We start from the raw sequence: 54,563 nt of genomic DNA on the forward strand, positions 1-54,563 counted from the left end.
GCCCCCGCTCCGCGCCCCCGCCCTTCGCAGAGCTCAGGGCGCTTCAGCGGGCGAAGCAGTGCTTCGCTAATTCCGCTTTCGCCCCGCAAGCGGGAGAGGGGGACGGTTCACCGTGCTTACGCGTCCTGATACGCCTCGATGGACGGGCAGGCGCAGACCAGGTTGCGGTCGCCGTAGACGTTGTCCACGCGGCCGACCGGCGGCCAGTACTTGGCCTCGATCAGGGTCGCCAGCGGGTACACGGCCTGCTCGCGGCTGTAGGCGTGGTTCCACTCGCCAACCAGCTCCAGGGCGGTGTGCGGGGCGTTCTTCAGCGGGTTGTCGTCCTTGTCCAGGCGGCCTTGCTCGACCGCGCGGATTTCTTCGCGGATGGCGATCATGGCGTCACAGAAGCGATCCAGCTCTTCCTTGGACTCGCTCTCGGTCGGCTCGATCATCAGGGTGCCGGCCACAGGGAAGGACATGGTCGGGGCGTGGAAGCCGAAGTCGATCAGGCGCTTGGCCACGTCGTCGACGCTGATGCCGCTGCTGTCCTTGAGCGGACGGATGTCGAGGATGCACTCGTGCGCCACCAGGCCGCCTTCGCCGGAGTACAGCACCGGGTAGTGCTCTTCCAGGCGACGGGCGATGTAGTTGGCGTTGAGAATGGCCATCTGCGACGCGCGCTTGAGGCCGTTGCCGCCCATCATGGTGATGTACATCCAGGTGATCGGCAGGATGCTGGCGCTGCCGAACGGCGCGGCGCTGACTGCACCTTCCTTGCGAGCCATGTGAGCATGGCCCGGCAGGAACGGCGCCAGGTGCGACTTGACGCCGATCGGGCCAACGCCCGGGCCGCCACCGCCGTGCGGGATGCAGAAGGTCTTGTGCAGGTTCAGGTGGGAGACGTCGCCGCCGAACTGACCCGGCGCGCAGAGGCCGACCATGGCGTTCATGTTGGCGCCGTCGATGTACACCTGGCCGCCGTTGTCGTGGATGATCTGGCAGATCTCGCGGATGCCTTCCTCGAACACACCGTGGGTGGACGGGTAGGTGATCATGATCGCAGCCAGGCGATCCTTGTGCTCTTCGGCCTTGGCCTTCAGATCGGCGATGTCGACGTTGCCGCGTGCGTCACAGGCGGTCACCACCACGCGCATACCGGCCATGGAGGCGGTCGCCGGGTTGGTGCCGTGGGCCGATTGCGGGATCAGGCAGATGTCGCGCTGATCGTCGCCACGGCTCAGGTGATAGGCGCGGATGGCCAGCAGGCCGGCGTACTCGCCCTGGGAACCGGCGTTGGGCTGCAGCGACACGGCGTCGTAGCCGGTGGCGGCGCAGAGCATGGCTTCCAGCTCAGTGGTCAGCTGGGTGTAACCCGCGGCCTGCTCGACCGGAGCGAAGGGGTGCAGGTTGCCGAATTCTGGCCAGGTGACCGGGATCATTTCGCTGGCGGCGTTGAGCTTCATGGTGCAGGAGCCCAGCGGGATCATGCTGCGATCCAGAGCCAGATCCTTGTCGGCCAGCTTGCGCAGGTAGCGCATCAGCTCGGTTTCGCTGTGGTAGCGGTTGAACACTTCGTGCTGCAGGATCGCCGACTGGCGCAGCAGGCCTTGCGGCAGGCGGCTGGCGATCTGCGAAGCCAGGTCGCTGACGGCAGGTACGGCTTGGTCAGCAGCGAACAGTGCCAGCAGCGCCTCGACGGCGGCCTGGTCGGTGGTTTCGTCCAGCGACAGACCCAGACGCTCGGCGTCGATCTCGCGCAGGTTGATGCCGGCAGCACGGGCCTTGGCATGCAGCTCGGCGGTCTTGGCGCCGGTCTTGATGCTCAGGGTGTCGAAGAAGTGCTGCTGCTCGACGCTGTGGCCCAGCTTGGTCAGGCCCAGGGCGAGGATCGCGGTGAAGCTGTGCACGCGCTGCGCGATGTCGGTCAGGCCCTGCGGGCCGTGGTACACGGCGTACATGCTGGCGATGTTGGCCAGCAGCACCTGCGCGGTACAGATGTTACTGGTGGCCTTCTCGCGGCGGATGTGCTGCTCGCGGGTCTGCATGGCCAGGCGCAGGGCCGGCTTGCCGAAGCGGTCCACCGACATGCCGACCAGGCGGCCCGGCATGTCGCGTTTGAACGCGTCGCGGGTGGCGAAGTAGGCAGCGTGCGGGCCACCGAAGCCCAGCGGCACACCGAAGCGCTGGGCGCTACCCAGGGCGACGTCGGCGCCGAACTCGCCCGGCGGGGTGAGCAGGGTCAGAGCCAGCAGGTCGGCAGCTACGGCAACCAGAGCGTTGGTGGCGTGGAAACGCTCGACCAGGGCGCGGTAATCGAAGATGTCGCCGTTGCTCGCCGGGTACTGCAGCAGGGCGCCGAAGTAGGCGCTGGCGTCAGTGATGGCGGCTTCGTCGCCGACTTCGATATCGATGCCCAGCGGCTCGGCACGAGTGCGCAGCACGTCGAGGGTCTGCGGGTGGCAGTGCTGGGAAACGAAGAAGGTGTTGGCAGCCTTGTTCTTCGACAGACGCTTGCAGAAGGTCATGGCTTCGGCGGCAGCGGTGGCCTCATCCAGCAAGGATGCGTTGGCGATCTGCATGCCGGTGAGGTCGCTGATCAGCGTCTGGAAGTTCAGCAGCGCTTCCAGGCGGCCCTGGGAAATCTCCGGCTGGTACGGGGTGTAGGCGGTGTACCAGGCCGGGTTTTCCAGCAGGTTGCGCAGGATCGGGCTCGGCGTGTGGGTGCCGTAGTAACCCTGGCCGATAAAGGTCTTGAACTGCAGGTTCTTGGCGGCGATGGCCTTGATCTTGGCCAGGGCGTCGGCTTCCGACAGGCCCGGCTGTTCGCCGAGGATGCTGGTGCCCTTGATGCTCTCAGGGATCACCGCACCGGTCAGCGCGTCGACCGAATCATAGCCAAGCAGTTCGAGCATGGCAGCGGTGTCGGCATCGCGCGGGCCGATATGGCGGGCGATGAATTCGTTCTGGGTATCGAGCTTGGTCATGGCGGTCACTCAGGCGTCGGCGTTGGCGTTCAACAGACGATCATAGCCGGCCTTGTCCAGCAGGTCGGCCAGCACGGCGTTGTCGGCCAGGCGCATACGGAAGAACCAGGCCTTTTCCAGCGGCGATTCGTTGACCAGCTCCGGGCTGCCTTCCAGGTCGGCGTTGACCTCGACGATTTCGCCGTCCAGCGGCATGACGATGTTGCTGGCGGCCTTGACCGACTCCAGCACGGCCACTTCCTCGCCTTGAGCGTAGGACTTGGCTTCCGGCAGTTGCACATAAACCACATCGCCGAGCGCGTCCTGGGCGTAATGGGTGATGCCGACGGTAACCAGACCATCGTTGTCCAGACGCAGCCATTCGTGATCGGCGGTGAAACGCAACTCGCTCATGTCAACTCCTCAGAGGTAAAGGTGTCCGCTTCTAGGTGGCGGGCAGGTTTGGAGGTGATTGCAATGTGAGTGCCAATGATAAAAATATCAATTAAATCAATAAGTTAAGAGTATTTTTTATATTCCTTGATAGTGGTATGGAACGATATCGCTACGAATGCACGCGTCGCAAATGGAAAAGTTTGCGTCGCACGAGTTGCGGCGCGGCTTTCAGGTGTCCGTTGCGTAATCGTTACGGTGTAATGAAATCGATACATCATATGGCTGGAACCGCTCGGAGGATCGAGGGTCGGTAACTGGGAGGCTTCATCGACAAGGAGATAGATCGACATGAAACCCCTGATTCCCCTGGCATTCGCGCTGCTTGGCGCCACCAGTCTGCAGGCCAACGAGACGGTTACCGTGACGCTAGAGCAGGCCACCGAGAAAGGTACTGGCGCAGCCGTCGGCACCGTGACCATCAGCCAGTCGCCCTATGGGCTGGTATTTACCCCTGACCTGCAGGGGCTTGAGCCTGGCGTTCACGGTTTCCACGTGCACACCGAGCCCAACTGCAATGCCGCGCAGGTGGACGGCAAGCAAACGCCGGCCGGTGCCGCTGGTGGCCATTGGGACCCGCAGAACGCAGGGCGCCACGGCTTTCCCTGGGAAGACAACGCCCACCTGGGTGACCTGCCTGCACTGCTGGTGACCGAGGACGGCAAGGCCAGCCAGCCGGTGCTGGCGCCGCGGCTCAAGAGCCTGCAAGACCTGCACAATCGTTCGCTGATGATTCACGCTGGCGGCGACAACCACTCAGATCATCCCCAGCCCTTGGGCGGCGGCGGCGCGCGCGTGGCCTGTGGGGTGATCAAGGTGCCGACTAGCACCACGCCGATCTGATCCGTCGTCACCCACCCTGCACGCAATGCTGGTCGGTGGATACAAGGCTTCGCGGACGAGTCCGCTCCCACAGGAATAACCGTGCCGGCGCTGCGAGCGCTGACCTTCCGTGGGAGCGGACTTGTCCGCGATAAGGCATTGGTTCGAGCGCTATGCGCGGCTGCATGATCAAGTGAAAATGCAGCGATCCTGCAAAGCACGAGCGTTTTCTTAACTGACTGGCGCGTCAGTGTTTGCCCGGAATTCCGTACTTGCGCAGGCGCTTGGCGATGGCGGTATGCGAGGTGCCCAGGCGCGCGGCCAGTTGGCGGCTGGAAGGGTGGCTGTCGTAGAGCTTTTCCAGCAGCGCTTTCTCGTATTCGTCCATGGCCTGTTCCAGGCTGGCGACTTCCCCTTCCACCTTTGGCGCCACTTCGGTGCCGGCGATATCCAGATCGTCCATCTCCACCCAGTTGCTGTCGCAGATCGCGGCGGCGCGGAAGATCACGTTCTGCAACTGGCGCACGTTGCCCGGCCAGCGCCCGGCCAGCAGCGCCGGGAAGGTGGTCGGCGCCAGGCGGCAGGGCAGGCGCTGGATCTGCGCGCAGGCCTGGGCCATGAAGTGCTGGGCCAGCAGCAGAATGTCCTGGCCGCGTTCGCGCAGCGGCGGCACTTCCAGATTGAGGACATTGAGGCGGTAGAACAGGTCTTCACGGAAGCTGCCTTCGGCCACCATCTGTTCCAGGTCGCGATGGGTGGCGCTGAGGATGCGCACGTCCACCTTCACTTCGCGGTCGCCACCGACGCGGCGGAAGCTGCCATCGCTCAGGAAACGCAGCAGCTTGGCCTGTAGGTAGGGCGACATCTCGCCAATCTCGTCGAGAAACACCGTGCCCTGATTGGCCAACTCCAGCAGGCCGGGCTTGCCGCCGCGCTGGGCACCGGTAAAGGCGCCGGGGGCGTAGCCGAACAGCTCGCTCTCGGCCAGGTTCTCCGGCAGGGCAGCACAGTTCAGCGCTAGAAACGGCGCGGTGCGGCGCACGCTGACGGTATGACAGGCGCGTGCCACCAGCTCCTTGCCGGTACCGGTTTCGCCATGAATCAGCAGCGGCGCATCGAGCGATGCCACGCGCAGGGCGCGGGCCTTGAGGGCACGAATCGGCGCGGACTCGCCGAGCAACGAATCGAAGCCCTCGGCATGGTCGTGATGCAATGCGGCCAGACGCTGGCCCATGCGGCTTGGAGCGTAGAGCGTGAGCAAGCCACCGGTCAGGCGCCCGTCTTCAGTAATCGGTTGGGCGTCGAGCAGCAGTGGCTGGCCGGCGAAGTTCACCTCGCGCAGCGGCTGATGGAAACCGGCGGTGAGCAGCGAGCGTTGCAGCGCGTCGTCGGAGAACAGCGCGGCGATGCTCAGCCCCTCGGGCGGGCGCTCGCAGATGTCGATCAGCGCCGGGTTGGCCAGCAGCACGGTGGCGCGATCATCCACTGCCAGCACCGGGTCGGGCATGGCCGCAAGCAAGGCATCGAGCTGCAGGCGGCGGCGCTGACCGGGAAGAATGTCCACCACCTCCACGCTCTGCACGCCGTGCACCTGCAGCAGCGCGCCGCGCAGCTCCTCGAGCACCTCGGCGCTCAGGGTCGGCGCGTCGATATAGACGTTTGGCGGTACCATCTCCACCGCATCGAGGTTCAGATTACGCCCGCCGAGCAGCGCCAGGACTTCCTGGGTGATGCCGACGCGGTCGATGAAGCTGACGTGGATGCGCATAGATGAAGGTCGAAATGGGCGAACAGGCCGCGATTATGCCTGCTCTGCCGCGCATGAGGAAAAGGGCAACACCGTGAGTACAGAAAAACCGAGCCGCGCCGATTATCACCGTGAGCACCAGGCTCGCGCCGAAGCCGAGGCCCAGCGCCTGTTGGCGCGCAAGGCCGAGCTGCAGGGGCGCTGGCTACCCTGGGTGGCGCAGGAGTTGTACCAGCTCAGCCCGCCGGAGTTCGCCAACATGGTGCGGCGCGAGTTGCAGCGCCTGGCGTAGCCCGGATGCAATCCGCGGACTGCTTGGAATATGCCAAAGCGGTCGCGGCTGAAGCCCCTCACACAGATGCGGGAAACTTGTGGGAGGGGCTTCAGCCGCGACCCTACGCACGCTTGCGCGCGCAGCGGCTCATATCCACCTTGCCCACATAGGGGTTGCCCCAGCCCATCACGCAGGCCACCTGCTGGTTGCGCTGCTGCTCCCAGACCTTGGGCGGGTAGGCCTTGCTCCAGGCCTCGTAGAGTTGCCGATCCTGTTTCGACAGGCGCAGCTTGTAGCGGTCGGACATGTAGAAATAGGTGCGCGCGATCATCCCGCGGATGGCCGGGCGCGGCATCACCTTGCGCGCCTTGAAGTCCACCACCGTCTCGCACTGTCCGTACTGGTGCGGCTTCTGCGGCAGCCAGGCGAAGCTGTAGTTGCTGCGGTCGCCATTCACCTCGCCGATGCTCGGCACCAGGTTGTGCAGGTCGGCCTCGGCCTTGCGGAACTGCGCATCGTTGGCCGTGCAGTTCTTGCGTCCGCCTTTTTGCCAGCACTGGCGCTGATGGCCGATCACCCAGGCAGGGACGATATGCTCCCACTCGATGCGTTGGGCGCGATTGGCGTTCTTGCGCGGCGTGTAACCACAGGAACGTAGGTCGACCTGATTGCCGCTGTACTTGCAGCCGCAATAGAACTCGGTGGATTGCTGCGCATACAACGGCCAGGCCAGGCGCTTGGCCTCGGCGAAACTGGCGGGTGCGGCGTGCAGGGAAAGGGCTGTGAAACAGCAGAGCAGGGGCAGTAAGCATCGAATCATGGGGCGGCAGGGTAGCCGTCACCGCTGCCGATGTGAAGATGGAAAATTTATGTTTTTCAAAGGCTTATATGGTGGCAAAGCGCCCTCCTCACGTGAGGCGGGCACCACGCATCGAGCCTTGTTGGAGCCGAGGCGGTGCTGGTCTGCACGCTGTAGCCACGGTCGCGGCTGAACTGCGGCATCAGCGATGGCGGCAAGCATGCCCAGTAGGAGAATCGGCATTTCGTTACTCAGGGAAGGCAAGAGCCCGGCAGACGCCGGTAGTTGCGGGCCAGCGCCACTCAGCGATGGCCCGCATACGCGTAATGCTGTTCACATAAGAAACGGTCGAGCGCGATTAGTCCCCTCGCCCCTCCGAGAAGAGGGTTAGGGAGAGGGGGAAACTGGCAGTTTCGCGGGGTTTCGGCCCTCTCCCCAACCCCTCTCCCATAAGTGGGAGAGGGGAGTCAATGCCTGCGACCTTAAGTGAACAGCATTACCGCATACGCGGGCTTTTCAGGCGTTCCTCAACTGAATCTCGGCAAGCGCTGATCCTGCTCGCCGTCCTCTGTCTCGGTCTGCTGCGGCAGACCGGCGACCTTGATGACCGGCATCCGCTCGCCCACCAGGCGCAGGTCGCGACGGGGCAGGGCGAAGCGCACATCCAGCTCGCGCAGGGCATCGAGCAGCTGCAGATTGATCTCCTGCTGAATATCCATGTACTGGTTGTAGTCCGAGCTCTGCACGATATACACCACCTCGAAGGTCAGCTGGCTTTCGTCGAAACCGAGAAAGTGTGCGCGGTCGAATCTGGCCTTGGGCGTGGCGCGGATGATGTCGCCGACGCGCTCGGCCACCTGGCGAACCTTGTCGCTCGGCGTGTCGTAGTTGACGCCGAACTTGAAGACGATACGGCGGGTATTCATGCGCTTGTAGTTATGCACGATCTGCCGCAGCAAGTCGGCGTTGGCACACACCACCTGCTCGCCGCTGAGGCTGCGGATGCGCGTGGTCTTCAGGCCGATATGCTCGATGGTCCCGGCCACCTCTCCGAACACCACGAAGTCGCCGATCTCGAAGGGCTTGTCGACACCGATCGACAGTGAGGCGAACACATCACTGAGCACCGTCTGCACCGCCAGTGCCACGGCGATACCGCCAACACCCAGGCTGGCCACCAGCGCGGTGATATCCACGCCGAGATTGGCCAGGATCGACAGCAGCATCACCGACCACACCACGATCAGGATCATGATGCTGATGATGGTGGTCATCACCGGGTTGTAGCTGCCGCTCTTCTTCATCACCAGGCTACGCGACCACAGGCGTACGCCGGTATCGACCCACAGCGCCACCTGCAAGGCCAGGGCGACGAACCAGGTATGGCTCAGCGCGCTCTGCCAGCTGCCGGGCAGCTCCGGCAGGCGCAAGGCCAGCAACAGGGAAAAGGCCAGCAGCAACACGCGGCTGGTACGACCGATCACAACCGCCACGAAGTGCGGCCAACTGCCGTCCTGATCCTTCGACCAAGCCATCAGCCGCTTGTGCAGCGTGCCGACCACCGCACGCAACACGCTGTAGATCAGCGCCGTAGCGACCACAACAATCGCAATGTTGAGCCAGAGATCGCGGTCAAGCCAGATGTTCCACTGTTCCATCGTCAAGGGCCTCCAGAAGGGACGTATAGGTTTCTGGTGGTGTTGAGGAGCAGAAGTTCCGGGGAAAGGGCGAGTGGTCCCGGTTTTGGCGCGCCGGGTGAGGCGGCCTTAGCTCGGGCGGCCCTTTCAAAAAGCGTAGAGCCGGGCATCACGCTGCCTGGATTTGCCCGAGCTAACAGCGCAAGAAGGCACGGGCCTATTCGTGTCTCCGATTACTCGATCGGTTTGTTTGCCTGATAGATGTCATGCGGGAGCATGACGGTATCGACAGCAGCGTCCACAGGCAGTGAAAAGATCGTCAGTACTGGGCAAACGACCGATAACCAGCACCAGGCCGTGGCTGGAAAGTAGCCGCGATTGACTTCATCAGAACCGAACAGCACGCCGAAGTCGTACGCAGTGCCTGTGTAGTAATCGGGTCCGTAATAACTGCCATTTCGCCCGAACAGTGTGCCGCAACCCGCGAGCGCACCCACCAGAACGGCCAGCGCGAGGACTCGATAGAGACGTTTGAGCATGGGACATCCTTTCCGACAGAGGCCACCCTGGCCGCGTCGCAGGGTACGCACCTCAGCGTCACGTCACAACTCAAGGTGGAGGATGTGGCGAGGTTCACCCAGCAGAAACGAAAAAGCCCCGTCAGTGATGACGGGGCTTTTGCTTGGCTGTCTGGAGCGGGTGATGGGAATCGAACCCACGGCTCTAGCTTGGGAAGCTAGGGTATTACCATTATACGACACCCGCAGCGGGTGCCTTTATACCGGAACCTGCGGCGAAAATGAAGGGCGAACCGGAACCCGTCGTGCAGCCGGTTCGCCTCTGCGTCCGTTCATACGGCGATGGCCTGCAGTTCCTGAAGCTCGCCGCGATTGGGCAGTTGCAGGCGTTTGCTGGGGGCGCTGAAGAAGTCCAGCAGGACGCGTTGGGTCTGCAGCCAGGCGGCCTTGTGTTCCATGTCGAGGAAGTGGCCAGCGTCGTCGATCACGGCGAACTGGGCATGGTCGATGTGCTGAGCGAACAGGCAGGCGTCTTCCACCGAGGTGTATTCGTCGCGGTCGCCGTTGACGAACAGCAGCGGAATTTCGATGGCCTGCAGGCATTCCATGCGGCAATGCGCCTCCATGTTCAGCACCTGTTTGATATGCGCGTACATCTGCCGGTATTCGTGCTCGTCGAGGGTGCTGACGTGCTTGTGGTTGAAGCGCTTGAACAGCGACGGCAGGTGTTTGCCGATGGTGCTGTTGACCAGCAGAGCGATGTTGTCGCGATCCACCGCGTTCAAGAAGCGCAGGCCCTTGTGCAGGTAGTCGAGCATCGGCACGTTGAGGATCGGCGAGAAGGAGCAGATCGCTGCCTTTTCCAGCGTGGCCGGGCGCTGGGCCAGGGCGAGCATGGAGGCGACGCCGCCCCAGGAGAAGGACATCAGGTAATTGGCGCCGTAGTGGTCGATCAGCTTGAGCAGGATGGCCGCTTCGTCTTCCTTGCTGATGGGCGTGAAGTCGCTGTTGTGCGGCTTCGATTGACCGGCATAGGGCAGGTCGAAGGCCACCACGTTGAACTGTGGTTGCAGGTACTTGACCGTTTGCGCGAACGAGGCGGTGGTCGCCAGGGAGCCATTGACCAGGATGATGGTCTTGCTTGCTGCCGGGTTACCGTAGAACTCCGTGTGTACCTTGTGCTTCCTGTTGATCTCGACGACTGTGGTTTCTGGCCTCATGTCGTTTCCTCCTGGCGCAAGTGAACAAGGCGAGCGGGCGGCCGTTCGCATTTGATTGAGCAGTCAGAAAAGCGCCTGAGCGTGACAGCTTCATGTCAGGCAGGGGATTTTTATAAGTATTTGAATTTCAAGCAGTTAGGATCGAAACAGGCGAGCGCTCCAGGCCTTATTGAAGACGCTGGAGAGGGCGGTGTTACCAGGCAGGAATCCAGACGGCGCAGGGCGCCAGTAACTGAAATAAGGTGTAGCTGTCTCGTAGTGACCAATTGGTCATCTCAAGACTTGTGACTCGATTCAAGCAGCTGACTTGCAGCCACGCAAGGCCGGGTCACATCTTTATCGCGGTTTAGGTCTACCGTTGGTCGGGTCGTGAAGGTTGGGCTGGGAAGATCAGACGCTTGCGACTTCCGCAGCCGTCAGAGCGCGGTACTGACCTGGCGCGAGCTGCGGGTCGAGGACGATCTCGCCCATGCGTTCGCGGTGCAGGGCGACGACGCGGTTGCGGAAATGGCCGAACATGCGTTTGACCTGATGGTAGCGGCCCTCGAACAGGGTCAGCCGGGCTTCGTGGCTGTTCAGCACCTCGAGCTGGGCGGGCAGGGTGGTGAGGTCCTCGAAAGCGAAGTACAGGCCACGGGTGAAGACTTCGGCGTACACATCGGTGATCGGCTGCTCGGTGGTGACGTGGTAGACCTTGGGCTTGCGCTCTTGCGGCTGGGTGATGCGCCGCGACCAGCGTCCGTCGTTGGTGATCAGCAGCAGGCCGCTGGTGTTGAGGTCCAGGCGCCCGGCCAGGTGCAGGTCGTGCTTGTCCGGCTCGTTCAGCAGGTCGAGCACGGTGCGGTGTTCTTCGTGTTCGGTGGCGCTGACCACGCCGACCGGCTTGTGCAGCATCCAGTAACGCGCGCTGCGCCCGGCCTGCAGCAGTTCGCCGTCCAGCTCCACGCGCTGGAAGTCGCGGATATCGAAGCGCGGATCAATGATCACTTCGCCGTCCACGCGCAGGCGCCCGGCGCTGATCAGCAGGCGGCTGTCCTGGCGGCTAAAACGGGGGAAGTTGCTGAGGAAGCGATCCAGGCGCATGGCTCAGTGGTGCTCGTCGAGTTTGGCAACTGCCACCGTACCGGCGCAGGCCGGACACAGGCAGGCGCGATCAAGCTGTTCGGGCGCCAGGCGTTGCAGCGCGGCGGGGTCGATCTTGGCGTCGAAGCACCAGCAGGGTTCATCGCTGCGGCCCGCCGCGATGCTGCACTGGTTGGTCTTGCCGCATAACGGGCAGCGCTCGGCGTCCATCAATTCTCTTCGCAGACGCGATCGCGACCGGCCTGTTTGGCCCGGTACAGGGCGCGGTCGGTGCGGCCGAGCAGGTCATGCAGCGCTTCGCCCGGCTGCCATTGGCTGAGGCCGAGGCTGACGGTGACCTGCAGCGTTTCACTGCCTACCGGGTAGCGCTGCTCGGCGCAGTGCTGGCGCAGTTTTTCGGCCAGCTCGTGGGCGGCGTGTCGGTCGGTGTTCTTCAGCAGAAGGATGAATTCCTCGCCGCCCCAGCGGCAGAGAATGTCGGACTGGCGCAGCGCCGCGCGCAACTGTTCGGCGAAGCTGCGCAGCACCTCGTCGCCGGCCAGGTGGCCGTGGCGGTCGTTGATCTGCTTGAAGTTGTCCAGATCCAGCAGCACTGCACACAGCGGGCTGTTGTCGCGCTGCGCCTCCTGCAGGGCCTGCTCCACGTGAAGTTCGAAGCCGCGGCGGTTGGGCAGGTCGGTGAGGCTGTCGGTGGTGGCCAGGGCGGCGATGCGCTGCTGGTAGCGACGGATCACCAGGCTGACCAGGGTCAGGACGATGGCGGTGACCAGCAGGCAGATCAGCAGGTTGAGGTATAGGCTGTGACGAACGCCAGCCAGCGCGCCTTCCTCGTGCTTATCGACGAACAGGAACCACTCGAGCTCGGGGATGTAGCGTACGTTGAGAAAGTGGCTGCGCTGGTGTTCGTCGTAGCGATAGTCGCCGCTTTTCGGTTGCGGCAGCACGGCCAGCAGTTTTTCCAGGCCGGGTACTTCGCTCAACGGCTGGCCGCGACGGGCGCCCATGGGGCCGCCCTCGACACCGGTCAGCACAAGATGGCCGTTGCGATCGGTAAAAAAGATGGTGCGGTCGTAGCGCCGCTGGTAGTCGTCCACCAGCTTGACCACTGCATCGACGGTGAGGCCGACGCCGGCCACGCCGATAAAGCGTTCCTGGTAGTCGAACACCTTGTAGTTGATGAAGAAGGTCAGCTGGTCGGCGTTGGCCATGTCCGGATCGACGCTGATCTCGTAGGGCTCCTCCATGGTGCGCACGCGGAAGTACCAGTCATCGCGCGGCTCATCTTCCTGCACCTGCTTGAGCACGCCCTTGGCCTGGTAGTAGGTGCGCGTGCGCTCGGAGATGAAGAAGGCGGTGAAGGTGCCGTAGTGATCCTGAATCTCGCGCAGGTAGCGGGTGACGGGCTCGGGGTTCTGCTCGCCCGCCAGCGCCCAGTCGCGTAGAAAGGTGTCGCGCGACATCATCGAGGCGATCTGCGTCGGGCGGATCAGGTCCTTCTGGATTTCGGAATAGATGGTGTCCGAGGTCAGCGGCAGCTCGGTGTTGACGATGTTCTGGCGAATGCTGTCGCGCGAGGCGTAGTAGCTCAGCAGCGAGGTGGTGAGAAAGCCGCTGCCGAGCAGAAACAGGAGCAGTAACACCAACGAGGTTTGCGTGTGCCGTTTGGGGCGCAGGGACATGGGTGAATCCGGCGGCGGGCAGATGGCGTGATGCTAGCTTGCTGAGCGGGGCTAGCGCTAGTTGTGATCACAGTTGCGGTGAGGTTAGCCCGGATGCAGCGCGGAGGCTGGTTGATGGTTTGCCCGGATTGCATCCGGGCTACTGATGGCCCGAAGCGCTCAGCGTCTATTGTAGGAGCGGATTTATCCGCGAACCGCTGCGGCTGCGAGCGAATGGCTTGCCAGTGCTGTTCGTCGCCTAGTGATGTAGTCCACCCGGCGGCACGGAACGGGCGTATGCGCGGTGTGTCTTACCCAACAGCTGAACGTGCTGCGCCTCGTGCCGTCACCCGTCCAGTGAATATTGGAAATTCGAGGAGTATTCCAGATGCGTGGTTTGACCGTGATGACATTAGCCTTTTTGCTGGGAGGCTGCAGCTTCAGTGCGCCGGGCGTACACGCGCGCGTCGGTGACCCGGACGTGATTCGGGTCGACCTGGGTGGGCACGGCTATTCCAAAGGTGGTTCCTTCTGTCCACCAGGGCACCGCATGAAGGGCAGTTGCTGATGAAAGCTCTTTTTGCGCTATTGCTGGCGACGAGCCTGGCGTTTGGTCTGTCCGGGTGCAGCCTCAGATTGCCAGGTATAGGAATCGATATCGGCGATACCGGTGGCCCACCCCATTGCCCGCCTGGCCAGGCCAAGAAAGGCCGCTGCTGATCCGGCGCCGGGCGTGCTGCCCGGCTTCTCTTCCGAGGCGCTGACCGCTCCTCCTGCTTCCCCCTGCGGAGGCCTGCATGTCCAACAGACTTTTTTTCGCCGCCCTGCTGTTCATCTCGCTCAGCGGTTGTGCCGTTTATGACTACGACCGTGGCTATCACAGCGGCCATGCCTACCGTTACCACGACGGCTACCGGCGTGATCACTACGCGCCGCCTGTCTATGGGGCGCCGCGCTACTATTACGAGGATCGCCGTCAACACTACTACCCAGCCCCTCCGCGCTATGTGCCGGCGCCGCCACCACGTCATCACTACGGTCACGACCGACGTCACCGTGATGGCTACAAACGCTACGACCAGCCGCGGTATGACCACCGTCGCAATCATGGCCTGCGAGAACATCAAGGCAGGCAGATGCAGCGCGGCTGGGACGCTGGCCGCAGCACGCAGCAGCGCTTCTCCAATGGGCGCAGCCACAACCAGCAGCGCGGCATCGGCGAGCGTCGCCGCTAAGCCTTCCCTTGCTCGGCCGCGTGCCCGGCACGCGGCGTCTGTTCATCCATCTGACGAATCGCTTCGACCATGGCCTGCGCCGCTGGCGACAGGCTGTGGCCAGCGCGGCTGACCAGGCCATAGGCCGAATGCTGATGCAGGCCTTGCGGTTGTAGCGGCAGCAGGGCGAGCTGGCCGCTGTGAAGTTCGTCGGCGATCACGTCCCATGGCGCCATGCTCAGCACATCGCTGCCGGCCACCAGGCGCTTGAGCACCAGAAAATTGTCGCATTGCACACTCAAAGGCTGTGCGCGTCCGCTGGCCTCGCCCAGGCTGCGTTCGACCACCTGCGGCAGCTGCGTGCCGGCCAGCGGAAAGTCGAGCAGATCGCCTAGCTTTAGATTGTGGCGTTGCAGCAGCGGGTGCGACGGTCGGCAGAACAGCACACCCTGGTGCACGCGCAGTGGTTCGATGTGTAGCTGAGCATTGCCATGCAGCTCGCGGATATCGGCGACGAACAGTTCGATGGTCGAGCCCAGCAGGGCGTCGCGCAGCTCCAGCCAGTTGGCGATATCCAGTTTCACCTGCACCCGCGGGTAGCGTTGCAGCAACTGGCCCAGCGCCTGCGGGATGAGCCTTGCGGCGGGGTACGGTCCGGCGCCGAGGCGCAGCTCGCCCGCCTCCAGATTGCCCAGCTGGTTGACCGCATTGCTCAGTGCCAGGCTACCAGCGAGCAGGCGTCGTGCGTGCTCCAGCACCAGCTGGCCATGGGCGGTGAGGCTGACGCCGCGACTGTGGCGATCCACCAGGGTACAGCCCAGTTGGCTTTCCAGCGCTTGGATGCTGCGGCTCAGTGCCGGTTGGCTGAGATGTACGGCAGCGGCGGCGCGGGCGAAATGCTCGTGTTCAGCGAGGGCGACGAAGTGGCGAAGCTGGCGGAGATCGTTCATGCGCTTCCTGCATTAATTGGTCTATTCGAATGCATTGGAATTATCAGGCGGCCTTTGCCAACCTGCCAGCATTCCAACAACAAGACAGCCCAATTGCCATGAGCTCCTTCTCTCGTTTCAGCGGCCTGCTGCTGGCCGCCACCCTGCCGTTGAGCGCCTATGCCGAGCTGCCGGCCGAGCGCATCGAACCCAGCATCAACGCCGAACTGGCGGCTCACACCCAGGTATTCGCCCAACAGGTCTATCGCATCGCCGACAACGTCTATTCGGCGGTTGGCTGGCAACTGGGCAACGTGGTGATGATCGAGGCGCCACAGGGGCTGATCATCGTCGATACCGGCGAGTCGGTCAGCGAGTCGCGCAAGATCATGGCCGAGTTTCGCAAGCTCACCGACAAGCCGGTCAAAGCGGTGGTCTACACCCACTTCCATCCGGATCACATCAATGGCGTGCAGGCGTTCGTCAGCCGCGAGCAGGTGGAGCGCGGCGAGGTGCAGATCTACGCCCACGAAACCCTGCTGCAGAACGTGGTGGCACAGGGCGCGCTGGTCGGGCCGATTCTCGGCGTGCGCTCGGCGTACAGCTTCGGTTCGTTCCTGCCGGGCAGCGACCAGGAGGGCATGAACGGTGGCATCGGCCCGCTGGTCAAGCCGGAGCCGTCGTCCTTCATTGCCCCGACCTTGACCTTCGGCGACCGCCTGGACACCAACATCGCCGGCCTCGACGTGCAGTTTCTGCACGTACCCAGCGAGGCGCCGGATGAGATCATTCTTTACCTGCCGGACAACCGCGTGCTGATCAGCGCCGAGGTCGATCAGGGGCCGACCCTGCCGAACATTCACACGCTGCGCGGCACCAGGTTCCGCGACCCGGTGCAGTGGGTCGAGAGCCTGGACAAGTTGCGCGCCTATCAGGCCGAGTACATGGTGCCGCTGCATGGCCGGCCCGTCAGCGGCCAGGACAAGGTGGAGGAGGTGCTGCGCATGACCCGCGATGGCATCGCCTATATCCATGACCAGACCGTACGCTGGATGAACAAGGGCCTGACGCCAGACGAGCTGGTGGAGAAGGTCAAACTGCCGCCGCACCTGGCTGGCTATACGCCCTACCTGCGCGAGTACTACGGCACGGTGAAACACAGCGTGCGGCAGATCTACAACGGTTACCTGGGCTGGTTCCAGGGTGACCCGGTGGCCCTCGACCCGACCCCGCCACGGCAGCAGGCCGAGCGTTTGATCGCCCTGGCCGGCGGTCGCGACAAGCTGTTGCTGGAGGCAGGTAACGCCTACCTCAAGGGCGACTACCAGTGGGCCGCCGAGTTGGCTGGTTACGCCATTCGCGTCGATCACGAAGACCAGCTGGCGCGCGAGATCAAGGCCCGCAGCTTTCGCAAGCTGGGCTATGCCAGCATGAACATCAACTGGCGCAACTGGTACCTGATGAGCGCCATGGAGCTGGAGGGCAAACTCGACGGCGACGTCATTCGCCAGCGCTCGGCGGAGATGCGCAGGGTCTTCCTTTCGCCGGATATGGTGCGCAGCTTCACCCCGCAGAGCTTCCTGCAGAATTGGGTGACTCGTATCGATCCGGAGAAGTCCAGCGATGTGGAACTGACCCTGGGCTTCAGCTTCCCCGATGTCGATGAGCAGTGGGCGCTTGAGGTGCGACGTGGTGTAGCCCAATTGCACAAGGGGATTCCCGAGGGCACCGCTCTGCGCCTGAGCATGGACAAAAGCTTCATGGATACCCTGTTGACCGGCGAAGGCGGCCTGGTCAAGGGCGCGCTGCTCGGCGACGTGAAGGTCGACGGCAGCCTGCTGGAAATTCGCCGCTTCCTCAACTGCTTCGACTTCAGCGAGGAAGCGTTCGGGCTGACCCTGCGCTAGGAGCCAGCTCCATTCGGAAGACCGGTGGTCACTCTTGGCAGTGGGACAGTTCGGCGGTCTTGCTGATGGCGTATTTCTCAACTGCTGTTGCGTGCGTATCCGCCGCGCATTTCGGGACCGGGCAGCAACGTCTGCGGATGCTGTTGCCCGGCGAGCCGTTTGTGTCGAGCGTAACTTGATTGTTGGCCTGTCGCCGATCCGCTGCGAGGCATCTCGGCAGGCAGGTGTCGGGCTCTACTCCACGAACAACTGCTGCACCACCGAAAAATCCTGCTTGCCCTTGCCCTGCTTGAGCAGCAGGCGGTAGAGCTGCAGCGCCAGGGCACCCATCGGGGCGCTGTTGCCGTTGTGGCTGGCGGTTTCCTGAGCCAGGCCGAGGTCCTTGGCCATCAGTTCGGCCATGAAGCCGCCGCTGTAGCCCTTGGATGCCGGGGCGCTCTCCATCACGCCGGGCCAGGGGTTGTATTTTTCCAGCGTCCAGTTGCCGCCCGAGCTCTGCCGCATGATCTCCGCCAGCACGGCCGGCTCGAGGCCATTGGCCACGCCCATGGCCATGGCCTCGGCGGTGGCGATCATCTGCACGGCAAGCACCTGGTTGTTGCACACCTTGGCTACCTGGCCGGCGCCATCGGGGCCGGCGTGGAAGATGTTCTTGCCCATGGCGGCGAGCAGCGGCCGGGCTCGTTCCAGCGCTTCGGATTGACCGCCGGCCATGAAGGTCAGGGTGCCGGCTGCCGCGCCACCGGTGCCGCCGGATACCGGCGCGTCGAGCAGGGCGATGCCGCATGCTTTCGCAGCAGCATGCACTTTGCGTGCAGACTCCGGGGCAATGGTCGAGCACTCGATCACCAGCGTGCCGGCGGGCAGTCGCGCGAGCAGGCCTTCGTCGCCCAGGTACAGGCTTTCTACATGGCGGCTGGCAGGCAGCATGCTGATCACCACCTTGGCTTCGTTGACGGCGTCGGGCGCGCTTTCGGCCGCCACCGCACCTTCACCGGCCAGGGTGTCGACGGCGCTGCGCACCAGGTCGAAGACTTTCAGCGGGTAGCCCGCCTTGAGCAGGTTACGGGCCATGGGCATGCCCATATGGCCGAGGCCGATAAAGGCGATCTGAGTCATGTCGGTTCTCCTTGTTCTTGTTGTGTTATTGCCGGGCTTGGAGCGGATAACGGCGCGCTGTGGTTGCAGCTCTGCCGACGATCACGCAGTTGCCTGCTTTATCGCGAATGAATTTGCTCCTACAGGGTAGTGGGTGACGATTCATTGCGGCTGCAAACCGGCGACTGCGTTACAAATCCGCCAGTGGATGCTCGCCTTCCCAGGCCGTAGCGAAGTGCGCTTCGATCACCGCCGCCGGAATCGCCGCGACATCCGGCCAGTGCCAGTGCGGCGTTTGATCCTTGTCGATCAGGCGCGCGCGTACACCTTCGGGGAATTCGGGGTGGCGACAGCAGTTCAGGCTCATGGCGTACTCCATGCGAAATACCTCGGCCAGCGACAGATGCCGCGCGCGGAGGATCTGTTGCCAGACCAGATGTGCCGTCAGCGGGCAGCCGTGTGCCAGGGTCTTGGCGGCACGTGCGAGCAGGGCGTCGTCATCCTGCTGCAGGGCGCTGATGGCCTGGAAGGCCGCCGGTAGGTCGGCGACATCGAGCAGTTCGTCGATGCGCTCGCGGCGTGGCAGCCACTGCGCGGTGGGTAGATCAGGCGTGGCTTCGTTTTCCAGCGCGCGCAGCAGGCTGTGCAGTTGCAGGTCGGCTTGCTCGCGCCAGTTCAGTTGCACCAGGCCTTCGAGTAGGGCGTCCTGCTGGTCGTCGCGCAGGAAGCGATCAGCCAGGTTCAAATCCAGCGCATCACGGGCGTTGATGCTCGCCGCGGTGAGGCCGAGAAACAGGCCCAGTCGCCCGGGCAGGCGGGCGAGGAACCAGCTGCCGCCGACATCCGGGTACAGGCCGATGTTGATTTCCGGCATCCCCAGGCGACTGCTCGGCGTGACGATGCGAATGCCGGCGCCCTGCATCAGGCCCATGCCGCCGCCCAGCACGTGGCCGTGAGCCCAGCAGATGAAGGGTTTGGGGTAGGTGTGGATGCGGTGATCGAGACGGTATTCGTCAGCGAAGAAGCGCCGCGCCAGTGGCGGCACCTCACCGGGGTGCTCGCGACACTGATTGACAAGCTGCACCACGTCACCGCCAGCGCAGAAGGCTTTCGCGCCGTTACCGCGCAGCAGCACGCAGGCGATGGTCGGGTCTTCGGCCCAGGCCGCGAGGCGCTCGTCGAGCGCTTCGATCATCGGCAGGGTGAGGGCGTTGAGGCTCTTCTCGGCGTCCAGGCTGGCGATGCCGATGCGGTAGCCGTGCAGGCTGGGGCGTTCTTCGAATTGCAGATTCATAGGATCTTCCTGCGTAGGGTGGATGACGCCATCCCCTTACGGTTCTAGGGTGGCCGTAAAAGGCGACGTCTACCCTGCGGGGCTATAGGAGCGAGCTCTGCTCGCGAAAAGATGGCGTCGTCTGATTCGCGAGCAGAGCTCGCTCCCACGATTTATTTATTGCGCCACTGCGGGTCGCGTTTTTCCAGAAAGGCATTGACGCCTTCACGGGTGTCATCGGCATCGAACAGGTCGACGAAGCGCTCGCGCTCTTCCGGCAGCCAGGTGTTCGGGCCGCGCTGACGGGCGCCCTGGATCAGGGGCTTGATGGTGCGCACCGCCACAGGGCTTTGCCGCGCCACCTTGGACGCCAGCAGCAGGGCGGTACCACGCGCCTCGCCGGTGTCCACCACCTGCTCGACCAGGCCGATGCGCAGTGCGGTTTCGGCGTCGATGCGCTCGCCGCAGAGGATCATGCGCTTGGCCCAGCCTTCACCGACCAGCCAGGGCAGCGCCTGGGTGCCGCCGGCGCAGGGCAGCAGACCCACGGCAGCTTCTGGCAGGGCCATCAGCGCCTGGCGTTCGGCGATGCGCAGGTCGCAGGCCAGGGCGCATTCCAGTCCGCCGCCCATGGCGTAGCCGTTGATCGCGGCGATGGACACACCGCGAAAATCACGCAGGGTTTCGAAGGCCTCACCGAAGCGTCGCGCCATTTCGCGGGCGCGTGCCTTGTCGCCATCGGCGAACATGTTCAGGTCGGCGCCGGCGGAGAAGAATTTCGGCCCCTGGCCGGTCACCACCAGGGCGTACACCTCGTCGTCACGGTTGAGATGCTCGACCACCTGCTTGAGGCCGATCAGCGAGTCGCGGTCCCAGGTGTTGGCTGGCGGGTGGTTGATGGTGATCAGCGCGGTGTGTCCGTGCTTTTCCACGGTGAGCTTGTGGGTCAGGTCGAAGATGCCGGATTTGTAGGTTTCGATGGCTGTGCTCATAGCAGTCCTCGTCAATTTTCTCCCCTATTCATTTATGGGAGAGGGGGCGGGGGAGCCCTCGGGCACCCTCTCCCGGAGGGAGAGGGGCAAATGCAATTACAGCAAGCGATCGAGCATGCCGCCCTGTAGGAGCAGGCGGCGGGCGATGATCACCCGCATGATCTCGTTGGTGCCTTCCAGTATCTGGTGCACGCGTGCGTCGCGTACCCAGCGTTCCAGTGGATAGTCATTCAGATAGCCGTAACCACCATGGAGTTGCAGCGCTTCGTTGCAGACCTCGAAGCAATGGTCGGTGGCAAAGCGCTTGGCCATGGCGCAGTACAGGCTCGCTTCGCCGTGGCTATGGTCGAGCTTGTGCGCGGCCAGGCGTACCATTTGCCGGCTGGCGGTCAGGCTGGTGAGCATGTCGGCCAGCTTGAACTGCAAGGCCTGGAATTCGCTCAGCGCCTTGCCGAACTGCTTGCGCTCTTCGGCGTAGCGCAGGCTTTGCTCCAGCGCCGCCTGGGCGGCGCCGAGCGAGCAACTGGCGATGTTCAGGCGGCCGCCGTCGAGGCCTTTCATGGCATAGACGAAGCCTTCACCTTCCGGGCCGATGCGGTGGCTGGCGGGAATGCGCACGCCCTCGAAGGTGATGGTGCGGGTTGGCTGCGCCTTCCAGCCCATCTTGTCCTCGTTGCGCCCATAGCGCACCCCCGGTGCATCGGCCGGCACCAGGAAGCAAGAGATGCCCTTGGCGCCGTCCTCACCGGTGCGCGCCATGACGATCAATACGTCGGTGCTGCCGGCCCCGGAGATAAAGCACTTGCTGCCATCGATCGCGTAGTCGGCACCTTCGCGGCGCGCGCGGGTACGCAGGTTGGCGGCGTCGGAGCCGGCGTCCGGTTCGGTCAGGCAGTAGGAGGCCAGTGACTGGCCGCTGATCAGCCCCGGCAGCCAGGCGTCCCTGAGCGCCTGGTCGGCGAAGCTGGCGAGCATCCAGGTGGCCATGTTGTGAATGGTCAGGTAGGCGGTGGTGGCCACGCAGCCCGCTGCCAGTTGTTCGAAGATCAGTGAGCTGGACAGCCGCGAAAGCCCCAGGCCGCCATCCTCCTCGCGCAGATACAGGGCCAGGTAGCCCTGTTCGGCTGCGCGGCGGATCACGTCCAGCGGGAAGTGATGTTCACGGTCCCAGTCCGCGGCATGGGGCGCCAGTTCCCGCGCGGCGAAAGCACGGGCGCTGTCGGTGAGCAGGCGTTGTTCATCACTGAGTTCGAAGTCCATGGCATCTCATTGCAAGGTCAGGGGTTGGCCGCCTGCCCGCCGCTCGGCCTGCCATTCGGCAAGGCTGGGCAGCGCACTGCTGGCGTCGAGGCGGTCGACGATTTCGAAGTAGTCCTGTTTCAGCGGGTCCTTGAGTACCTCGTCGCGCGGCTTCACCTTCACCGCGTAGACCGTCTGCAGGTTCTGGTGGTCGAAGGCGCGCCATTGCTGTTCGTCTTTAAGCAGGGTGTAGCGATGACCTTCCAGCGCCTTGATAAGCGCTTCGCTGTCCAGGCTGTTGGCACGCTTGGCGGCATCGGCCCATTGCTGGACGATGCTGTAGGCAGAGGCGGCGGAGCTGGACGGGTACATTTCGTAGCGGGTCTTGAAGGACTGGACGAATGCTTCGCCACGCGCGGATTTCTCCAGCGCCGGCACGCGCCAGGTCCAAGGCTCGGTGCCGATCACACCCTGCATCAGATTGGGGCCGGCCTGTTCGACCATGCTCTGAGTCAGATTCGGCGCAATGATCTGCATGCGCGAAGTCAGGCCCAGGTCATGGGCGATGCGCATGGCACGTACCAGGTCCTCGCCGAACAGCACCAGGGCGAGGATGTCGGCATCGCTCGATGCGGCCTGGGTCAAGGCATCGGTGTAGTCGGCCAGGCGTGCACCGGGGAAGGGGATGCGTACACCAGCATGCTGGCCAGCGTCGACGCTGGCGGTAGCCTGACGTAGTGAGGCTTCGGTAGTGTGGCCCCAGGTGTAGTCGGCGGTGACATAGAAATAGCGCTTGTTCGGCAAGGTCTTGCTCAGATACTGGCCGAGTACCTTGGCACTCATCCAGGCGTTGTTGCACTCGCGGAACATGTAGCGGTGGCCGTCCTTGCCGGTGGTGTCGTTGGAGTAGGTGAGGGTGCCGAAGTACAGCAAGCCGTGCTCCTTGGCGCGCTTGCCGGCGGCAATGGCGACCGCGCTGGAAGAACCGCCGAAGAGCATCGCAGCGCCCTCGGCAGCCAGCTTGTCGACGTTTCTCTCTGCTTTGGCCGGACGCGAGGCGGTGTCCTTGCTGGACAGGCGCAAGGGCCGCCCCAGTACACCGCCCTGAGCGTTGATCTCGTCGATGGCCAGCAGGGCTCCACGCATTTGCGCCAATCCCTCCTCCTTGTATGGTCCGGTGCGCGGGTAGTTGAGGCCGAGGGTAATGGGCTCGGCAGCCTGCACACAGGCAGTGATTCCGGCCCACAGGGCCAGGATGGCAGACAGTTGGCGCATTGCAGTTCTCCTTGTTTTTGTTCTGCAAAGAGTCTTTTACGCCGCTTGTCCAGTTCTCGTGATCGTCTTTTCGTCTAATAAGAACGCCGTTCTCATTTCAGTTGAATGGTCATGTTCGGTCCGTCGCCGAGCGGGGTGTCGTCGAACCAGCGACTGGTCACCGTCTTGGTCTCGGTATAGAAACGCACCGCCTGTTTGCCGTAAGCGTGCAGGTCGCCGTAGAACGAGCCCTTCCAGCCGGTGAAGGAGAAGAACGGCAGCGGCACCGGGATCGGTACGTTGATGCCCACCTGGCCGACTTCCACAGCATGCTGGAAATGCCGCGCGGCGCCACCAGAACGGGTGAACAGGCTGGTGCCGTTGCCATACGGGCTGGCGTTGACCAGTTCGATGGCCTCCTCGAGGCTGTCCACCTCCATGCACACCAGCACCGGGCCGAAGATTTCCTCGCGGTACAGACTCATCTTCGCCGTCACGCCGCGAAACAGGGTCGGGCCAACCCAATTGCCGTCGGGGTAGCCGGCCACCGTGCATTGCGAACCGTCGAGCAGGCACTCGGCGCCTTCCGCCTTGCCTTCATCGATCAGGCTCAGTACGCGCTGGCGTGCCTGTGGGCTGATCAGCGGGCCGTAGGCTGCACCCGTGTCCTGCCAGTGGCCTGGGCGCAGCGCGGCCATCTGCGTCGCCAACTCGTCGATCCACTGTTTCGACTCGCCGACGAACACCGCCACGCTGATCGCCATGCAGCGTTGACCTGCAGCGCCGCAGCTGGCACCGAGCAGGTTGCTGATGACCTGATCCTTGGGCGCGTCCGGCATGATCACCATATGGTTCTTGGCACCGGCGAAGGCTTGCACACGCTTCAGGTGCTGGGTGCCGGTGCGATAGACGTGCTGGCCCACCGTAACCGAGCCGACGAAGGACACCGCGCGCACGGCCGGATGTACCAGCAGGGCGTCGACCTGTTCGCGACCTCCATGCAGCACCTGCAGCACGCCGGCCGGAGCTCCAGCCTCGAGGAATAGCTCGGCCAGGCGATTGGGTGTCATCGGGTCCTGTTCGGACGGTTTCAGGATGAAGGTATTGCCGCAGGCGATGGCCAGCGGAAACATCCACAGTGGGATCATCGCCGGGAAGTTGAACGGGGTGATGCCGACGCACACGCCGAGCGGCTGGATCCAGCTGGCAGTGTCGATCTCGCGGGCGACGTTCTCCACCGTCTCGCCCATCATCAGGCTGGCGATGTTGGCCGCATGCTCGGCCACCTCGATACCGCGCCACACGTCACCCTTGGCATCGGCGAAGGTCTTGCCGGTTTCCGCCGCAAGAATCTCCGCCAGCTCGTCGTGATGTTCCTTGAGCAGATGCTGGTAGCGCAGCATCAGGCGGGCGCGCTCCGATACCGGCACCTCGCGCCAGGTGAGGAAGGCCTGTTGCGCACCGACTACCGCGGCTTCTATCTCCTCGGTGGTCGCTCTGGGGGCGAGGGCGATCACTTCCTGGGTGGCCGGGTCGGTGACTTCGATCAGGTCCGTGGCCTGGCTTGGCAGCCATTGGCCGTCGATCAGTTGCGCGAGCGTGCGGGGCATGGGCGCCTCCTGTTGTTCTTGTATGGAGCCTTTATAGCCACTTCGTTTTGGCTTGTGGATTGACGATCTTGGTCTTGAGATGGACGATCTTGTCATTCGATCCGATTTTATTGGGAGCGTCAGGCATGGGGCTGCGAGTGGAGACCTCCAATTGGCCGCTGCCGCTCGGTGGGCAACGCTTCATCACACCGCCGCGCCTGCGTCGCCTGCTGGCACGCCATGCACTGAGCTCAGGTTGCTATCCCCTGGCGATGGGGTTCTATCCTGACGCGGCCGGTCACCAGATGCGGCGCCTGCAGCCGGATGATCATCTGCTGATCTATTGCCGCTCCGGCAGGGGCTGGCTGGAAACAGCAGATGGACGATTGGATGTCGCTGCTGGCGATTTGCTGCTGCTGCCCAAGGCGATGCCGCATGGCTATGGCGCCGATGCGCAAAGCCCCTGGACGATCTATTGGGTGCATTTTGACGGCAGCTTCAGCGAGGACTTCCTGCGTCTGCTGGGAGCGCAGCCGCTGCGGCGTATCGGTTTGCAGCCGCGGCTGATTGGTGACTTCGAGGCGTTGCTGGGCCTGCAGCGGCAGGGCTTCAACGCCTTGCCCTTCATCCATGCCGCGCACCGTCTGCAGGCGATGCTCAGCTCACTGGCAGTGCTGCCGGCGCGGGTCAATCTCAAGTCCGGACGGGTGCTGGATATCGAGGCGGTGCAGGCGGTGATGCGCGAGCATCTGCATGGCAGCCTCAACCTCGATGAACTGGCGGCGCAGTTCAAGCTGTCTCGCTTTCACTTCGCCAAGACCTACCGTGCGCTGACCGGTCATGCGCCGATTCAGGATTTCATCCAGTTGAAAATGGCCCTGGCCTGCCGCCTGCTCGACCGTGGCGATATCGAGGTGCGCCAGGTCGCCGAGCAACTGGGGTATGAAGACCCTTATTACTTCTCGCGGCTGTTTCGCAAGGTGGTGGGCATGGCGCCCAGTCATTACCGGGCACTGCATCAGGGTTAGTCGCTGCTAGACCCGCGCGATGGTTGCCAGCCCGGTGGCCACCAGCTTTTCCTGGCCGTCTTTCACCGCGAACACGTCTGCTCGGCAGACCGCCTGGCGTTGTCCGGCCTTGAGGACTTCGGCGCGGCACAATAGACGTTCGCCAAGGGCCGGTGCGAGCAGGTTGAGCTTGTATTCGCTGGTAACCACGTCGCCGACCATCGACGCTGCGGCCCAGGCGCAGCCGCTGTCGACCATGAAGCCGACTACCGCGCCATGCATGTAACCGTGGTGCTGGCACAGGTCAGGACGGCTACGTACCTGCAGGCTGACTCGGCCTGGCGCGAAATCGAGCAATTCGGCGCCGAGCAGCTGGGCAAAGGTAGAGTGAGCGAGCGCCTGTTCCAGGCGTTCGCGACTGATACCGTTCAAGTCGCTCATATGACCTCCCGCACGGTGCGTGCAGGAGAGTCTCGACCGGCTTGCGGATGTGGGCAAGCTGTATCCAGATGCCTGATGAGGCCGTATAGCGCGGTCCTCAGGCGAGCAGGCGCTTCCACAGTTGCAGCTCGCCAGCCAGCTCCTGGCGCAGTTCGGCAAGTGGGGGTTCCAGGCCCAGCTTCGCCTGAGCCGGAAGCGGCTCGGGCAGGGTGGCCTTGCTCTGCAGGGCGCTGGCGAGCAGGACCAGATCCGCCAGGTCGGCCGCGCCGTCATGCTGGCGTTGCCATTGGCCGTACAGACGAGTGGATTCGATCACTGCCGAAGGCAACTGCCAGCGCGTGAGGATCAGGGCGCCGAGGTCACCCGACAGACGTTCGCACAGCTCGTGCAGCGTGTCACCATCACGTGGCACGTCTGGCCAGTGCTCCAGCTCCGAGAGCAGCGTGAGGCTACCGATATCCTGCAACAGGCCGCCGAGCATCGCGTCGTCCAGCGACAGTCCGGTGCGCTGCGCCAATACCGCGCAGTAGGCGGCGCGCTCCCGCGCGCTGCGCCAGCGAGCGCGAAAGGCCTGCTGCAGTGCCGGTTCAGTACTGGTGAACAGATTCTGCAGACTGAAACCCAGCACCAGGTCGGCCAACTGCCGCGTACCGAGGCGGCCGAGTAGTTCGCGCAGCGAGCTGCAGGCGCGGTCGCCGCGTAGCAGGGGGGTGTTGGAGAATTGCATCAGGCAGCCAGTGGCGGATCGCCGGTAATCACGCGGGTCAGCTGTTCCAGCGAGGTGCGTGGATCGTCCAGCAGCTTTCTGATGCGCACGGCTGCTTCGGGCATCTGCGGAATCCTGGCCTCGCCCTTGAGGAAGCGATTGAGCAGTGCCATGCGCAGGGTATCGACGGTGGTTGGCATGGTCTTCGAGTCCGATCACGGTGGCTATGAGCAAAGGCTAGCAAAGCATCTCGGCGCGTGCCGGGCTGGCCTTTCTTGACTTGCGGCAACCCCTTCTCTAGCGTGCCTGCTCTTGTGGAGACTCAGGCAGGAAAAGCGCATGACCGAAGATCGCATCAAACTCGAAGCCAGCTGGAAGGAAGCGCTGCGCGAGGAGTTCGACAAGCCCTACATGAAGGAGCTGCGCGAGTTCCTGCGGGCAGAGAAGGCAGCTGGCAAGGAAATCTATCCGCCGGGCCCGCTGATCTTCAATGCGCTCAATTCCACGCCGCTGGATCAGGTCAAGGTGGTGATCATCGGCCAGGACCCTTACCACGGCCCGGGACAGGCGCATGGCCTGTGCTTCTCGGTGCAGCCGGGCGTGCAAACGCCGCCGTCGCTGGTGAACATCTACAAGGAGCTCAAGCGCGATCTCAACATCGACATCCCGGCCCACGGTTACCTGCAGAGCTGGGCCGATCAGGGCGTGCTGCTGCTCAACACCTCGCTCACCGTCGAGCGCGCCAACGCCGGCTCGCATGCGAACAAGGGCTGGCAGTTCTTTACCGACCGGGTGATCGAAGTGGTCAGTGATCATCAGCCCAAGTTGGTGTTCCTGCTCTGGGGTAGCCATGCGCAGAGCAAGCAGCGCCTGATCGACCCGACCAAGCACCTGGTGCTGCGCTCGCCGCACCCGTCGCCGCTGTCCGCCCATCGTGGCTTCATCGGCAATGGCCATTTCAGTCGTTGCAACCAGTTCCTCAGCCAGAACGGCATGACCCCCATCGACTGGCAACTGCCACCGCTCTGACCAGGCGCCTCAGCGCTGCGCCACCGCCTGATCGGTGGCGCACTGTTGCGCAGCCAGGTCGGCGTGCAGGCCTTGCAGGCGCTTGTCTGCGCGCGCTATCTGACGCGAGTCGGCCTGAGCGACCAGATCGACGATCATCTCCGCCATGGCCTGGCGGGTTGTCTCATAACTGGCCTGATAGGCGCTGGTGTAGAAGCGTTCGCGTTGTTGCAGCAGGGCGGTCATGCGTGCGCCGAAGTCATCGCCGCGACGCACTTCCAATGTCTCGCGAAGTGCCTGTTGCCAGGCCAGGCGGTTATCCATCCAGATCTGATTCTGATCGCCCAGGCCTTGCGCCCACTGCTGCACGCGTTCGCGTTGCTCGGCATTGAGTTCGCCGAACCAGGGCTGCAGGCGCTCTTCCATGCGCTCGGCGCGCCGGTCGATCTGCTCCTGCAGGGGGGGCTCGAGGAATTCCTCGCGCAGCTTGGCGTTCTGCTCGTCCAGTGACGCCAATAACTGCTCGACCTGGCGCGGGCTGAGGCCGCGCAGCAGCTCGATGGTGCTAGGGGTGATTTCCACCGCGATGCGTTGCATGGCCGGTTCGACCTCGGCCAGTTGGCGAGTGATCAGCTCGCCGTCCCGGCTGCTCAGTGCCTGCTGGCTGCGCTGCAGCCAGTCGAGATAACGCGGCAGCTCGGCGTTGCAGTGCCAGGCCAGGTGTTCCTGCAATTGAGGCTTGAGCCAGGCGCTTTGCTCGCTGGTCAGCGCCACGTAGTCGTTGAGCTTCCAGGGGATCAGCCAGTCGAGATTACGATAGGCCAGGCCGACACGGCTGCAGGCGCTAAGCAGCAGGGTGATGACCAATAGCAGCAGCAGGGGTTTGCGCATGTACGCAGTCTCGCAAGGGCTGAGTTATTGAGGCTAATACTCGAAGAGCGTGGCGCAAGAGGGCGGAAATATCCGCTTAAGAGTTCAGCGAGACGGGTGATCGAATCGCGGACAAAAAGAAACCGCCCCGAAGGGCGGTTCCGATATTGCAGGTTGCGCTTATCCGCCGAGGTAGGCGTCGCGTACCTTGGGGTCGTTGAGCAGTTGTTCGCCGCTGCCCTGCATGACGATGTGGCCGTTCTCCAGCACATAGCCACGGTCGGCCAGCTTCAGCGCCTGGTTGGCGTTCTGCTCGACCAGGAACACGGTAACGCCGTCCTCGCGCAGTTGTTCGACGATGTCGAAGATCTGCTGGATGATGATCGGCGCCAGACCCAGCGACGGTTCGTCGAGCAGCAGCAGTTTGGGCTTGCTCATCAGGGCACGGCCGATGGCGAGCATCTGTTGCTCACCACCGCTCATAGTGCCGGCGCGCTGGGCGAAGCGTTCCTTCAGGCGTGGGAACAGGTGCAGGACCTTGTCCAGTTGCTCCTGATTGTCCGCCTTGTCACCGAAGAACCCGCCCATGGCCAGGTTCTCCTCGACGGTCAGGCGGGCGAACACGCGACGGCCTTCCGGCACGATGGCAATGCTCTTGCGCATGATCTGAGGGGTGTCCATGCCCACCAGCTCCTCACCCAGGTATCGGATGCTGCCACTGGTGGCGCGCGGATTGCCGCACAGGGTCATGAGCAGGGTCGACTTGCCGGCACCGTTGGCGCCGATCAGGGTGACGATCTCGCCTTTCTGCACTTCGATGCTGACGTCGTGCAGGGCCTGGATCTTGCCGTAGAAGGTTGAGACGTTGTTGAAGCTCAGCATGGATTACGCCTCCCCCAGATAGGCTTTGATCACGTCCGGGTTGTTACGGATGTCGTCCGGCGTGCCGTCGGCCAGGGGAGTGCCCTGGTTGATCACGTAGATGTGGTCGGAAATGCTCATGACCAGGTGCATGTCGTGCTCGATCAGCAGCACGGTGACGTTGTGCTCGTCACGCAGCATGCCGATCAGTGCCTTGAGGTCCTCGGTTTCACGCGGGTTGAGACCGGCGGCCGGCTCGTCGAGCATGAGGATGCTCGGACGCGTCATCATGCAGCGGGCGATTTCCAGGCGGCGTTGCTGACCGTAGGCCAGGGTGCCGGCACTGCGGTTGGCGAAGTCCACAAGGTCGACCTGCTCCAGCCAGTAGGCGGCGTACTCCATGGCCTCGCGCTCGCTGCGGCGGAAGGCCGGGGTCTTGAACAGGCCGGCCAGATAGCCGGTGTTCAGGTGGCGATGCTGGGCCACCAGCAGGTTTTCCACCGCGGTCATGTCCTTGAACAGACGCACGTTCTGGAAGGTCCGCACCACGCCCTTGCGGGCGATCTTGTGGCCCGGCAGGCCCTCGATCGCCTCGCCGTTGAGGCGGATGCTGCCGGAGCTTGGCTGGTAGAAGCCGGTCAGGCAGTTGAATACGGTGGTCTTGCCGGCGCCGTTCGGGCCGATCATCGAAACCACCTGCTTTTCCTTGACGTTCAGGCCCACCCCGTTGACGGCCAGCAGGCCGCCGAAACGCATGGACAGGCCGCTTACTTCGAGAATCGTGCGGCTCATCGCTTCAGCTCCAGGTGGGGACGTTGCATCGGCAGCAACCCTTGCGGGCGCCAGATCATCATGAAGATCATGACCAGACCGAAGAACAGCATGCGGTACTCGCTCAGCTCACGCATCTCCTGCAACATCACCATGATGATGGCCGCGAGGATCACGCCCAGCTGCGAGCCCATGCCACCCAGCACGACGATGGCGAGGATCATCGCCGACTCGATGAAGGTGAAGGATTCCGGTGTCACCAAACCCTGGCGCGCAGCGAAGAAGCTGCCGGCGAAACCGGCCAGGCTGGCACCGATGGTGAAAGCCGAGAGCTTGATCACGGTCGGGTTCAGGCCCAGCGCGCGGCAGGCGATCTCGTCTTCACGCAAGGCTTCCCAGGCGCGGCCGATCGGCATGCGCAGCAGGCGGTTGACCAGAAACAGCGTCAGCAGCACCAGCAGCAGGGCGATCAGGTAGAGGAAGATCACCTTGTACTGTGAGTTGTAGGCCATCTCGAAGTAGCCGTGGAAGGTCGGCATGTCCGCCGGCACACGGCGCTCGAAGGACAGTCCGAATAGGGTCGGCTTGTTCTCGTTGGCGATGCTCAGGCCGTTGGGGCCGCCGGTCAGATCGGTCAGGTTGCGCAACAGGATACGGATGATCTCGCCGAAGCCGAGCGTGACGATGGCCAGGTAATCCCCGCGCAAGCGCAGCACCGGGAAACCGAGCAGGAAGCCGAACAGCGCCGCCATCATGCCGGCCAGCGGCAGGCAGATCCAGAAGCCCAGGCCGAAGTAGTGCGCCAGGATCGCGTAGCTGTAGGCACCGACGGCGTAGAAGCCGACGTAACCCAGATCGAGCAGACCGGCGAGGCCGACCACGATGTTCAGGCCGAGGCCGAGCATGACGTAGATCAGGATCAGCGTGGCGATGTCCACCGCGCCGCGGCTGGCGAAGAACGGCCACACCAGCGCCACCATGACCATCGCCAGAATGATCCAGCGCTGGGTGGAGGGCAGGGTGAGGAAGTTGCCGAGCTGGCCGGAACCGCTGGGCAGCCTCGGGCGCTTGGCCCAGGCCGGGGTGATGTGGTCACGCAGCAGTTGCCAGAGGAAGATCAGCGCAGCAGCGCCGCCAATGCACCAGAGTTCGAAGGCGGTGGCGCCTTCGACACGCAGGCTGATACCGACGGTGCTGAGCTTCAGGCCCAATACGGGGTAGGAGATGATCAGCACCAGCAGGGCGCTGAAAATCGCGGATTTGAGGTTGCGGCTCATACCTTCTCCACCTCCGGGCGGCCAAGGATGCCGGTTGGACGGAACAGCAGCACCAGCACCAGCAGGCTGAACGCCACCACGTCCTTGTATTGATCACCGAAGATATCGGCGCCGAAGGCTTCGGCTACGCCCAGCAGCAGGCCACCGAGTACCGCGCCAGGGATGCTGCCGATACCGCCGAGTACTGCAGCGGTGAAGGCCTTGATGCCGGCAAGGAAGCCCAGGTGCGGGTTGATCACGCCGTAGTTCATCCCCAGCAGAACCGAGGCGATGGCGGCCAGCGCCGCACCGATGACGAAGGTCAGGGCGATGATGTTGTTGGTGTTGATGCCGAGCAGGTTGGCCATCTTCAGATCTTCGGCGCAGGCGCGACAGGCGCGGCCCAGGCGTGAGCGGGAGATGAACAGGGTCAGGCCGACCATGGTGACGAAGGTGACGATGAAGATCAGCACCTGCATGTAGGACACCACCACGCCGTTGGCTGCACTTTCACCGAGGATGAAGTTGCCGGGCAGCAGGCTGGGGATGGCCTTGTCCTTGGAGTCCTGCGCGAGCAATACCGCGTTCTGCAGGAATATCGACATACCGATCGCCGAGATCAGCGGGATCAGACGGTTGCCGCCGCGCAGGGGGCGGTAGGCCACCCGTTCGATGCTGTAACCGTAGGCACTGGTGACGATCATGGTGGCGGCGAAGGCGGCGACCATGATCACTGGGACGGCGTCGATGCCGAACATGGCAAGGCCGGCGATCACGGTGAAGGCTACGTACGAGCCAATCATGTAAACCTCGCCGTGGGCGAAGTTGATCATGCCAATGATGCCGTAGACCATGGTGTAGCCGATGGCGATCAGGGCATAGGTGCTGCCAATGGTCAGGCCATTGAGCAACTGCTGCAGGTAATGGTAAATCTCAGGCATAGCCTAACTCCTGGGCATCGCGTAAAGCGGCGCTTGTGACGCAGCGCGAGGCCGGAATTCGAATAGACAAAGCCCACTTCTGCAGTGGGCTCTGGGTTCAGAAGCTGTTCATGATCTGCTGCGCGTCGACCCTGCTGCGTTAAAAACAGGCTCGGAATGCTCATGTGCAAAAGCACACTCCGCTTCCTCGCCTGCTTCTGCCTTGCATGGCGCTAGCTCGCTAGCTCATGAATCAGCTTCTTCGGCGGGGTTACTTGGCTTCGGACTTGGTGCCGTCCTGGTGCCATTCGTACACCACGAAGCTGAAGTCCTTCAGGTCGCCCTTCTCGTCGAAGCCCAGGGTGCCAGTGGGGGTGTCGAAGCTGTTGGCACGCAGGGCAGCCGCTACCTTGGCGGTATCGGTGTCGCCGGCTTTCTCGATGCCTTCGGCGATGACCTGAACGGCGGCGTAGGCAGGGAACACGAACGGGCCGCTGGGGTCTTCGTTCTTGGCCTTGAAGGCCTCGACCAGCGCCTGGTTCTTCGGATCCTGGTCGAAGGACTTCGGCAGGGTCACCAGCAGGCCTTCGGAGGCCGGGCCGGCAATGGCCGAGATTTCCTTGTTACCCACGCCTTCCGGGCCCATGAACTTGACGTTCAGGCCGCGTTCCTTGGTCTGGCGCAGCAGCAGACCCAGTTCCGGGTGGTAGCCGCCGTAGTAAACGAAGTCGACGCCGGCCTGGTTCAGTTTGGCGATCAGCGCGGAGAAGTCCTTGTCGCCGGCGTTGATGCCTTCGAACATGGCGACTTTCATGCCTTTGCCTTCCAGGGTCTGCTTGACCGCGGTGGCGATGCCTTCACCGTACTGCTGCTTGTCGTGGATCACGGCAACGGTCTTCGGCTTGATGTGATCGGCGATGAAGTTGCCGGCGGTCGGGCCTTGCAGGCTGTCCAGGCCGATGGTGCGGAAGACCAGTTCGTAACCGCGGGAGGTGATTTCCGGGCTGGTGGAAGCCGCGGTGATCATCAGGATGCCTTCGTCTTCGTAAATGTCCGAAGCCGGTTGAGTGGAGCTGGAGCACAGGTGGCCAACCACGAACTTGACTTCGTCGTTGACGATCTTGTTGGCAACGGCAACGGCCTGTTTCGGATCGCAAGCATCGTCGTAGACCACGGCTTCGAGCTGGGCGCCGTTCACGCCGCCGGCCTTGTTGATCTGCTCGATGGCCATCTTGGCGCCGATGAATTGCATCTCACCGTACTGAGCAACCGCACCGGTCACCGGACCGGCCAGGCCGATCTTGATGTTGTCGGCTGCCATCGAATAACTGGCCGCCCCTGCCAGTGCCATTGCCGCGAACAGCTTGGAAATCTGCTTAGCCTTGTTCATGAGTGCTCCACTCTTATGTTTTTCGTTGTTGTAGTTCTTGCGGCCGAAGCTGCAGAACCGGGTCAGTGACCCCGGTAATGCCTCCGGCAACTGTACCGGAACAGTGTAGAGCGCGGATTTGCGCCTTGAAAAGCCGGCAGTTGGAGGCGAAACGCGGAGTTGTCGCTAAATTGCAAGGAATGTATAGAAAAACGGCGTGGCCTGAGTCGGCTGGCGAACGTCGTGCGGTTGCCAGGGCAGTTGCCGACGCTATCATTGCGCGCTGCATTCACAGCCATCGAAACGGGACACACCATGACGGACCAATCTAGCACCCTCTATGCCAAGCTGTTTGGCGAGACAGCGCCGATTCGTTGGCAGGAGCTGCAGCCGTTCTTCGCCCGAGGTGCGCTGCTCTGGGTCGAGGGCAGCCAGGATCTGGTGGCGGTCGCGCAGGCCGTGGCCGAGAATGATCAGGCTCGTGTTGCGCAATGGATGAACCAGGGCCTGCTGTGCAAGCTCGAAGATACGCGTGCCGAAGATCTGCTCACGCGCGACCCGCAATTGTGGGCGGTGGTGGTCGCCCCCTGGGTGCTGGTACAGGAAAGGGCAGGGGACTCGGCGCCGCACTGAAAGGGTGCATGCAGGACCGCAGGTAGCGGGCTAGACTCTTCGCACGCTCCCGTCAGGGAGCACCTACGGCGTTACGGCAAAGGAGACAGCCCTCATGTTCGAACCCGGTCACTTGCATCGCGGCAATCCGTCTGGTCTGGGCGGCTTGCCTGGCTACAGCATCGATTTCTACTATGAGGTGCGCAAAGACCCGCGGGAGGGGCCCATGCTGCACGGGCGCCTGGTCGGCGAGATCGACGGCAAGGCTTTCGAAGAGGTCTTCGAGATGCATCGCGATACCGCCTTCAACTTCGCCAGTGTGATCTCCCGGCTGGTGACCAAGCATGGCTTGCCAGCCAACCACAGCCCGATCATGCGTGCGCATGCCGAATACGATGCGATCTTCGAGGACATCCGCGCCAAGCTGCACGCCGCTCCTGGGGACGCCGTAGACTTCGACCATATGCAGCGTGACGGCCTGTAAGCGCAGGTGACGCTTTTTCAGGAATAAAAAAACCGGATTCAAGGATCCGGTTTTTTGCATTCTGGCGGCGTGTTTCAGGCTGCGACGAAACCTGCGGGGTAGGCCAGCGAGGCCTGACTGCTCTGCACTTCGGCGATGGTTTCGCGAACCACCTGCTTGGCCAGGCAGGCACACTTGCCGCACTGGCTGGCGATGCCGAGGGTGCCGCGCACTTCACGGTAACTGCAGCAGCCTTCATAGACTGCGTCGCGGATTTGCGTATCGGTGACACCTTCACAGAGGCAGACGTACATAGGCAAGGCTCGTCTTGGTAGTTCTGTTCGATGGGTCGGATACTAATGTTAATGAGAATGCTTGTCAAAGATCGATTGCGAATGCTCATAGAGTCTGACGAACGGTACAGCCGCCGTTAGGGGGCGGGTAGAGAAAGGTCTTTGCGTTTTCGGGGAGGATGCATTTGATACTGGACTGGCAATTACGTGTTAGCTGTCGATGAATTGGCACTATCCGTTAGCGCGCCGCCTGTCCTGATGGGTTTCGCCCCTTACGGGCGACTCACTTTCTTTGCTTGTGCAAAGAAAGTAAGCAAAGAAACACACCCCTGCATACGACCCCGGCTGCGCCGGGGTTCCCTCGCTCCATCACCGCTCCAGGGGCACGACCGGATGCGGCCCACCGACGAAGGGCCATCCCTGGCCCATCACGGCTCTCGCGACATCCATGTCGCTCAACCCCCTCCACGGTGATTCCACTCGGCCTCCTGAAGGGGACTTGGGCGTCGTCTGTGAGATCCGCGCTTCAAGAGCAAAAGCCAAACGCTACCGACTTTGATCGTCCCGTCAGAAGGCCGAGTGGAGGTGTCGCGTAGGGGGATGAGCCGCATGGATGCGGCGAAATACCGATGGCGGCCCCGCTTAAAAGGCCAGGGATGGCCCATGTAAGCCGGCCCCCGGAGCGGCGCCGGAGCGAGGGGAGTTGAGCGAAGCGAAACCCGGATGTCGGGGTGCCCTTCTCTTTGGTTACTTTCTCTTGGGCAAGCAAGAGCTACGAAGCGCAGCGAAGTAACAGCCGCAGGCTGGCCCGAAGGGTGAGCGCAGCGAATCAAGTGACTCGCCCGTGAGGGGCGAAACCAAGACGAAAGATCGACACGCCAATGATCTTTGCCCGGATATAAATAGCGCAAAAGAACACACAAACTTGCCAGTCCGGTATCAAGCTGCAAGTTCCCAAAGCTATGCGATGAACCAAAAAAACCGGCAGACGCCGGTTTTTTCATGGGGTTCGATCTGCCGTGCAGAGCCTCACTGATCGAACTCGTCCCAGCCGCCCATTTCCTTCCAGCGGTTGACGATGCCGCAGAACAGTTCGGCGGTCTTTTCGGTGTCGTAGCGGGCCGAATGCGCTTCCTTGCCGTCGAATTCGATGCCGGCGACCTGGCAGGCCTTGGCCAGCACGGTCTGGCCGTAGGCGAGGCCGGCCAGGGTGGCAGTATCGAAGCTGGAAAAGGGGTGGAAGGGGTTGCGCTTGATGCCGCAACGCGCCACTGCAGCGTTGAGAAAGCCCAGGTCGAAACTGCTGTTGTGCCCGACCAGGATCGCGCGCTTGCAGCCAGCCGATTTGATCGACTTGCGCAGACCCTTGAAGATCTCGCCCAGGGCATGCTCCTCGCTTACCGCCATACGCAGCGGATGGTCGAGCTTGATGCCGGTGAACTCCAGCGCCGCCGCTTCGATATTGGCGCCTTCGAAGGGCTCGATGCGGAAGAAGTGGGTGTGATCCGGATAAAGGAAGCCGCTCTCGTCCATGGCGATGGTGGTCGCGGCGATTTCCAGCAGGGCATCGGTGGCGCTGTTGAAGCCGCCGGTCTCGACGTCCACGACCACCGGCAGGTAGCCCCGAAAGCGCGCCGCCATGGGCGTGCGCGGGCCGGACGGCAGACTGGGCTCGAGTTCGTCGTCGTAGTTTTCTTCGCTCACGCCTGACCCTCCAGCAGCTTCCAGCGCAGGGTCTCGCCAGCGCGCAGCGGTACGACGCTGTTGTCTCCCAGCGGCAGGGTGGCCGGCACGGTCCACTCTTCGCGTACCAGGGTGATGCTGTCGCTGTTGCGCGGCATGCCATAGAAGTCCGGGCCATGGAAGCTGGCGAAGGCTTCCAGCTTGTCCAGTGCACCACGCTGTTCGAAGGCCTCGGCGTACAGCTCGATGGCGGCATAGGCGGTGTAGCAGCCGGCGCAGCCGCAGGCGGCTTCCTTGGCGTGCTTGACGTGCGGCGCCGAATCAGTGCCGAGGAAGAACTTGGCGTTGCCACTGGTGGCGGCGTCGAGCAGGGCTTCCTGGTGCACGTTGCGCTTGAGGATCGGCAGGCAATAGAAGTGCGGGCGAATGCCGCCGACCAGCATGTGGTTGCGGTTGTACAGCAGGTGGTGCGCGGTGATGGTGGCGCCGACATTGGCCGAGGCCGCCTCGACGAACTGCACCGCGTCACGCGTGGTGATGTGCTCGAACACCACCTTGAGCGTCGGGAAACGCTCGACCACGCGGGTGAGGTGTTCGTCGATGAAGGTCTTCTCGCGGTCGAACACGTCGATCTCGGCGCGGGTCACTTCGCCATGGACCAGCAGCAGCATGCCGACTTCGGCCATGGCTTCCAGCGCCGGGAAGATCTTGTCGATGCTGGTCACGCCCGAATCGGAGTTGGTGGTGGCGCCGGCCGGGTAGAGCTTGGCGGCATGCACGAAACCGCTGGCCTTGGCTGCACGCACGTCTTCCGGGCTGGTGTTGTCGGTGAGGTAGAGCACCATCAACGGTTCGAAGCGACTGCCGGCCGGGCGCGCTGCGAGAATGCGCTGGCGATAGGCGTCGGCCTCGGCGGCGTTGCGCACCGGCGGTACCAGGTTGGGCATGATGATGGCGCGGCCGAAGGTGCGCGCGGCATCGCCGACGGTGTGTGGCAGCACCGCGCCATCGCGCAGGTGAATGTGCCAGTCATCGGGACGCAGGAGAGTCAGGCGATCGGACATGGAGGCTTCCAGGCGGGTAAAACGTGGCCGCATGTTAACTGAAAAGGGTCAGCTCGCGCTCGCGCCGGCGCGACAATCGCACGCAGGGGGGTCAAGTTTCCGCGCGCCTGACCGATACCCCGTGAGAATACTGTGAACCGCCGTGGAGCCTGTCGTGCGTGCGCTCAATTTCCTCCTGATCAGCCTGTTGGCTGGCATGCCTCTATGTCTGCCGGCGCATGCCATCAGCTTCCAGACCCGGCTGGAGAAGGTGGAGTGGACGGTCGAGGGCGATCAGTTCGAGTGCCGCCTGAGTCAGCCGATCAGTAATTTCGGCAGCGGCGAGTTCGTGCGCCGCGCCGGTGAGCAGGTCACCTTCCGCCTCAAGGCCCGTGAGCGCTGGATGGGTGCTGGTTCGGCGACCTTGCTGGCAGCGGCGGCGCCCTGGCAGCCGGGGCGCGGCGACATCAACCTGGGTGTGGTCAGCGTCGGCAACGGCGAAGTTCCGTTCAACAGCTCGCAGGAGCAGGGCGCGCGCCTGCTCACCGGTTTGCTCGAAGGCCGCAGCCCGGTGGTGCGCCACCGCACCCTCAATGGCAGTGACAACTTCGAGGTGCGCCTGCTGCCGGTGAAATTTCACAAGGCTTACGACGATTACCAGGTCTGTACCGCCAAGTTGCTGCCGGTCAACTTCGATCAGATTCGTCAGGCGCAGATTGGCTTTCCCGGTGGCGGCATCGATCTCGACCCAATGGCCAAGGCCAAGCTCGATATCATCCTCGACTTCGTCAAGGCCGACCCATCCATCAACAGCTTTCAGATCGACGGCCACGCCGACAACAGCGGCAACCGCCTGACCAACCGCGACCTGTCGCGCCGCCGCGCGCTGGCCGTGCAGGAATATCTGGTAGCCGGCGGCGTACCGGTCGAGCAGATCACCATGCGTTTTCATGGCGAGCGTTATCCCCTCGCGCCCAATAACAGCGAAGCCAATCGGGCCAAGAACCGCCGGGCGACCCTGCGCCTGGATCGTGTGCCGCAGCCCGAGGCACCGCAGCAGAGTGCTCCCGCTCCCGCCACCACGCCGGTCGATCCGCCAAGCAGCCGATCGTCCTGAGCCACTTTGACGTCGCTTGGTCAACTCCGACTGTCGCACCCCTGTAAATTGAGCCGCTTGGCCAGTAGAATCACCGGTTTTACCGTACAACCCGTGGAGTGATGGCATGGCGGACGTCAAAAAGGTAGTTCTGGCCTATTCCGGTGGCCTGGACACCTCGGTGATCCTCAAGTGGCTGCAAGATACCTATAACTGTGAAGTGGTGACCTTCACCGCCGATCTCGGCCAGGGCGAAGAGGTCGAGCCGGCCCGTGCCAAGGCCCAGGCAATGGGCGTTAAGGAAATCTACATCGACGACCTGCGCGAGGAGTTCGTCCGCGATTTCGTCTACCCGATGTTCCGCGCCAACACCGTCTACGAAGGCGAATACCTGCTGGGTACCTCCATCGCCCGCCCGCTGATCGCCAAGCGCCTGATCGAAATCGCCAACGAGACCGGTGCCGACGCCATCTCCCACGGTGCGACCGGCAAGGGCAACGACCAGGTGCGTTTCGAACTGGGCGCCTATGCGCTGAAGCCGGGTGTAAAAGTCATCGCCCCGTGGCGTGAGTGGGACCTGCTGTCGCGCGAGAAGCTGATGGACTACGCCGAGAAGCACGCCATCCCGATCGAGCGCCACGGCAAGAAGAAGTCGCCGTACTCCATGGACGCCAACCTGCTGCACATCTCCTATGAAGGTGGCGTGCTGGAAGACACCTGGACCGAGCACGAAGAAGACATGTGGAAATGGACTGTCTCCCCTGAGGCAGCACCGGACGCACCGACTTATATCGAGCTGACCTACCGCGCCGGCGACATCGTCGCCATCGACGGCAAGGACATGAGCCCGGCGCAGGTGCTGGCCGAACTGAACCGCATTGGCGGCGAGAACGGCATCGGTCGTCTGGACATCGTCGAGAACCGTTTCGTTGGCATGAAGTCCCGCGGCTGCTACGAAACCCCCGGCGGCACCATCATGCTCAAGGCCCACCGCGCCATCGAGTCGATCACCCTCGACCGTGAAGTGGCTCACCTCAAAGACGAGCTGATGCCGAAATACGCCAGCCTGATCTACAACGGTTTCTGGTGGAGCCCGGAGCGTCTGATGCTGCAACAGATGATCGACGCCTCCCAAGCCAACGTGAACGGCGTGGTCCGCCTGAAGCTGTACAAGGGCAACGTCATCGTCACTGGTCGCAAGTCCGACGATTCGCTGTTCGACGCCAATATCGCGACCTTCGAGGAAGATGGCGGCGCCTACAACCAGCAGGACGCGGCGGGCTTCATCAAGCTCAACGCCCTGCGTATGCGTATCGCTGCAGGCAAGGGCCGCAAGCTGGTCTAAGCTAAAACTCTTGCGTCACAAGGACCCCGGCCAAGTGCCGGGGTTCTGCTTGCTAGAAGGGGGAAATCTGATGAGACTGCTGCATACCATGCTGCGCGTCGGCGACCTGGACAAATCCATCGCCTTCTACACCGAAGTGCTGGGCATGACCCTGCTGCGGCGCAAGGACTATCCGGACGGTAAGTTCACCCTGGCGTTCGTCGGTTACGGCGACGAGGCGCACAACAGCGTGATCGAGCTGACCCACAACTGGGGCGTTGAGCACTATGAGCTGGGTACCGGCTACGGTCATATCGCCCTGGAAGTCGAGGACGTCTACAAGGCCTGCGAGGATATTCGCGGCCGCGGCGGCAAGATCACCCGAGAGCCGGGGCCGATGAAGCACGGCACCAGCATCCTGGCCTTCGTCGAGGACCCGGACGGTTACAAGATCGAGCTGCTCTCACCGTCTCGACGCGACTGATCGCGATATACGAAAAGCCCCGCAATTAGCGGGGCTTCTTCTGTGCAGCTCGATAATCAGATATCGAAGTCGTATTCGGCCAGCTGTTTGTGCAGGCGACGCTCTTCGAGGAAGTTATCGATGATGCGGCGCTTGGTCAGGTTGGCCTTGGCGACTTCAACCGCAGGCTCGGCGTCGTCCGATTCCTCCGCGACAAAGTCTTCGTCCAGCTCGAGATCTTCTTTGTCTGTGCTCATTCATTCCACTCCAGGCCAATTACCGGGGCCATTTGCGCACCTTATAGCGGCAAAAAATGAGCGGGTAAAAAAGATTTTTTCAATCAGAAGATCGCCGGATTCTATGGTCGATCAATCGTCGGAGGTTTTCGCCTTGTACTCGCACAGGTCTTCGATGCGGCAGGCGCCACAGCGCGGTTTACGCGCGGTGCAGACGTAGCGTCCGTGCAGGATCAGCCAGTGGTGAGCGTCTAGCAGATAATCCTTGGGTACGAACTTGAGCAGCTTCTTTTCCACCTCGACCACGTTCTTGCCCGGCGCGATGCCGGTGCGGTTGCTGACGCGGAAGATATGCGTATCCACGGCCATGGCCAGCTGGCGGAAAGCGGTGTTGAGCACCACATTGGCGGTCTTGCGACCGACGCCGGGCAGCGCTTCGAGGTCCTCGCGATTGTCCGGCACCTGGCTGCCGTGCTTCTCGATGAGGATGCGACAGGCCTCGATGACGTTCTTTGCCTTGCTGTTGTACAGGCCGATGGTCTTGATGTACTCGGAGAGTCCTTCGACGCCCAGGGCGTAGATCGCTTCTGGCGTGTTAGCGACCGGAAACAGCTTGGCCGTGGCCTTGTTGACGCTGACATCGGTGGCCTGGGCCGAAAGCGTTACCGCCACCAGCAGCTCGAAGGGCGTGCTGTAGGCCAGCTCGGTCTTGGGCTCGGGGTTGTCCTCGTGCAGGCGACGGAAGATTTCCAGGCGTTTGGCGGCGTTCATTCGATGACTCCGGTCACTCGAACCCGGCGGCTTTGTGCAGGCGCTTCGGGCGCGGCGGCCTTGGCTCGTTCGGCGGCGATCTGGTCGATGCGGTTCTTGCCGGCGATCAACAGGCCGAGAACGATGAAGGCGCCCGGCGGCAGGATGGCCAGCAAGAAGCCGCGGTAGTCGTGAACCAGGGTGAGTTTCCAATCTGCGGCAATCGGGCCGAACAGCAGGTGCATGTTGGCGAACAGTGCGCCGGTGCCGAGCAGCTCGCGGATGGCGCCGATCATTACCAGCACCAGGCCGAAGCCCAGACCCATCATCAGACCGTCATAGGCGGCGCGGGCCGGGTCGTGCTTGGCGGCGAAGCCGTCGGCGCGGCCGAGGATCACGCAGTTGGTGGTGATCAGCGGGATGAAGATGCCGAGAATCTGATACAGCTCGTAGGTGTAGGCCTGCATCAGCAGCTCGATGCAGGTGGTCAGGGCGGCGATGATCATGACGAAGGCCGGCAGGCGCACGGCGGTGTTGACCACGCCGCGCACCAGCGACACGGCGGTGTTGGAGCACACCAGCACCACCGCACTGGCCAGGGCCAGGCCGAGGGCGTTGACCGTGGAGTTGCTGACCCCGAGCAGCGGGCACAGGCCGAGCAGTTGCACCAGCGCCGGGTTGTTTTTCCACAGGCCGTTGAGGCTGATTTCGCGGTAGCTGGTCATCGTTCATCCTCCGCCAGGCCCAGCAGCTGGGCGCGGTGCGTGTCGAAGTAGCGCAGGGCGCCGTGCACGGCCTTGACCACGGCGCGTGGGGTGATGGTGGCGCCGGCGAACTGGTCGAAGTCGCCGCGATCCTTCTTCACCGCCCAGCGTTCTTCATCCGGGTCGCTCAGGGATTTGCCGGCGAAACCGAGTATCCAGTCGCTCTTGGCCAGTTCGATCTTGTCGCCCAGGCCCGGGGTTTCCTTGTGGCTGAGCACGCGCACGCCGGCCAGGCGGCCATCGGCGAAGATGCCGACCAGCAGGTGGATGGCGCCGCTGTAGCCGTCCGGCGCGGTCACCGGCAGTATCAGCGCGTTGGGCTGAGCGCCCTTGAGTGCCAGGTAGGCCGACTGCGGGCTGCGGTGGCCCAGCTCGGGGGCGTTGAGCTCGATGCGGTTATCCAGCAGGTGATTGTCATAGCTGCCTGCCGGCAGGATCTCGGCCAGGGCGCGCACCTGCGTTTCGCGTTCGGCATTGGCGATGCGCTCGGCAGTGCCCTGTTGCAGCAGGGCGACGCTGCCGACGGTGCCGATGGCGAATAGGCCAAGCACCAGGGCGTTCTTCAGCATCGAACGGCTGATTTCCGGCAGCATGCTCATTCTCCCAACTTGAAGCCGCTGTTGGGCTTGCGGTGGCCGTAGCTGCGCGGCCGGGTGTAGTAGTCGATGGTCGGCGCGGCCAGGTTCATCAGCAGCACGGCGAAGGCTACTGCATCTGGATAACCGCCCCAGGTGCGGATCACATAGACCAGTACGCCGACACCGATGCCGAACACCAGGCGTCCGCGATTGCTGGTCGCGCCGGAAACCGGGTCGGTGACGATGAAGAACGCGCCGAGCATGGTGGCGCCGGTCAGCAGGTGGAACAGCGGCGAGCCATTGGAATCCGAGCCGCTGCCATTCCAGAACAGCAGGCTCATGACGAACAGCGCGGCGAGCATGCCCACCGGCGCGTGCCAGGTGATCAGGCGTTTATGCAGCAGATACAGGCCACCGGCGAGAAACGCTAGGTTGACCGCTTCGCTGCCGGCGCCGCCGAAATGGCCGAAGGCCGGATTGCTGGCGTGCAGCTCGTCGATGGTCAGGCTCTTGTTCACCTTCAGCGCGTCCAGCGCGGTGGCCTGGGCCCAGCCATCCGGGAGATTGGCGATGCCGAGGATGTGCTTGATGCCATCAAGTGCGGCGACGCCATGTGGCGCGGGCCAACTGATCATGTCGACGGGGAAGGAGATCAGCACCACCACGTAGCCGACCATGGCCGGGTTGAACGGATTTTGTCCGAGGCCGCCATAGAGCTGCTTGCCGAAGCCGATGGCGAAGCCGCAGGCGATCAGCGTCAGCCACCAGGGCGAGTAGGGCGGCAGAGCCAAGGCCAGCAGCACGGCGGTGACCAGGGCGCTGTAGTCCTTGAGGAAAAAGGCGATTGGACGTTTGCGTGCGGCCAGCAATGCGGCCTCGAAGCCCAGGGCGCAGAGGCTGGCCCATACCAGATTGAACAGGGTGCCGGCGCCGAATAGCCAGGTCAGGGCGAGAATGCCCGGCACGGTGGCCAGCAGCACCTGCAGCATGACCTGCTGGGTACGGTTGCTGCCCGTGGCGTGGGGCGATGTGATGCGGGGCAGGGCCATCGGCGCTCCGGTGGTTCTGTTACTGCGTTCTCGGTGATCGCAGTGGTGTTCATTCCCCGGATTGCATCCGGGCTACGGTTGTCTGTGCCGCCCGGATGCTCCGACGCAACTGTAGCCCGGATGCAATCCGAGACGCTGTACCAGCGTGCCGGCGTTCTAATTCTCCCTCTCCCGTTACGGGAGAGGGACGGGGAGAGGGTGCGTTGTACTGACCCTCTCCCCAACCCCTCTCCCACAAGTGGGAGAGGGGCTTTAATCGTTGTGCTGCCCGCCCCGGAGGTAATTCGGGGCGATCGCTACGCCTGGTATTCGGCCAGCTTGCGTTCGGCTTCGGCCAGGCGTGTGCGCGCCTGTTCCAGCGCCTCGCCAGCGGCGCTCTCGTCACGCTCCAGCTTGCGCAGGTCGGCACGGGCGAAAGCCACCTCTGTCTTCAACGCTTTCAGTTCGGCATCCACGCCGGGGCGCTCGGTGCGCACCAGCTGCGGCGCCGGTTTATCCGAGTTCTCCTCGGCGGCATGCAGCGCCTGTTCGGCGGCGGCCAGGGCGTCGCGCAATGCTTGCAGAGCGGTTTCGTCGCTGCCGGCCTTTTCCGCTTTCTTCAGCTTGGCGCGTTTCATCGCCAGTTCGATCTTGGCTTTCTTCAGCGCTTCGTCGCCGGCGGGTTTGGCGGCTGGCGCGGGCACCTGGTCTTGTAAATCGGCCAGAGTTTTCTCGGCTGCTTCCAGTTGCTGGCGCACGCGGGCCAGTTCGGCTTGCTGCTCGTCGTCCGGGTTTTCGATCTTCTCCAGCTTGCGCAGCTGGGCCTTGAGCATGGCGGCTTCGATCTTGGCCTTTTTCAGCGCATCGTCGCCGACGGGTTTGGCGGCTGGCGCGGGCGCCTGGTTTTGTAGATCGGTCAGAGTTTTCTCGGCTGCCTCCAGTTGCTGGCGCACGCGGGCCAGTTCGGCTTGCTGCTCGTCGTCCGGGTTATCGACCTTTTCCAGCTTGCGCAATTGAGCCTTGAGCATGGTGGCTTCGATCTTGGCCTTCTTCAGCGCTTCGTCACCGGCGGGTTTGGCAGTCGGCACAGGCGCCTGTTGTTGCAGATCGGCCAGGGCCTTTTCGGCGGCTTCAAGCTGCTGGCGCACTCGGGTGATCTCGGTTTGTTGCTCCTCGTCCGGAGTTTCGATTTTTTCCAGCTTGCGCAATTGAGCCTTGAGCATGGCCGCTTCGATCTTCGCTTTCTTCAGCGCTTCGTCGCCGGCCGGTTTGGGTGCGGGAGCTGGTGCTGTCGCCTGGGCATCGGCCAGGGCTTTCTGCGCGGCTTCGGTTGCTGAACGCAGCTCGGCGACCTGCGCCTGCAGCTCCGGCGTGTCGTGGGCGGCCAGCTGTTTCTCGGCTTTCTTCAGCGCGACCTGGGCCATGCTGGCTTCGATCTTGAGTTTCTTCAGCGCTTCATCGGCCGGCGCAGCTGCGGCAGCAGGCGGGGCTTCGGCTTGTGCTGCCTTGGCGCGGGCGGCTTTTTCCGCGCGCGCCTTGCGCTCGGCTTCCTTCTGTTCCTCGGCGCGGCGCAAGCGTTCCTGGCGTTGCTCGAAGCGCTGTTTGGAGTGCTCGGCCTTGAGCTGTTTTTGCTCCAGCTCACGAATTTCCGCCTTAGCCACGCGGTAGTACTGCACCAGTGGAATGCTCGATGGGCAGACGTAGGCGCAGGCGCCGCACTCGATGCAGTCGAACAGGTTGTGCGCCTTGAGCTGTTCGTGCTCCTGGCCTAGGGCGAAGAAGTGCAGTTGCTGCGGCAGCAGACTTGCCGGGCACGCCTCGGCGCATTCGCCGCAGCGGATGCAGGGCATGGCCGGCGGTGGTGGTGGCAGTTCCGCGGCGGTGCTGGCCAGCAGGCAGTTGCTGGTCTTGATCAGCGGCACGTCGAGGCTGGGCAGGGTAAAGCCCATCATCGGCCCGCCCATGACCAGGCGATTGAGTGTGCTGATGTCCAGCCCGGCGAAGGCCAGTAATTCGCCCACCGGCGTGCCGAGCAGCGCCTCGACATTGCCCGGACGCGCCAGCGCCTCGCCGGTCAGCGTGGTGATACGCGAGATCAGCGGCTTGCCCAGCAGCACGGCGTCGTGAATGGCCACGCAAGTGCCGACGTTCTGGCAAAGGATGCCGATATCAGCCGGCAGGCCGCCGCTGGGCACCTCGACGCCGGTGAGGATCTGGATCAGCTGTTTCTCGCCGCCGGATGGGTACTTGGTCGGGAACACCCGCACCTGGTAGTCGCGGCCGGCGCAGGCAGCACGTACGGCGGCGATGGCCTCGGGCTTGTTGTCCTCGATACCGATCAGCACCTGCTCGGGCTGGATCAGCTGCATCAGGATATCGATGCCAGAAACCAGCTCGCCGGCGCGCTCGCGCATCAGCACGTCATCAGCGGTGATATAGGGTTCGCATTCGGTACCGTTGATGATCAGCGTGTGGATCTTCTGCGTCGGCCGTGCGGTGAGTTTCACCGCCGTGGGGAAACCGGCGCCGCCCAGGCCGTTGATGCCGGCCTCGCGGATCAGCGTCAGCAGCTCGCTGGCTTCCAGGCTGCGGTAGTTGGCTGGCGGCGTTAGCTCGATCCATTCATCCAGACCGTCGCTGTCGATGACGACAGCCGGCGCCAGCATGCCGGAAGCATGGGGATAAGGCTGCTCACCGATGAAGGCCACGGTGCCGGAAGTCGGCGCATGCAACGGCACACTGACGAAGCCGTTGGTATTGGCGATCTTCTCGCCCTTGCGTACGCGTTGGCCAACCACCACACAGGGCTCTGCGGTTGCGCCAATATGCTGGCCGAGCGGCAACACCAGGCGCTTGGGCAGCGGGGCCTGCTGGATCGGTGTGCGGTTGGACAGCTCCTTGCGCTCGGCCGGATGGATACCTCCCGGGATATCCCAGAACTTTTCCTGCACCGTCATGCCGCCTGCTCCCGGTCACTGGCGATCAACTGGCCGGGTGCCAGCGGCTTGTCCCACTTCCAGCTCTGCACGCTGCTGCCGACTTCGATCATGTCGATGCAGTCCACCGGGCAGGGTTCGACGCACAGGTCGCAGCCGGTGCATTCGCTGACGATCACCGTGTGCATCTGCCGCGCGGCGCCGACGATGGCGTCCACCGGGCAGGCCTGGATGCACTTGGTGCAGCCGATGCACTCTGCTTCGCGGATAAACGCGACCATCTGCGGCTTTTCGCCTTCCACCGCGTCCAGCGGCTCGGGCTCGACATCCAGCAGGTCGGCCAAGGCCTGGATGGTCGCCTCGCCGCCGGGTGGGCACTTGTTGATCTTGTCGCCGCCGGCGATGGCCTCGGCGTAGGGCTTGCAGCCCGGATAACCGCACTGGCCGCACTGGGTCTGCGGCAGCAGGGCGTTGATCTGCTCGGCGATGGGGTCACCCTCGACCTTGAAGCGCACGGCGGCGAAACCGAGGATGGCCCCGGCGATCAGGCACAGCGTGAGCAGGGCGAGGACGGCGACCAGAACCAGGCTCATAGCTTGATCAGCCCGGAGAAGCCCATGAACGCCAGCGACATCAGCCCGGCGGTGATCATGCCGATGGCCGCGCCCTGGAAGGATTTCGGCACGTCGGCGATGGCGATGCGCTCACGCATGGCGGCGAACAGCACCAGCACCAGGGAGAAGCCCAGGCCGGCGGCAAAACCATTGGCGGTGGCAGTGATGAAAGTGAACTCGGCCTTGTTGGCGTTGAGCAGGGCCACGCCGAGGACGATGCAGTTGGTGGTGATCAGCGGCAGGAAGATGCCCAGCACTCGATAGAGCAGCGGGCTGGTCTTGTTCACCACCATCTCGGTGAACTGCACCACCACGGCGATCACCAGAATGAAGCTGATGGTGCGCAGGAATTCCAGGTCCAGCGGCTTGAGCACGTACTGCTGCACCAGGTAGCTGCACATGGCGGCCATGGTCAGCACGAAGGTGGTGGCCAGGGACAGGCCGATGGCGGTCTCGATCTTCTTCGACACGCCCATGAACGGGCACAGGCCGAGGAACTGCACCAGCACGAAGTTGTTGACCAGGATGGCGCTGACCATGATCAGGACGAGTTCGGTCATCGGGTTGCCGTCGAATGCGCAAAGGCCTTAGGAAAAGGGCGCCTATTATCGGGAAGCGGCCCTGGCCATACAAGCCGGATGCGGCGAATTGCCTGCCATTGACGGCCTTTATTCGGCCTCGGTCAACGGCCGGTCAGGCGTCTCCACAGCTTGCGCAAGCCCAGCGCTACAGGGAACAGCACGATCAGGAAGGGCAGGCTGTAGCCGATGAACTCGATCAGGTTGGCGGTGCCTTCCGCGAGGTTGTCGGTGAGGCGTGAAAAAGCTTCGCCGATGCGGCCCAAAGGCGAGCTTTCGTAGGGGCTGCTGAAGCTAAGGGTCAGCAGGTTGGTATCCAGGCGCCGTTGTTGTTGGGCCGCTTCCTGGGCGATGGCCTGCAGTTGTACCTCCAGTGCTGCCTGCTCTCGGGCCAGCGCCAGCAGGTCGGCCACGGCCAGATCGTCGCGTTGTTCGAACTGCTGCAAGGTCCGTTGCTGGCGCAGCAGTTGCTCGTGCTGACGACGATTGTCGCTCACTGCCTGGGCCAGGTCCTCGGCACGAGTGCTGCGGCTGACCAGCTCACCGCCCTCGCTGGCCAGGGCGGTGATGGCCTCGACCCCGTCGGGCACGATACGCAGAGTGAGGTCGCCACGCGGCGCATGGTCGCTGCTTTGCTGTGCGGCGATCAGGCTGCAGGCGCCGAAACGCTCGCTCAGGCAGGCTTCGCGGGTGGCGGCGATGCGTTCGCCGATCTGCTCGGCGGCCAGTTCTATGCCGATATGGTGCTCATAAGCCAGGTAGCTGCCAGCCTGGTTGCGTTCACCCTGCAGGGCGCCACCGAGCGGGGGCCCCGATTGCTCGGAGCAACCGGCCAGTGCGGCCAGCAGCGTCACTACCATCCATGGCTTCATCCGTGCCTCCTGGCGTTTGGCTTATTTGACGCGTTGGCCCGGCTTGGCGCCGCTGTCGGGGCTGAGCAGGTAGATTTCCTCGCCACCGGGGCCGGCGGCCAGGACCATGCCTTCGCTGATGCCGAATTTCATCTTGCGCGGCGCCAGGTTGGCGACGTACAGGGTCAGGCGGCCTTCCAGCTTGCTAGGGTCCGGGTAGGCGGACTTGATGCCGGAGAACACGTTGCGCTTCTCGTCACCGATATCCAGCGACAGGCGCAGCAGCTTGTCGGCACCTTCGACGAACTCGCACTTCTCGATCAGGGCGATACGCAGGTCGACGGCGGCGAAGGCGTCGAAGTTGATCTCGGCGGCCAGCGGATCTTTGCTCAGTTCGCCATTGCCTTGTGGCCTGGGCGCTTCGGCGGCCAGGTCTTCCTTGGAGGCTTCGGTCATGGCTTCGATCTTCGCTTGTTCGATGCGGGTCAGCAGCGGGTTGAACGGGTTCAACTGATGATTGGCCAGCGGCAGCGACAGGTCGGCCCAGGTTTGCGGCTTCACGTTGAGGAAGGCTTCGGCGTCGGCAGCCAGTTTCGGCAGCACCGGCTTGAGCATGATCACCAGCTGACGGAACAGGTTGACGCCCAACGCACAGATTTCCTGCACCTCGGCCTGCTTGCCTTCGACCTTGTTCAGAGCCCAGGGCGCCTTGTCGGCGATCCAGGCGTTGGCGCGGTCGGCCAGTGCCATGATTTCGCGCATGGCGCGGGAGAAATCGCGCGCTTCGTAGGCCTCGGCGATGCTCGGCGCGGCGGCCTGGAAGGCGTCCCACAGCTCGGGCTCCGGGTTGGCGGCGACCAGCAGGCCATTGTTGCCCTTGTGGATGAAGCCGGCGCAGCGGCTGGCGATGTTGACCACCTTGCCGACCAGATCCGAGTTGACCTTCTGCACGAAGTCCTCGAGGTTCAGGTCGAGATCGTCCACGCCACGGCCCAGCTTGGAGGCGTAGTAGTAACGCAGGTATTCCGGGTTCAGGTGATCCAGATAGGTGCGCGCCTTGATGAAGGTGCCGCGCGACTTGGACATCTTCTGCCCGTTGACGGTCAGGTAGCCGTGCACGTTGACTGCAGTCGGCTTGCGGTAGCCCGCGCCTTCGAGCATGGCCGGCCAGAACAGAGCATGGAAGTTGACGATGTCCTTGCCGATGAAGTGGTACAGCTCGGCGGTGGAATCCTTGCCCCAGAACGCGTCAAAGTCCAGCTCCGGGCGTTTGCTGCAGAGGTTCTTGAAGCTGGCCATGTAGCCGATCGGCGCGTCCAGCCAGACGTAGAAGTACTTGCCCGGCTCGCCGGGAATCTCGAAGCCGAAGTAGGGCGCATCGCGGCTGATGTCCCACTCCTGCAGGCCGCCATCGAGCCACTCGGCGATCTTGTTGGCCACCGCTTCCTGCAGGGCGCCGGAGCGCGTCCACTGCTTGAGCATGGCTTCGAAGTCCGGCAGCTTGAAGAAGAAATGCTGCGATTCCTTGAGCACCGGCACGGCCCCGGAGATGGCCGAGCGTGGGTTCTTCAGTTCGGTCGGCGAATAGGTGGCGCCGCATTTCTCGCAGTTGTCGCCGTACTGATCCTCGGTGCCGCATTTCGGGCACGTACCCTTGATGAAGCGGTCGGCGAGGAACATGCCCTTCTCGGGGTCGAAGTACTGGGTCACCGCGCGAGTGGCGATATGGCCCTTGTCGCGCAGCGCCAGGTAAATGGCCGCCGACAGCTCGCGGTTCTCCTCCGAGTGGGTGGAGTGGTAGTTGTCGAAGTCCACGCCGAAGTCGGCGAAGTCGGCCATGTGCTCGGCGCGTACGCCATCGATCAATTGTTCGGGGGTGATGCCTTCTTTCTCGGCGCGCAACATGATCGCCGAGCCGTGGGCGTCGTCGGCGCAGACGTAGATCGCCTGATTGCCACGCAGTTTCTGGTAGCGCACCCACATGTCGGTCTGCACGTACTCGAGCATATGGCCGAGGTGGATGGAGCCGTTGGCATAGGGGAGGGCGCTGGTAACGAGAATCTTGCGGGCTTCGGTCATGGTGATCGGCTGCACTGGTAAAACGAGGGAAGTCGACAACTATAAGGGAAGCGACAAGCTTCAAGCTACCTGCGGCAAGGAAAAGCGCATGCTGCATTGCCCGGGAAGGCTGCTGTTATGATGAGGGCCTGTTTTTCTGTCTGCCTTCTGGAGTTCTTGCATGAGTGCCGTCACCCGCGAAGCGGTCGAAGCCTGCCTGCGTCAGTTCACCGACCCCCATCTCGAGCAGGACCCGGTCAGCGCCGGCTGCCTGCGTGAAGTCGACATCCAGGGTGCGCGCGTCGCCGTACGTCTGGAGCTGGGCTACGCCGCCGGTCTGTTCAAGAATGGCTGGGCGCAGATGCTGCAGATGGCGCTGGAGAACCTCGAAGACGTGGACGGCGCGCGAGTGCAGGTCGATTGCGTGATCGACTCGCATCAGGGTCAGGCCCAGGTGCCAGCGCTGGCCGGGGTGAAGAACGTGATCGCTGTGGCTTCGGGCAAGGGCGGCGTGGGCAAGTCCACCACGGCGGCCAACCTGGCGCTGGCGCTGGCCCGCGAGGGCGCGCGCGTGGGTATCCTCGACGCCGATATCTATGGGCCCAGCCAAGGCATCATGTTCGGTATCGCTGAGGGTACGCGGCCGGAAGTTCGCGAACAGAAGTGGTTCGTGCCGCTCGAAGCTCATGGCGTGCAGGTGATGTCCATGGCCTTTCTCACCGACGACAACACGCCGATGGTGTGGCGCGGGCCGATGGTCAGCGGCGCCTTGCTGCAACTGATCACCCAGACCGCCTGGAACGATCTTGATTACCTGGTGGTGGACATGCCGCCGGGTACTGGTGATATCCAGTTGACCCTGGCGCAGAAGGTGCCGGTGGCTGGCAGCGTGATCGTCACCACGCCGCAGGACCTGGCCCTGCTCGATGCCAAGAAAGGCGTGGAGATGTTCCGCAAGGTGCACATCCCGGTGCTGGGTGTGGTGGAAAACATGGCGGTGCACATCTGCTCCAACTGCGGCCACGCCGAGCACCTGTTCGGTGAGGGCGGCGGCGAGAAGCTGGCTGCGCAATATGGTGTCGAGCTGCTGGCCTCGCTGCCGCTGTCGATGGCCATCCGCATGCAGGCCGATGATGGCAAGCCCACCACCATTGCCGATCCGGAAAGCCAGATCGCCATGATCTATCAGGACCTGGCGCGCAAGGTCGGCGCGCGTATCGCCCAGGCTGGCAAGCCGGCGATGCCCAGCATCGAGATCAGCGAGGACTAACAGCAGCCGCGCAGCGGCCCTCTGATGCCCCTCTCCCGCTTGCGGGAGACGACTGCATGGATGCAGGAGGTAGGGCGGCGCAGGAGCCAAAGCCGAGGGTGCCCGAAGGGCGGGAGAGGGCGATGCAGGCGACTTCGGTGGTTCGGCTCATCCTCCCCGCTTGCGAGGAATGACTGCATGATGCGGAAGGCAGGGCGGCTCAGGAGCCAAAGCCGAGTGCGCCCGAAGGGCGGGAGAGGGCAACGCAGGCGACTCGGTCCTGGCGTGACGAAGCCCACTCCGATCCCGCTTCTGTAGGAGCGGGATCAGCCGCGATTTCGCGGATAAATCCGCTCCTACAAGGCGTGCAACACCCATAAAAAAGCCCCGCACTAGGCGGGGCTCTTTTCAAGCAGGGTAGTACAGGTTAGATAACCTGAACTTCCTCAGCCTGCATGCCTTTCTGGCCACGGGTAGCCACGAAGGAAACCTGCTGGCCTTCCTTCAGGGTTTTGAAACCGTCGCTCTGGATGGCTTTGAAGTGAACGAAGAGGTCGTCACCGGATTGCGGGGTGATGAAGCCGTAGCCTTTCTCATCGTTGAACCACTTAACGGTGCCAGTCTGACGATTGGACATGTGATGTCTCCTAACAAAAGTAATAACAGCCCTGGAAAAGCCCAGGCCGGGACTGAGTGCAACGAGTACTAGGAGTCGGACGATGTTTGGATCGAAATCTAGGCATCTAGTAGCGATTCGCGGTGACACATGCAGCACAGTGGGCACACCATACGTGTTTTTATCGTCGAGTGCGAATAGTCGATGCAGCTTTTTTGCAAATAATGATTGGTGGGCGCGGCGGCAATCTTTGAAGCGTGGCGCCGGCATCGGTAAGATGCGCTCACTTTTCCAGTAACCGCCCACTCAGGACACCTCGCCATGAGCATCAAATCGGACAAGTGGATTCGCCGCATGGCCCAGGAACACGGCATGATCGAGCCGTTCGTAGAGCGTCAGGTGCGTGGCGCCGACGCCAGCCGGGTGATTTCCTACGGTGTGTCCAGCTACGGCTACGACGTGCGCTGCGCCGACGAATTCAAGGTGTTCACCAACATCCACTCGGCTGTCGTCGACCCGAAGAATTTCGACGAGAAGAGCTTCGTCGACATCAAGAGCGACGTCTGCATCATCCCGCCGAACTCCTTCGCCCTGGCCCGTACCGTCGAGTACTTTCGCATTCCGCGTGACGTGCTGACCATCTGCCTGGGCAAGAGCACCTACGCGCGTTGCGGTATCATCGTCAACGTCACGCCGCTGGAGCCGGAGTGGGAAGGCCACGTGACTCTGGAATTCTCCAACACCACCAACCTGCCGGCGAAGATCTATGCCAACGAAGGCGTGGCGCAGATGCTGTTCCTGCAGTCTGACGAGGCCTGCGAGGTCTCCTACCGTGACCGCGGCGGCAAGTATCAGGGGCAGACGGGCGTAACCCTGCCGAAAGCCTGATCAAGTCATGCGAACACCAGAAGCCGGGCAAAGCCCGGCTTTTTCATGAGCGAAAATCGGAGTCAGGGAACATGACCATCAACACGATATTGAAGCGGGCCGTCTTTTTCTCTCTGCTGCTTGCATGTCTGTCAGCTCGCGCCGAGCTGCAGGTGTATTCGGGGAGCAATGTGTTCGGCCTGGCGCCCACGGCGTCGCCAGCGGATTTTGCCATGACCCTCGGCCAGCCCAGCGCGGAGTTGCCGCTGCATGGCGAGCGCCGCGGCCTGCTGTATGGCAACAGCCTGATGCTGGTGTTCGCCGGTGACCGCTTACGTGAAGTGCGTTGCTGGCTGGTGCCGCGTTTCACCGGTGATCTCTATCTGGGCTGGTTGCAGGAGGTGCCTGCTCGCGCCGGACTGGAGGGCTTCGTGCTGGATGATCGGCTGCGCCTTGGCATGTCGCGTGAAGAGGCCGAGTCGGCGCTATCAGGACTGGAGGGTTCGGCCGACCAGAATTCGGCAGTGGCGATCAAGCAGGAGCAGCCGATATGGCTGGGCTTTGGCCGGGCCGACAATCATGCCCAGGCCGAGGACGG

At 63.2% G+C, this 54,563-nt stretch carries 56 protein-coding genes and 1 tRNA gene (1 of these 57 running past the window's edge); 16 read left to right on the top strand and 41 right to left on the bottom strand.

Annotation, left to right across the window (positions count from 1 at the left end):
* Positions 1–116: 116 nt before the first annotated feature.
* Together gcvP and gcvH are read right to left on the bottom strand one after the other, a co-directional pair.
* Positions 117–2,969, bottom strand: a complete 2,853-nt coding sequence (gcvP, locus tag P3C50_RS00005; protein ID WP_275544412.1) for an aminomethyl-transferring glycine dehydrogenase — start codon at positions 2,967–2,969, stop codon at positions 117–119.
* A gap of 9 nt (positions 2,970–2,978) precedes the next feature.
* Positions 2,979–3,362, bottom strand: coding sequence for a glycine cleavage system protein GcvH (gcvH, locus tag P3C50_RS00010; protein ID WP_275544413.1), 384 nt, complete (start codon positions 3,360–3,362; stop codon positions 2,979–2,981).
* 330 nt (positions 3,363–3,692) lie between these two features.
* On the opposite strand from gcvH, the gene sodC reads away from it, so the two are divergent.
* On the top strand, positions 3,693–4,244 hold the full coding sequence (gene sodC / locus P3C50_RS00015) for a superoxide dismutase [Cu-Zn] SodC (protein WP_275544414.1): 552 nt from the start codon (positions 3,693–3,695) through the stop codon (positions 4,242–4,244).
* 226 nt (positions 4,245–4,470) lie between these two features.
* Here sodC and P3C50_RS00020 read toward each other — a convergent pair whose 3' ends face one another.
* Positions 4,471–5,991, bottom strand: coding sequence for a sigma-54-dependent transcriptional regulator (locus tag P3C50_RS00020; protein ID WP_275544415.1), 1,521 nt, complete (start codon positions 5,989–5,991; stop codon positions 4,471–4,473).
* A gap of 73 nt (positions 5,992–6,064) precedes the next feature.
* Between P3C50_RS00020 and P3C50_RS00025 the strand changes: the two genes are divergently transcribed.
* Positions 6,065–6,262 (top strand): hypothetical protein, encoded by a 198-nt coding sequence (locus tag P3C50_RS00025; RefSeq protein ID WP_108232820.1) that lies wholly within the window; start codon positions 6,065–6,067, stop codon positions 6,260–6,262.
* Positions 6,263–6,365: 103 nt separating this feature from the next.
* On the opposite strand, the gene P3C50_RS00030 is transcribed toward P3C50_RS00025, so the two are convergent.
* The 8 genes from P3C50_RS00030 to P3C50_RS00065 all read right to left on the bottom strand — a co-directional run bounded on the left by P3C50_RS00030 (position 6,366) and on the right by P3C50_RS00065 (position 13,180).
* Positions 6,366–7,064 carry an endonuclease I family protein gene (locus tag P3C50_RS00030; protein ID WP_275544416.1) on the bottom strand — a complete coding sequence of 233 codons (699 nt, stop codon included), beginning with the start codon at positions 7,062–7,064 and terminating at the stop codon, positions 6,366–6,368.
* Between the two features lie 506 nt (positions 7,065–7,570).
* Entirely contained in the window at positions 7,571–8,701 is a 1,131-nt protein-coding gene (locus P3C50_RS00035) for a mechanosensitive ion channel family protein (RefSeq protein ID WP_147811394.1), read from the bottom strand.
* Between the two features lie 212 nt (positions 8,702–8,913).
* Positions 8,914–9,219 (bottom strand): YceK/YidQ family lipoprotein, encoded by a 306-nt coding sequence (locus P3C50_RS00040; RefSeq protein ID WP_275544417.1) that lies wholly within the window; start codon positions 9,217–9,219, stop codon positions 8,914–8,916.
* Between the two features lie 152 nt (positions 9,220–9,371).
* A tRNA-Gly gene (locus P3C50_RS00045) sits at positions 9,372–9,445 on the bottom strand.
* 85 nt (positions 9,446–9,530) lie between these two features.
* Positions 9,531–10,418, bottom strand: a complete 888-nt coding sequence (locus P3C50_RS00050) for an alpha/beta fold hydrolase (RefSeq protein ID WP_147811396.1) — start codon at positions 10,416–10,418, stop codon at positions 9,531–9,533.
* 390 nt (positions 10,419–10,808) lie between these two features.
* Positions 10,809–11,501, bottom strand: coding sequence for a pseudouridine synthase (locus P3C50_RS00055; RefSeq protein ID WP_275544418.1), 693 nt, complete (start codon positions 11,499–11,501; stop codon positions 10,809–10,811).
* A 3-nt stretch (positions 11,502–11,504) separates the two neighbouring features.
* Positions 11,505–11,711: a cysteine-rich CWC family protein gene (locus P3C50_RS00060; protein ID WP_275544419.1), complete on the bottom strand. Its 207-nt coding sequence runs from the start codon at positions 11,709–11,711 to the stop codon at positions 11,505–11,507.
* Complete coding sequence (locus P3C50_RS00065; RefSeq protein ID WP_275544420.1) at positions 11,711–13,180, bottom strand: sensor domain-containing diguanylate cyclase; 1,470 nt, start codon at positions 13,178–13,180, stop codon at positions 11,711–11,713. Before P3C50_RS00065 ends, P3C50_RS00060 begins: the two co-directional genes overlap by 1 nt.
* Positions 13,181–13,547: 367 nt before the next feature.
* On the opposite strand from P3C50_RS00065, the gene P3C50_RS00070 reads away from it, so the two are divergent.
* The 3 genes from P3C50_RS00070 to P3C50_RS00080 all read left to right on the top strand — a co-directional run bounded on the left by P3C50_RS00070 (position 13,548) and on the right by P3C50_RS00080 (position 14,394).
* A complete protein-coding gene (locus tag P3C50_RS00070) occupies positions 13,548–13,727 on the top strand; it encodes a hypothetical protein (protein WP_275544421.1) in 180 nt (59 codons plus the stop codon).
* Complete coding sequence (locus P3C50_RS00075) at positions 13,727–13,879, top strand: hypothetical protein (RefSeq protein WP_275544422.1); 153 nt, start codon at positions 13,727–13,729, stop codon at positions 13,877–13,879. The genes P3C50_RS00070 and P3C50_RS00075 overlap by 1 nt, the downstream gene beginning before the upstream one ends.
* 77 nt (positions 13,880–13,956) lie before the next feature.
* Positions 13,957–14,394, top strand: coding sequence for a hypothetical protein (locus P3C50_RS00080; RefSeq protein WP_275544423.1), 438 nt, complete (start codon positions 13,957–13,959; stop codon positions 14,392–14,394).
* Here the strand turns inward: P3C50_RS00080 and P3C50_RS00085 are convergent.
* A complete protein-coding gene (locus P3C50_RS00085) occupies positions 14,391–15,323 on the bottom strand; it encodes a LysR family transcriptional regulator (protein WP_275544424.1) in 933 nt (310 codons plus the stop codon). The two genes, P3C50_RS00080 and P3C50_RS00085, sit on opposite strands and share 4 nt — an antisense overlap.
* A gap of 98 nt (positions 15,324–15,421) precedes the next feature.
* On the opposite strand from P3C50_RS00085, the gene P3C50_RS00090 reads away from it, so the two are divergent.
* Positions 15,422–17,209: an alkyl/aryl-sulfatase gene (locus P3C50_RS00090; RefSeq protein WP_275544425.1), complete on the top strand. Its 1,788-nt coding sequence runs from the start codon at positions 15,422–15,424 to the stop codon at positions 17,207–17,209.
* A gap of 234 nt (positions 17,210–17,443) precedes the next feature.
* Here the strand turns inward: P3C50_RS00090 and mmsB are convergent, their stop codons facing one another.
* The 6 genes from mmsB to P3C50_RS00120 form a co-directional block, all read right to left on the bottom strand.
* Positions 17,444–18,328 (bottom strand): 3-hydroxyisobutyrate dehydrogenase, encoded by an 885-nt coding sequence (gene mmsB / locus P3C50_RS00095; protein WP_275544426.1) that lies wholly within the window; start codon positions 18,326–18,328, stop codon positions 17,444–17,446.
* Between the two features lie 169 nt (positions 18,329–18,497).
* On the bottom strand, positions 18,498–19,601 hold the full coding sequence (locus P3C50_RS00100; RefSeq protein ID WP_275544427.1) for an enoyl-CoA hydratase/isomerase family protein: 1,104 nt from the start codon (positions 19,599–19,601) through the stop codon (positions 18,498–18,500).
* Between the two features lie 152 nt (positions 19,602–19,753).
* Positions 19,754–20,572, bottom strand: coding sequence for an enoyl-CoA hydratase (locus P3C50_RS00105; protein WP_147812045.1), 819 nt, complete (start codon positions 20,570–20,572; stop codon positions 19,754–19,756).
* A 96-nt stretch (positions 20,573–20,668) separates the two neighbouring features.
* Positions 20,669–21,832 carry an acyl-CoA dehydrogenase family protein gene (locus tag P3C50_RS00110; RefSeq protein ID WP_275544428.1) on the bottom strand — a complete coding sequence of 388 codons (1,164 nt, stop codon included), beginning with the start codon at positions 21,830–21,832 and terminating at the stop codon, positions 20,669–20,671.
* Positions 21,833–21,838: 6 nt separating this feature from the next.
* The gene (locus P3C50_RS00115; protein ID WP_275544429.1) at positions 21,839–23,086 is read right to left on the bottom strand and encodes a substrate-binding protein; all 1,248 of its coding nucleotides are present in this window, start codon (positions 23,084–23,086) and stop codon (positions 21,839–21,841) included.
* Positions 23,087–23,178: 92 nt separating this feature from the next.
* The gene (locus P3C50_RS00120) at positions 23,179–24,675 is read right to left on the bottom strand and encodes a CoA-acylating methylmalonate-semialdehyde dehydrogenase (RefSeq protein WP_275544430.1); all 1,497 of its coding nucleotides are present in this window, start codon (positions 24,673–24,675) and stop codon (positions 23,179–23,181) included.
* Positions 24,676–24,800: 125 nt separating this feature from the next.
* Here P3C50_RS00120 and P3C50_RS00125 point away from each other — a divergent pair, with 125 nt between their 5' ends.
* The gene (locus P3C50_RS00125) at positions 24,801–25,682 is read left to right on the top strand and encodes an AraC family transcriptional regulator (protein WP_275544431.1); all 882 of its coding nucleotides are present in this window, start codon (positions 24,801–24,803) and stop codon (positions 25,680–25,682) included.
* Between the two features lie 6 nt (positions 25,683–25,688).
* On the opposite strand, the gene P3C50_RS00130 is transcribed toward P3C50_RS00125, so the two are convergent.
* From P3C50_RS00130 to P3C50_RS00140, 3 genes are all read right to left on the bottom strand, one after another.
* Positions 25,689–26,102, bottom strand: coding sequence for a PaaI family thioesterase (locus P3C50_RS00130; RefSeq protein WP_147812050.1), 414 nt, complete (start codon positions 26,100–26,102; stop codon positions 25,689–25,691).
* 97 nt (positions 26,103–26,199) lie between these two features.
* On the bottom strand, positions 26,200–26,829 hold the full coding sequence (locus tag P3C50_RS00135; protein ID WP_275544432.1) for an HDOD domain-containing protein: 630 nt from the start codon (positions 26,827–26,829) through the stop codon (positions 26,200–26,202).
* On the bottom strand, positions 26,829–27,008 hold the full coding sequence (locus P3C50_RS00140) for an HDOD domain-containing protein (protein WP_275544433.1): 180 nt from the start codon (positions 27,006–27,008) through the stop codon (positions 26,829–26,831). Before P3C50_RS00140 ends, P3C50_RS00135 begins: the two co-directional genes overlap by 1 nt.
* Positions 27,009–27,147: 139 nt before the next feature.
* Here P3C50_RS00140 and ung point away from each other — a divergent pair, with 139 nt between their 5' ends.
* Positions 27,148–27,837: a uracil-DNA glycosylase gene (gene ung / locus P3C50_RS00145; RefSeq protein ID WP_275544434.1), complete on the top strand. Its 690-nt coding sequence runs from the start codon at positions 27,148–27,150 to the stop codon at positions 27,835–27,837.
* Positions 27,838–27,846: 9 nt separating this feature from the next.
* Here the strand turns inward: ung and P3C50_RS00150 are convergent, their stop codons facing one another.
* The 6 genes from P3C50_RS00150 to P3C50_RS00175 form a co-directional block, all read right to left on the bottom strand.
* Complete coding sequence (locus P3C50_RS00150) at positions 27,847–28,707, bottom strand: DUF6279 family lipoprotein (RefSeq protein ID WP_275544435.1); 861 nt, start codon at positions 28,705–28,707, stop codon at positions 27,847–27,849.
* A 159-nt stretch (positions 28,708–28,866) separates the two neighbouring features.
* On the bottom strand, positions 28,867–29,568 hold the full coding sequence (locus P3C50_RS00155) for an ABC transporter ATP-binding protein (RefSeq protein ID WP_275544436.1): 702 nt from the start codon (positions 29,566–29,568) through the stop codon (positions 28,867–28,869).
* A gap of 3 nt (positions 29,569–29,571) precedes the next feature.
* Positions 29,572–30,339: a high-affinity branched-chain amino acid ABC transporter ATP-binding protein LivG gene (gene livG / locus P3C50_RS00160; RefSeq protein WP_197855243.1), complete on the bottom strand. Its 768-nt coding sequence runs from the start codon at positions 30,337–30,339 to the stop codon at positions 29,572–29,574.
* Complete coding sequence (locus tag P3C50_RS00165) at positions 30,336–31,595, bottom strand: high-affinity branched-chain amino acid ABC transporter permease LivM (RefSeq protein ID WP_275544437.1); 1,260 nt, start codon at positions 31,593–31,595, stop codon at positions 30,336–30,338. The genes livG and P3C50_RS00165 overlap by 4 nt, the downstream gene beginning before the upstream one ends.
* Positions 31,592–32,515 carry a high-affinity branched-chain amino acid ABC transporter permease LivH gene (livH, locus tag P3C50_RS00170; protein ID WP_275544438.1) on the bottom strand — a complete coding sequence of 308 codons (924 nt, stop codon included), beginning with the start codon at positions 32,513–32,515 and terminating at the stop codon, positions 31,592–31,594. Before livH ends, P3C50_RS00165 begins: the two co-directional genes overlap by 4 nt.
* Before the next feature lie 250 nt (positions 32,516–32,765).
* Entirely contained in the window at positions 32,766–33,884 is a 1,119-nt protein-coding gene (locus P3C50_RS00175; protein WP_275544439.1) for a branched-chain amino acid ABC transporter substrate-binding protein, read from the bottom strand.
* Between the two features lie 294 nt (positions 33,885–34,178).
* Here P3C50_RS00175 and P3C50_RS00180 point away from each other — a divergent pair, with 294 nt between their 5' ends.
* Both P3C50_RS00180 and P3C50_RS00185 read left to right on the top strand, forming a co-directional pair.
* Entirely contained in the window at positions 34,179–34,496 is a 318-nt protein-coding gene (locus P3C50_RS00180; RefSeq protein ID WP_275544440.1) for a DUF2288 domain-containing protein, read from the top strand.
* A gap of 94 nt (positions 34,497–34,590) precedes the next feature.
* Entirely contained in the window at positions 34,591–34,959 is a 369-nt protein-coding gene (locus P3C50_RS00185; RefSeq protein ID WP_197855247.1) for a DUF5064 family protein, read from the top strand.
* 74 nt (positions 34,960–35,033) lie between these two features.
* On the opposite strand, the gene P3C50_RS00190 is transcribed toward P3C50_RS00185, so the two are convergent.
* The 3 genes from P3C50_RS00190 to pyrC all read right to left on the bottom strand — a co-directional run bounded on the left by P3C50_RS00190 (position 35,034) and on the right by pyrC (position 37,978).
* Positions 35,034–35,252 (bottom strand): bacterioferritin-associated ferredoxin, encoded by a 219-nt coding sequence (locus P3C50_RS00190; RefSeq protein ID WP_004423711.1) that lies wholly within the window; start codon positions 35,250–35,252, stop codon positions 35,034–35,036.
* A gap of 1,008 nt (positions 35,253–36,260) precedes the next feature.
* A complete protein-coding gene (rnt, locus tag P3C50_RS00195; protein WP_197855248.1) occupies positions 36,261–36,935 on the bottom strand; it encodes a ribonuclease T in 675 nt (224 codons plus the stop codon).
* Positions 36,932–37,978: a dihydroorotase gene (pyrC, locus tag P3C50_RS00200; RefSeq protein WP_275544441.1), complete on the bottom strand. Its 1,047-nt coding sequence runs from the start codon at positions 37,976–37,978 to the stop codon at positions 36,932–36,934. The genes rnt and pyrC overlap by 4 nt, the downstream gene beginning before the upstream one ends.
* Positions 37,979–38,174: 196 nt before the next feature.
* On the opposite strand from pyrC, the gene P3C50_RS00205 reads away from it, so the two are divergent.
* The 3 genes from P3C50_RS00205 (at position 38,175) to gloA (ending at position 40,861) form a co-directional block, all read left to right on the top strand.
* Positions 38,175–39,074, top strand: coding sequence for a flagellar protein MotY (locus P3C50_RS00205; RefSeq protein WP_275545317.1), 900 nt, complete (start codon positions 38,175–38,177; stop codon positions 39,072–39,074).
* Positions 39,075–39,180: 106 nt separating this feature from the next.
* Positions 39,181–40,398 carry an argininosuccinate synthase gene (locus P3C50_RS00210; protein ID WP_197855250.1) on the top strand — a complete coding sequence of 406 codons (1,218 nt, stop codon included), beginning with the start codon at positions 39,181–39,183 and terminating at the stop codon, positions 40,396–40,398.
* Positions 40,399–40,468: 70 nt separating this feature from the next.
* Entirely contained in the window at positions 40,469–40,861 is a 393-nt protein-coding gene (gene gloA / locus P3C50_RS00215; RefSeq protein WP_197855251.1) for a lactoylglutathione lyase, read from the top strand.
* Positions 40,862–40,917: 56 nt separating this feature from the next.
* On the opposite strand, the gene P3C50_RS00220 is transcribed toward gloA, so the two are convergent.
* The 10 genes from P3C50_RS00220 to metG form a co-directional block, all read right to left on the bottom strand.
* Positions 40,918–41,097 carry a PA3496 family putative envelope integrity protein gene (locus P3C50_RS00220; RefSeq protein WP_275544442.1) on the bottom strand — a complete coding sequence of 60 codons (180 nt, stop codon included), beginning with the start codon at positions 41,095–41,097 and terminating at the stop codon, positions 40,918–40,920.
* A 111-nt stretch (positions 41,098–41,208) separates the two neighbouring features.
* Positions 41,209–41,847 carry an endonuclease III gene (nth, locus tag P3C50_RS00225; RefSeq protein ID WP_003245598.1) on the bottom strand — a complete coding sequence of 213 codons (639 nt, stop codon included), beginning with the start codon at positions 41,845–41,847 and terminating at the stop codon, positions 41,209–41,211.
* The gene (locus tag P3C50_RS00230) at positions 41,844–42,551 is read right to left on the bottom strand and encodes an electron transport complex subunit E (protein WP_197855252.1); all 708 of its coding nucleotides are present in this window, start codon (positions 42,549–42,551) and stop codon (positions 41,844–41,846) included. The genes nth and P3C50_RS00230 overlap by 4 nt, the downstream gene beginning before the upstream one ends.
* Complete coding sequence (rsxG, locus tag P3C50_RS00235; protein WP_275544443.1) at positions 42,548–43,183, bottom strand: electron transport complex subunit RsxG; 636 nt, start codon at positions 43,181–43,183, stop codon at positions 42,548–42,550. The genes P3C50_RS00230 and rsxG overlap by 4 nt, the downstream gene beginning before the upstream one ends.
* Positions 43,184–43,185: 2 nt before the next feature.
* Positions 43,186–44,217, bottom strand: coding sequence for an RnfABCDGE type electron transport complex subunit D (locus tag P3C50_RS00240; RefSeq protein WP_275544444.1), 1,032 nt, complete (start codon positions 44,215–44,217; stop codon positions 43,186–43,188).
* 296 nt (positions 44,218–44,513) lie between these two features.
* Positions 44,514–47,153 carry an electron transport complex subunit RsxC gene (gene rsxC, locus P3C50_RS00245; RefSeq protein WP_275544445.1) on the bottom strand — a complete coding sequence of 880 codons (2,640 nt, stop codon included), beginning with the start codon at positions 47,151–47,153 and terminating at the stop codon, positions 44,514–44,516.
* Positions 47,150–47,725: an electron transport complex subunit RsxB gene (rsxB, locus tag P3C50_RS00250; protein WP_197855256.1), complete on the bottom strand. Its 576-nt coding sequence runs from the start codon at positions 47,723–47,725 to the stop codon at positions 47,150–47,152. The genes rsxC and rsxB overlap by 4 nt, the downstream gene beginning before the upstream one ends.
* A complete protein-coding gene (gene rsxA, locus P3C50_RS00255; RefSeq protein ID WP_275544446.1) occupies positions 47,722–48,306 on the bottom strand; it encodes an electron transport complex subunit RsxA in 585 nt (194 codons plus the stop codon). Before rsxA ends, rsxB begins: the two co-directional genes overlap by 4 nt.
* A gap of 122 nt (positions 48,307–48,428) precedes the next feature.
* Entirely contained in the window at positions 48,429–49,196 is a 768-nt protein-coding gene (locus tag P3C50_RS00260) for a DUF4349 domain-containing protein (protein ID WP_275544447.1), read from the bottom strand.
* A 21-nt stretch (positions 49,197–49,217) separates the two neighbouring features.
* On the bottom strand, positions 49,218–51,254 hold the full coding sequence (metG, locus tag P3C50_RS00265; RefSeq protein WP_275544448.1) for a methionine--tRNA ligase: 2,037 nt from the start codon (positions 51,252–51,254) through the stop codon (positions 49,218–49,220).
* A 160-nt stretch (positions 51,255–51,414) separates the two neighbouring features.
* On the opposite strand from metG, the gene apbC reads away from it, so the two are divergent.
* The gene (gene apbC / locus P3C50_RS00270; RefSeq protein WP_275544449.1) at positions 51,415–52,503 is read left to right on the top strand and encodes an iron-sulfur cluster carrier protein ApbC; all 1,089 of its coding nucleotides are present in this window, start codon (positions 51,415–51,417) and stop codon (positions 52,501–52,503) included.
* A gap of 406 nt (positions 52,504–52,909) precedes the next feature.
* Here apbC and P3C50_RS00275 read toward each other — a convergent pair whose 3' ends face one another.
* On the bottom strand, positions 52,910–53,119 hold the full coding sequence (locus P3C50_RS00275; RefSeq protein ID WP_013714598.1) for a cold-shock protein: 210 nt from the start codon (positions 53,117–53,119) through the stop codon (positions 52,910–52,912).
* 300 nt (positions 53,120–53,419) lie between these two features.
* On the opposite strand from P3C50_RS00275, the gene dcd reads away from it, so the two are divergent.
* On the top strand, positions 53,420–53,986 hold the full coding sequence (gene dcd, locus P3C50_RS00280; RefSeq protein ID WP_013714599.1) for a dCTP deaminase: 567 nt from the start codon (positions 53,420–53,422) through the stop codon (positions 53,984–53,986).
* A gap of 71 nt (positions 53,987–54,057) precedes the next feature.
* Positions 54,058–54,563: the 5' portion of a hypothetical protein gene (locus P3C50_RS00285; protein WP_275544450.1), read on the top strand. Its footprint extends 58 nt past the window's final position; 506 of the gene's 564 nt are visible here — the first part of the coding sequence; its start codon is at positions 54,058–54,060; its stop codon lies off the right edge, out of view.

The sequence above is a fragment of the Pseudomonas sp. Marseille-Q0931 genome, from assembly GCF_940789645.1.
Classification (GTDB): domain Bacteria; phylum Pseudomonadota; class Gammaproteobacteria; order Pseudomonadales; family Pseudomonadaceae; genus Aquipseudomonas.

Excerpts from the sequence above, each read along its gene's own strand:
- gcvP (WP_275544412.1), bottom strand. The coding sequence starts at position 2,969 with ATGACCAAGCTCGATACCCAGAACGAATTCATCGCCCGCCATATCGGC.
- gcvH (WP_275544413.1), bottom strand. The coding sequence starts at position 3,362 with ATGAGCGAGTTGCGTTTCACCGCCGATCACGAATGGCTGCGTCTGGAC.
- sodC (WP_275544414.1), top strand. The coding sequence starts at position 3,693 with ATGAAACCCCTGATTCCCCTGGCATTCGCGCTGCTTGGCGCCACCAGT.
- P3C50_RS00020 (WP_275544415.1), bottom strand. The coding sequence starts at position 5,991 with ATGCGCATCCACGTCAGCTTCATCGACCGCGTCGGCATCACCCAGGAA.
- P3C50_RS00030 (WP_275544416.1), bottom strand. The coding sequence starts at position 7,064 with ATGATTCGATGCTTACTGCCCCTGCTCTGCTGTTTCACAGCCCTTTCC.
- P3C50_RS00035 (WP_147811394.1), bottom strand. The coding sequence starts at position 8,701 with ATGGAACAGTGGAACATCTGGCTTGACCGCGATCTCTGGCTCAACATT.
- P3C50_RS00040 (WP_275544417.1), bottom strand. The coding sequence starts at position 9,219 with ATGCTCAAACGTCTCTATCGAGTCCTCGCGCTGGCCGTTCTGGTGGGT.
- P3C50_RS00050 (WP_147811396.1), bottom strand. The coding sequence starts at position 10,418 with ATGAGGCCAGAAACCACAGTCGTCGAGATCAACAGGAAGCACAAGGTA.
- P3C50_RS00055 (WP_275544418.1), bottom strand. The coding sequence starts at position 11,501 with ATGCGCCTGGATCGCTTCCTCAGCAACTTCCCCCGTTTTAGCCGCCAG.
- P3C50_RS00060 (WP_275544419.1), bottom strand. The coding sequence starts at position 11,711 with ATGGACGCCGAGCGCTGCCCGTTATGCGGCAAGACCAACCAGTGCAGC.
- P3C50_RS00065 (WP_275544420.1), bottom strand. The coding sequence starts at position 13,180 with ATGTCCCTGCGCCCCAAACGGCACACGCAAACCTCGTTGGTGTTACTG.
- P3C50_RS00070 (WP_275544421.1), top strand. The coding sequence starts at position 13,548 with ATGCGTGGTTTGACCGTGATGACATTAGCCTTTTTGCTGGGAGGCTGC.
- P3C50_RS00075 (WP_275544422.1), top strand. The coding sequence starts at position 13,727 with ATGAAAGCTCTTTTTGCGCTATTGCTGGCGACGAGCCTGGCGTTTGGT.
- P3C50_RS00080 (WP_275544423.1), top strand. The coding sequence starts at position 13,957 with ATGTCCAACAGACTTTTTTTCGCCGCCCTGCTGTTCATCTCGCTCAGC.
- P3C50_RS00085 (WP_275544424.1), bottom strand. The coding sequence starts at position 15,323 with ATGAACGATCTCCGCCAGCTTCGCCACTTCGTCGCCCTCGCTGAACAC.
- P3C50_RS00090 (WP_275544425.1), top strand. The coding sequence starts at position 15,422 with ATGAGCTCCTTCTCTCGTTTCAGCGGCCTGCTGCTGGCCGCCACCCTG.
- mmsB (WP_275544426.1), bottom strand. The coding sequence starts at position 18,328 with ATGACTCAGATCGCCTTTATCGGCCTCGGCCATATGGGCATGCCCATG.
- P3C50_RS00100 (WP_275544427.1), bottom strand. The coding sequence starts at position 19,601 with ATGAATCTGCAATTCGAAGAACGCCCCAGCCTGCACGGCTACCGCATC.
- P3C50_RS00105 (WP_147812045.1), bottom strand. The coding sequence starts at position 20,572 with ATGAGCACAGCCATCGAAACCTACAAATCCGGCATCTTCGACCTGACC.
- P3C50_RS00110 (WP_275544428.1), bottom strand. The coding sequence starts at position 21,832 with ATGGACTTCGAACTCAGTGATGAACAACGCCTGCTCACCGACAGCGCC.
- P3C50_RS00115 (WP_275544429.1), bottom strand. The coding sequence starts at position 23,086 with ATGCGCCAACTGTCTGCCATCCTGGCCCTGTGGGCCGGAATCACTGCC.
- P3C50_RS00120 (WP_275544430.1), bottom strand. The coding sequence starts at position 24,675 with ATGCCCCGCACGCTCGCGCAACTGATCGACGGCCAATGGCTGCCAAGC.
- P3C50_RS00125 (WP_275544431.1), top strand. The coding sequence starts at position 24,801 with ATGGGGCTGCGAGTGGAGACCTCCAATTGGCCGCTGCCGCTCGGTGGG.
- P3C50_RS00130 (WP_147812050.1), bottom strand. The coding sequence starts at position 26,102 with ATGAGCGACTTGAACGGTATCAGTCGCGAACGCCTGGAACAGGCGCTC.
- P3C50_RS00135 (WP_275544432.1), bottom strand. The coding sequence starts at position 26,829 with ATGCAATTCTCCAACACCCCCCTGCTACGCGGCGACCGCGCCTGCAGC.
- P3C50_RS00140 (WP_275544433.1), bottom strand. The coding sequence starts at position 27,008 with ATGCCAACCACCGTCGATACCCTGCGCATGGCACTGCTCAATCGCTTC.
- ung (WP_275544434.1), top strand. The coding sequence starts at position 27,148 with ATGACCGAAGATCGCATCAAACTCGAAGCCAGCTGGAAGGAAGCGCTG.
- P3C50_RS00150 (WP_275544435.1), bottom strand. The coding sequence starts at position 28,707 with ATGCGCAAACCCCTGCTGCTGCTATTGGTCATCACCCTGCTGCTTAGC.
- P3C50_RS00155 (WP_275544436.1), bottom strand. The coding sequence starts at position 29,568 with ATGCTGAGCTTCAACAACGTCTCAACCTTCTACGGCAAGATCCAGGCC.
- livG (WP_197855243.1), bottom strand. The coding sequence starts at position 30,339 with ATGAGCCGCACGATTCTCGAAGTAAGCGGCCTGTCCATGCGTTTCGGC.
- P3C50_RS00165 (WP_275544437.1), bottom strand. The coding sequence starts at position 31,595 with ATGAGCCGCAACCTCAAATCCGCGATTTTCAGCGCCCTGCTGGTGCTG.
- livH (WP_275544438.1), bottom strand. The coding sequence starts at position 32,515 with ATGCCTGAGATTTACCATTACCTGCAGCAGTTGCTCAATGGCCTGACC.
- P3C50_RS00175 (WP_275544439.1), bottom strand. The coding sequence starts at position 33,884 with ATGAACAAGGCTAAGCAGATTTCCAAGCTGTTCGCGGCAATGGCACTG.
- P3C50_RS00180 (WP_275544440.1), top strand. The coding sequence starts at position 34,179 with ATGACGGACCAATCTAGCACCCTCTATGCCAAGCTGTTTGGCGAGACA.
- P3C50_RS00185 (WP_197855247.1), top strand. The coding sequence starts at position 34,591 with ATGTTCGAACCCGGTCACTTGCATCGCGGCAATCCGTCTGGTCTGGGC.
- P3C50_RS00190 (WP_004423711.1), bottom strand. The coding sequence starts at position 35,252 with ATGTACGTCTGCCTCTGTGAAGGTGTCACCGATACGCAAATCCGCGAC.
- pyrC (WP_275544441.1), bottom strand. The coding sequence starts at position 37,978 with ATGTCCGATCGCCTGACTCTCCTGCGTCCCGATGACTGGCACATTCAC.
- P3C50_RS00205 (WP_275545317.1), top strand. The coding sequence starts at position 38,175 with ATGCCTCTATGTCTGCCGGCGCATGCCATCAGCTTCCAGACCCGGCTG.
- P3C50_RS00210 (WP_197855250.1), top strand. The coding sequence starts at position 39,181 with ATGGCGGACGTCAAAAAGGTAGTTCTGGCCTATTCCGGTGGCCTGGAC.
- gloA (WP_197855251.1), top strand. The coding sequence starts at position 40,469 with ATGAGACTGCTGCATACCATGCTGCGCGTCGGCGACCTGGACAAATCC.
- P3C50_RS00220 (WP_275544442.1), bottom strand. The coding sequence starts at position 41,097 with ATGAGCACAGACAAAGAAGATCTCGAGCTGGACGAAGACTTTGTCGCG.
- nth (WP_003245598.1), bottom strand. The coding sequence starts at position 41,847 with ATGAACGCCGCCAAACGCCTGGAAATCTTCCGTCGCCTGCACGAGGAC.
- P3C50_RS00230 (WP_197855252.1), bottom strand. The coding sequence starts at position 42,551 with ATGACCAGCTACCGCGAAATCAGCCTCAACGGCCTGTGGAAAAACAAC.
- rsxG (WP_275544443.1), bottom strand. The coding sequence starts at position 43,183 with ATGCTGCCGGAAATCAGCCGTTCGATGCTGAAGAACGCCCTGGTGCTT.
- P3C50_RS00240 (WP_275544444.1), bottom strand. The coding sequence starts at position 44,217 with ATGGCCCTGCCCCGCATCACATCGCCCCACGCCACGGGCAGCAACCGT.
- rsxC (WP_275544445.1), bottom strand. The coding sequence starts at position 47,153 with ATGACGGTGCAGGAAAAGTTCTGGGATATCCCGGGAGGTATCCATCCG.
- rsxB (WP_197855256.1), bottom strand. The coding sequence starts at position 47,725 with ATGAGCCTGGTTCTGGTCGCCGTCCTCGCCCTGCTCACGCTGTGCCTG.
- rsxA (WP_275544446.1), bottom strand. The coding sequence starts at position 48,306 with ATGACCGAACTCGTCCTGATCATGGTCAGCGCCATCCTGGTCAACAAC.
- P3C50_RS00260 (WP_275544447.1), bottom strand. The coding sequence starts at position 49,196 with ATGAAGCCATGGATGGTAGTGACGCTGCTGGCCGCACTGGCCGGTTGC.
- metG (WP_275544448.1), bottom strand. The coding sequence starts at position 51,254 with ATGACCGAAGCCCGCAAGATTCTCGTTACCAGCGCCCTCCCCTATGCC.
- apbC (WP_275544449.1), top strand. The coding sequence starts at position 51,415 with ATGAGTGCCGTCACCCGCGAAGCGGTCGAAGCCTGCCTGCGTCAGTTC.
- P3C50_RS00275 (WP_013714598.1), bottom strand. The coding sequence starts at position 53,119 with ATGTCCAATCGTCAGACTGGCACCGTTAAGTGGTTCAACGATGAGAAA.
- dcd (WP_013714599.1), top strand. The coding sequence starts at position 53,420 with ATGAGCATCAAATCGGACAAGTGGATTCGCCGCATGGCCCAGGAACAC.